General features: G+C 70.9%; 50 protein-coding genes and 1 tRNA gene (1 of these 51 cut by a window edge). 12 read left to right on the forward strand and 39 right to left on the reverse strand.

The genetic code is table 11. The annotated features are described in order from the left end of the window. Window positions 1-350 precede the first annotated feature (350 nt). Window positions 351-1634, reverse strand: a complete 1284-nt coding sequence (locus IE206_RS30050) for an adenylosuccinate synthase (protein ID WP_189967600.1) — start codon at window positions 1632-1634, stop codon at window positions 351-353. Between the two features lie 175 nt (window positions 1635-1809). On the opposite strand from IE206_RS30050, the gene IE206_RS30055 reads away from it, so the two are divergent. Continuing rightward, complete coding sequence (locus IE206_RS30055; protein ID WP_226598529.1) at window positions 1810-2616, forward strand: diacylglycerol kinase; 807 nt, start codon at window positions 1810-1812, stop codon at window positions 2614-2616. A gap of 99 nt (window positions 2617-2715) precedes the next feature. Here IE206_RS30055 and IE206_RS30060 read toward each other — a convergent pair whose 3' ends face one another. Continuing rightward, complete coding sequence (locus IE206_RS30060) at window positions 2716-3246, reverse strand: GbsR/MarR family transcriptional regulator (RefSeq protein ID WP_189967604.1); 531 nt, start codon at window positions 3244-3246, stop codon at window positions 2716-2718. Between the two features lie 101 nt (window positions 3247-3347). Here IE206_RS30060 and IE206_RS30065 point away from each other — a divergent pair, with 101 nt between their 5' ends. Together IE206_RS30065 and IE206_RS30070 are read left to right on the forward strand one after the other, a co-directional pair. After that, complete coding sequence (locus tag IE206_RS30065) at window positions 3348-4274, forward strand: ABC transporter ATP-binding protein (protein ID WP_189967606.1); 927 nt, start codon at window positions 3348-3350, stop codon at window positions 4272-4274. Beyond that, complete coding sequence (locus tag IE206_RS30070) at window positions 4271-5875, forward strand: ABC transporter permease (RefSeq protein WP_189967608.1); 1605 nt, start codon at window positions 4271-4273, stop codon at window positions 5873-5875. Before IE206_RS30065 ends, IE206_RS30070 begins: the two co-directional genes overlap by 4 nt. Window positions 5876-5886: 11 nt before the next feature. Here the strand turns inward: IE206_RS30070 and IE206_RS30075 are convergent, their stop codons facing one another. From IE206_RS30075 to IE206_RS30090, 4 genes are all read right to left on the reverse strand, one after another. Next, window positions 5887-7116 carry a cytochrome P450 gene (locus tag IE206_RS30075; protein WP_189967610.1) on the reverse strand — a complete coding sequence of 410 codons (1230 nt, stop codon included), beginning with the start codon at window positions 7114-7116 and terminating at the stop codon, window positions 5887-5889. Window positions 7117-7798: 682 nt separating this feature from the next. After that, window positions 7799-8467, reverse strand: a complete 669-nt coding sequence (locus IE206_RS30080; protein WP_189967612.1) for a response regulator — start codon at window positions 8465-8467, stop codon at window positions 7799-7801. Beyond that, window positions 8464-9789: a sensor histidine kinase gene (locus tag IE206_RS30085; protein WP_189967811.1), complete on the reverse strand. Its 1326-nt coding sequence runs from the start codon at window positions 9787-9789 to the stop codon at window positions 8464-8466. The genes IE206_RS30080 and IE206_RS30085 overlap by 4 nt, the downstream gene beginning before the upstream one ends. A 209-nt stretch (window positions 9790-9998) precedes the next feature. After that, a complete protein-coding gene (locus tag IE206_RS30090; protein ID WP_189967614.1) occupies window positions 9999-10493 on the reverse strand; it encodes an FBP domain-containing protein in 495 nt (164 codons plus the stop codon). Window positions 10494-10602: 109 nt separating this feature from the next. Between IE206_RS30090 and IE206_RS30095 the strand changes: the two genes are divergently transcribed. Together IE206_RS30095 and IE206_RS30100 are read left to right on the forward strand one after the other, a co-directional pair. After that, window positions 10603-11172: a TetR/AcrR family transcriptional regulator gene (locus IE206_RS30095; protein WP_189967615.1), complete on the forward strand. Its 570-nt coding sequence runs from the start codon at window positions 10603-10605 to the stop codon at window positions 11170-11172. Beyond that, on the forward strand, window positions 11169-12335 hold the full coding sequence (locus IE206_RS30100; RefSeq protein ID WP_189967617.1) for a GDSL-type esterase/lipase family protein: 1167 nt from the start codon (window positions 11169-11171) through the stop codon (window positions 12333-12335). Before IE206_RS30095 ends, IE206_RS30100 begins: the two co-directional genes overlap by 4 nt. A gap of 64 nt (window positions 12336-12399) precedes the next feature. On the opposite strand, the gene IE206_RS30105 is transcribed toward IE206_RS30100, so the two are convergent. From IE206_RS30105 to IE206_RS30165, 13 genes are all read right to left on the reverse strand, one after another. Next, window positions 12400-13272 (reverse strand): alpha/beta hydrolase family protein, encoded by an 873-nt coding sequence (locus tag IE206_RS30105; RefSeq protein ID WP_189967619.1) that lies wholly within the window; start codon window positions 13270-13272, stop codon window positions 12400-12402. 107 nt (window positions 13273-13379) lie between these two features. Further along, window positions 13380-14570: a kynureninase gene (kynU, locus tag IE206_RS30110; protein ID WP_189967621.1), complete on the reverse strand. Its 1191-nt coding sequence runs from the start codon at window positions 14568-14570 to the stop codon at window positions 13380-13382. Beyond that, entirely contained in the window at window positions 14563-15423 is an 861-nt protein-coding gene (locus IE206_RS30115; RefSeq protein WP_373301004.1) for a tryptophan 2,3-dioxygenase family protein, read from the reverse strand. Before IE206_RS30115 ends, kynU begins: the two co-directional genes overlap by 8 nt. Window positions 15424-15525: 102 nt before the next feature. Next, the gene (locus tag IE206_RS30120; protein ID WP_189967623.1) at window positions 15526-16293 is read right to left on the reverse strand and encodes a DUF3152 domain-containing protein; all 768 of its coding nucleotides are present in this window, start codon (window positions 16291-16293) and stop codon (window positions 15526-15528) included. A gap of 249 nt (window positions 16294-16542) precedes the next feature. Next, the gene (locus tag IE206_RS30125) at window positions 16543-16956 is read right to left on the reverse strand and encodes a DUF3151 domain-containing protein (protein WP_189967625.1); all 414 of its coding nucleotides are present in this window, start codon (window positions 16954-16956) and stop codon (window positions 16543-16545) included. Window positions 16957-17323: 367 nt separating this feature from the next. Continuing rightward, window positions 17324-18778 (reverse strand): MFS transporter, encoded by a 1455-nt coding sequence (locus IE206_RS30130; protein WP_189967815.1) that lies wholly within the window; start codon window positions 18776-18778, stop codon window positions 17324-17326. Between the two features lie 839 nt (window positions 18779-19617). After that, window positions 19618-20640, reverse strand: a complete 1023-nt coding sequence (gene fbaA / locus IE206_RS30135) for a class II fructose-bisphosphate aldolase (protein ID WP_189967627.1) — start codon at window positions 20638-20640, stop codon at window positions 19618-19620. A 245-nt stretch (window positions 20641-20885) separates the two neighbouring features. Next, on the reverse strand, window positions 20886-21434 hold the full coding sequence (pyrE, locus tag IE206_RS30140) for an orotate phosphoribosyltransferase (protein ID WP_053726438.1): 549 nt from the start codon (window positions 21432-21434) through the stop codon (window positions 20886-20888). Between the two features lie 24 nt (window positions 21435-21458). After that, window positions 21459-22247 (reverse strand): aldose epimerase family protein, encoded by a 789-nt coding sequence (locus IE206_RS30145; protein WP_189967629.1) that lies wholly within the window; start codon window positions 22245-22247, stop codon window positions 21459-21461. Window positions 22248-22337: 90 nt separating this feature from the next. Further along, a complete protein-coding gene (locus IE206_RS30150; protein ID WP_189967631.1) occupies window positions 22338-23273 on the reverse strand; it encodes an SRPBCC domain-containing protein in 936 nt (311 codons plus the stop codon). A 109-nt stretch (window positions 23274-23382) separates the two neighbouring features. Then, entirely contained in the window at window positions 23383-24960 is a 1578-nt protein-coding gene (locus IE206_RS30155; protein ID WP_189967633.1) for a polyamine aminopropyltransferase, read from the reverse strand. A gap of 84 nt (window positions 24961-25044) precedes the next feature. Continuing rightward, window positions 25045-25569: a DUF2617 family protein gene (locus IE206_RS30160; protein WP_189967636.1), complete on the reverse strand. Its 525-nt coding sequence runs from the start codon at window positions 25567-25569 to the stop codon at window positions 25045-25047. Window positions 25570-25959: 390 nt separating this feature from the next. Next, on the reverse strand, window positions 25960-26289 hold the full coding sequence (locus IE206_RS30165) for a hypothetical protein (RefSeq protein ID WP_189967638.1): 330 nt from the start codon (window positions 26287-26289) through the stop codon (window positions 25960-25962). Between the two features lie 112 nt (window positions 26290-26401). On the opposite strand from IE206_RS30165, the gene IE206_RS30170 reads away from it, so the two are divergent. Together IE206_RS30170 and IE206_RS30175 are read left to right on the forward strand one after the other, a co-directional pair. Next, complete coding sequence (locus IE206_RS30170) at window positions 26402-27601, forward strand: pyridoxal phosphate-dependent aminotransferase (RefSeq protein ID WP_189967640.1); 1200 nt, start codon at window positions 26402-26404, stop codon at window positions 27599-27601. 160 nt (window positions 27602-27761) lie between these two features. Then, window positions 27762-28892, forward strand: a complete 1131-nt coding sequence (locus IE206_RS30175; protein WP_189967817.1) for a putative hexosyltransferase — start codon at window positions 27762-27764, stop codon at window positions 28890-28892. A 13-nt stretch (window positions 28893-28905) separates the two neighbouring features. Here IE206_RS30175 and IE206_RS30180 read toward each other — a convergent pair whose 3' ends face one another. Next, window positions 28906-29448: a type III secretion system chaperone family protein gene (locus IE206_RS30180; protein ID WP_189967642.1), complete on the reverse strand. Its 543-nt coding sequence runs from the start codon at window positions 29446-29448 to the stop codon at window positions 28906-28908. A 122-nt stretch (window positions 29449-29570) separates the two neighbouring features. Further along, a complete protein-coding gene (gene clpB, locus IE206_RS30185; RefSeq protein ID WP_189967819.1) occupies window positions 29571-32162 on the reverse strand; it encodes an ATP-dependent chaperone ClpB in 2592 nt (863 codons plus the stop codon). Window positions 32163-32293: 131 nt separating this feature from the next. Here clpB and IE206_RS30190 point away from each other — a divergent pair, with 131 nt between their 5' ends. Next, window positions 32294-32707 (forward strand): pyridoxamine 5'-phosphate oxidase family protein, encoded by a 414-nt coding sequence (locus IE206_RS30190; RefSeq protein WP_189967644.1) that lies wholly within the window; start codon window positions 32294-32296, stop codon window positions 32705-32707. A gap of 112 nt (window positions 32708-32819) precedes the next feature. Here IE206_RS30190 and IE206_RS30195 read toward each other — a convergent pair whose 3' ends face one another. Beyond that, window positions 32820-33152 (reverse strand): Rieske (2Fe-2S) protein, encoded by a 333-nt coding sequence (locus IE206_RS30195; protein WP_053726447.1) that lies wholly within the window; start codon window positions 33150-33152, stop codon window positions 32820-32822. Window positions 33153-33492: 340 nt separating this feature from the next. Between IE206_RS30195 and IE206_RS30200 the strand changes: the two genes are divergently transcribed. After that, the gene (locus IE206_RS30200; RefSeq protein ID WP_226600132.1) at window positions 33493-34470 is read left to right on the forward strand and encodes a helix-turn-helix transcriptional regulator; all 978 of its coding nucleotides are present in this window, start codon (window positions 33493-33495) and stop codon (window positions 34468-34470) included. Between the two features lie 5 nt (window positions 34471-34475). On the opposite strand, the gene IE206_RS30205 is transcribed toward IE206_RS30200, so the two are convergent. The 9 genes from IE206_RS30205 to IE206_RS30245 all read right to left on the reverse strand — a co-directional run bounded on the left by IE206_RS30205 (window position 34476) and on the right by IE206_RS30245 (window position 44024). Next, on the reverse strand, window positions 34476-35324 hold the full coding sequence (locus IE206_RS30205) for a helix-turn-helix transcriptional regulator (RefSeq protein WP_189967646.1): 849 nt from the start codon (window positions 35322-35324) through the stop codon (window positions 34476-34478). 114 nt (window positions 35325-35438) lie between these two features. Continuing rightward, entirely contained in the window at window positions 35439-36413 is a 975-nt protein-coding gene (locus IE206_RS30210) for a helix-turn-helix transcriptional regulator (RefSeq protein ID WP_189967648.1), read from the reverse strand. A gap of 170 nt (window positions 36414-36583) precedes the next feature. Continuing rightward, window positions 36584-37033, reverse strand: coding sequence for a heat shock protein transcriptional repressor HspR (locus IE206_RS30215; protein WP_189967650.1), 450 nt, complete (start codon window positions 37031-37033; stop codon window positions 36584-36586). 1 nt (window position 37034) lies between these two features. Next, window positions 37035-38216 carry a molecular chaperone DnaJ gene (dnaJ, locus tag IE206_RS30220; RefSeq protein WP_189967652.1) on the reverse strand — a complete coding sequence of 394 codons (1182 nt, stop codon included), beginning with the start codon at window positions 38214-38216 and terminating at the stop codon, window positions 37035-37037. A gap of 45 nt (window positions 38217-38261) precedes the next feature. Then, window positions 38262-38900 (reverse strand): nucleotide exchange factor GrpE, encoded by a 639-nt coding sequence (grpE, locus tag IE206_RS30225; protein WP_189967654.1) that lies wholly within the window; start codon window positions 38898-38900, stop codon window positions 38262-38264. Further along, on the reverse strand, window positions 38900-40756 hold the full coding sequence (gene dnaK / locus IE206_RS30230; RefSeq protein WP_189967656.1) for a molecular chaperone DnaK: 1857 nt from the start codon (window positions 40754-40756) through the stop codon (window positions 38900-38902). The genes grpE and dnaK overlap by 1 nt, the downstream gene beginning before the upstream one ends. Before the next feature lie 583 nt (window positions 40757-41339). Further along, the gene (locus IE206_RS30235) at window positions 41340-42119 is read right to left on the reverse strand and encodes an FkbM family methyltransferase (RefSeq protein ID WP_189967658.1); all 780 of its coding nucleotides are present in this window, start codon (window positions 42117-42119) and stop codon (window positions 41340-41342) included. Next, complete coding sequence (locus IE206_RS30240; RefSeq protein WP_189967660.1) at window positions 42116-43156, reverse strand: MraY family glycosyltransferase; 1041 nt, start codon at window positions 43154-43156, stop codon at window positions 42116-42118. Before IE206_RS30240 ends, IE206_RS30235 begins: the two co-directional genes overlap by 4 nt. 13 nt (window positions 43157-43169) lie before the next feature. Beyond that, window positions 43170-44024 (reverse strand): NAD-dependent epimerase/dehydratase family protein, encoded by an 855-nt coding sequence (locus IE206_RS30245; protein WP_189967662.1) that lies wholly within the window; start codon window positions 44022-44024, stop codon window positions 43170-43172. A gap of 249 nt (window positions 44025-44273) precedes the next feature. Here IE206_RS30245 and IE206_RS30250 point away from each other — a divergent pair, with 249 nt between their 5' ends. Further along, on the forward strand, window positions 44274-46541 hold the full coding sequence (locus IE206_RS30250; RefSeq protein ID WP_189967664.1) for a (Fe-S)-binding protein: 2268 nt from the start codon (window positions 44274-44276) through the stop codon (window positions 46539-46541). 106 nt (window positions 46542-46647) lie between these two features. Here IE206_RS30250 and IE206_RS30255 read toward each other — a convergent pair whose 3' ends face one another. Together IE206_RS30255 and IE206_RS30260 are read right to left on the reverse strand one after the other, a co-directional pair. Next, window positions 46648-47745, reverse strand: a complete 1098-nt coding sequence (locus tag IE206_RS30255; RefSeq protein WP_189967667.1) for a hypothetical protein — start codon at window positions 47743-47745, stop codon at window positions 46648-46650. A gap of 250 nt (window positions 47746-47995) precedes the next feature. After that, window positions 47996-50275 carry a S9 family peptidase gene (locus tag IE206_RS30260; RefSeq protein WP_189967669.1) on the reverse strand — a complete coding sequence of 760 codons (2280 nt, stop codon included), beginning with the start codon at window positions 50273-50275 and terminating at the stop codon, window positions 47996-47998. Window positions 50276-50461: 186 nt separating this feature from the next. Between IE206_RS30260 and IE206_RS30265 the strand changes: the two genes are divergently transcribed. Continuing rightward, entirely contained in the window at window positions 50462-51418 is a 957-nt protein-coding gene (locus IE206_RS30265; RefSeq protein ID WP_189967671.1) for a Yip1 family protein, read from the forward strand. 71 nt (window positions 51419-51489) lie between these two features. Here the strand turns inward: IE206_RS30265 and IE206_RS30270 are convergent, their stop codons facing one another. The 3 genes from IE206_RS30270 to IE206_RS30280 all read right to left on the reverse strand — a co-directional run bounded on the left by IE206_RS30270 (window position 51490) and on the right by IE206_RS30280 (window position 52849). Then, window positions 51490-51996, reverse strand: coding sequence for a phosphoribosyltransferase (locus IE206_RS30270; RefSeq protein WP_114040692.1), 507 nt, complete (start codon window positions 51994-51996; stop codon window positions 51490-51492). Between the two features lie 2 nt (window positions 51997-51998). Beyond that, complete coding sequence (gene dcd / locus IE206_RS30275; RefSeq protein ID WP_189967674.1) at window positions 51999-52574, reverse strand: dCTP deaminase; 576 nt, start codon at window positions 52572-52574, stop codon at window positions 51999-52001. 89 nt (window positions 52575-52663) lie between these two features. Continuing rightward, window positions 52664-52849, reverse strand: coding sequence for a hypothetical protein (locus IE206_RS30280; RefSeq protein ID WP_189967835.1), 186 nt, complete (start codon window positions 52847-52849; stop codon window positions 52664-52666). A 229-nt stretch (window positions 52850-53078) separates the two neighbouring features. Between IE206_RS30280 and IE206_RS30285 the strand changes: the two genes are divergently transcribed. Then, window positions 53079-53152 (forward strand) — tRNA-Gly (locus IE206_RS30285). A gap of 255 nt (window positions 53153-53407) precedes the next feature. On the opposite strand, the gene IE206_RS30290 is transcribed toward IE206_RS30285, so the two are convergent. The 3 genes from IE206_RS30290 to IE206_RS30300 all read right to left on the reverse strand — a co-directional run. Further along, window positions 53408-54106 (reverse strand): YcnI family copper-binding membrane protein, encoded by a 699-nt coding sequence (locus IE206_RS30290; protein WP_189967676.1) that lies wholly within the window; start codon window positions 54104-54106, stop codon window positions 53408-53410. Window positions 54107-54639: 533 nt separating this feature from the next. Next, complete coding sequence (locus IE206_RS30295) at window positions 54640-55866, reverse strand: tyrosine-type recombinase/integrase (protein WP_189967678.1); 1227 nt, start codon at window positions 55864-55866, stop codon at window positions 54640-54642. After that, window positions 55866-56050, reverse strand: the 3' portion of a protein-coding gene (locus tag IE206_RS30300; protein ID WP_189967680.1) for a helix-turn-helix domain-containing protein. 28 nt of this gene lie beyond the right edge of the window; 185 of the gene's 213 nt are visible here — the last part of the coding sequence; the start codon falls outside the window, past its right edge — the gene reads right to left on this strand; its stop codon occupies window positions 55866-55868. The genes IE206_RS30295 and IE206_RS30300 overlap by 1 nt, the downstream gene beginning before the upstream one ends.

Raw genomic sequence — 56050 nt, forward strand, 5'->3', positions numbered from 1 at the left:
ACCTGCTGGCGGCTACGGAATCAAGCATTCCCCGACTCCGTAGCTCCCATTAGGCTGCAATGCCCGGCGCGGGCCGGCATCGACGCCGCCAGGGGCGCGGGGAACTGCGCGAGCAACCACCCCACAGCCCGCGGCCGAAGGGCAGGCGCATGCGCGCAGCGCATGGCATTGAGGGGCGCGGGAAACTGCGCGACCAGCCATGCACGACCCGTGGACAAAGAGCCCGCTCGCGCGCGCAGCGCATGGCATTCAGGGGCGCGGGGCTGTGACATTGTGCGGCTCCGCCGCGTGGGCGCAAACGGCTGAGCGGGGCCCCGGGTGTGCCGGAACCCCGCTCATGCCAAGGCCGCTTACAGGAAGGAGTTGATCTCGATCGTCTCGGTGCGGCCGGGGCCGACCCCGATCGCGGAGATCGGGGCACCCGACATCTCCTCCAGCGCCTTCACGTACGCCTGCGCGTTCTTCGGCAGGTCCGCGAAGGTCTTCGCCTTCGTGATGTCCTCGGACCACCCCGGCAGGGTCTCGTAGATCGGCTTCGCGTGGTGGAAGTCGGTCTGGGAGTACGGGAGTTCCTCGACGCGCTTGCCGTCGATCTCGTACGCCACGCAGACGGGGATCTGCTCCCAGCCCGTCAGGACGTCGAGCTTCGTCAGGAAGAAGTCGGTGAGGCCGTTCACGCGGGTCGCGTAGCGGGCGATCGGCGCGTCGAACCAGCCGCAGCGGCGGTCGCGGCCGGTGGTCACACCGCGCTCGCCACCGATGCGGCGCAGCGCCTCGCCGTCCTCGTCGAAGAGCTCCGTCGGGAACGGGCCCGCGCCGACGCGGGTCGTGTACGCCTTCAGGATGCCGATGACGCGGCTGATCTTCGTCGGGCCCACGCCCGCACCCGTGCAGGCGCCGCCCGCGGTCGGGTTCGAGGAGGTGACGAAGGGGTACGTGCCGTGGTCGACGTCGAGCAGGGTGCCCTGGCCGCCCTCGAAGAGCACGACCTTGTCGTCGTCGAGCGCCTTGTTCAGGACGAGCGTGGTGTCCGTGACGTACGGCCTGATCTGCTCCGCGTACTGGAGCATCTCCTCGACGATCTTGCCGGCCTCGATCGCGCGGCGGTTGTAGATCTTGGCGAGCAGCTGGTTCTTGCCCTCCAGAGCCGCCTCGACCTTCTGCTCCAGGATCGACTCGTCGTAGAGGTCCTGGACGCGGATGCCGACGCGGTTGATCTTGTCCGCGTAGGTCGGGCCGATGCCGCGACCGGTGGTGCCGATCTTCCGCTTGCCGAGGAAGCGCTCGGAGACCTTGTCGAGCGTCACGTTGTACGGCGTGATCAGGTGGGCGTTGCCGCTGATCAGGAGCTTCGACGTGTCCACGCCGCGCTCGTTCAGTCCGCTCAGCTCGGAGAGCAGGACCGCCGGGTCGACGACGACACCGTTACCGATCACCGGGGTGCACCCCGGCGAGAGGATCCCGGAAGGGAGAAGATGCAGCGCGTACTTCTGGTCGCCTACGACAACCGTGTGGCCGGCATTGTTGCCGCCCTGGTAACGCACCACATAGTCAACGGATCCACCGAGGAGGTCGGTGGCCTTTCCCTTGCCCTCGTCACCCCACTGAGCACCGAGCAGCACAAGTGCGGGCACAGGCGTACACCCCTTCCGGGCGGGGCATGTCCAAGGTCAGGGGCATACGCGTTCCACATGTGGATGCGTACACCATGGGCCTGAACCGTAGAAAGCTGCCCCGGAATAGACGAAGCCCCTGGCGCAATAGCGCAAGGGGCTCTTGCACAAAGATGCTACCCGAGGAAGGACCGAGGTGTCGGCTGCGCACCAGCTCGTCGTGCTCATCGACCCGGTCGCCCGCCGTATTGACGGCGAGTCCGTACGGATCGCGAAGGATGTGCTGTGTGCGGGAGCACAGGCGAAAATCTGCTGGCCACAGGGGCCGGAAGAGTTTGCGCGGGCGCTGGCCCGGCGGGGCGGCCGGCGCACCGTGGTGGTCGGTGACGACCAGGCGCTGCTACGCACCGTGACGCTGCTGCACCGCGAGCGTGAGCTCGACCGGGGCGCGCTCGCCCTGGTTCCGGTGGGCGCGGCCGACTCCTTGGGGCTGGCCCGCTCGCTCGGCGTGCCGATGGGCGCGGTGGCGGCCGCGCGGGCCGCCCTCGACGGCACCGGGCACCGGCTCGATCTGCTCGCCGACGACAGTGATCAGGTGGTGCTGGGGGCCCTGAGGATCCCTGCGGTCGGTCCGCCTCCCGCGCCGGCCGCCCCGCCTTCGGTGTGGGGTGCTGCCCGGTCCTTTGTACGCAGCCTGGTGCGGGCGCCCGCACCGGTCGCCGCGGCGGTCGCGCACCGGCTGCGCGTCGAGGCCGACGGGGTGCTCCTGAGCGACCTGGACCGGCCGGTGGCGGGGGTGTCGATCGCCTCCGCCGACGGGCTCGCGCAGGTCGTCGTGCACGGCCGGACCGGCGAGCGGGCCCGGGCAGCCGCGCGGGCCGTCACCATCTCGGGCCCGGTGGGCGGCTTCCGCTACCGCGCGGACCAGGTCGTCGCGGGCCCGGTCCGCACCCGTACGTGGACCGCGCTCGCGGGGGCGTGGGAGCTGGTCCTGCCGGCCTGAGGCGGCCCGGGCGTTCGGCGGGGCGGACCGGCACCGTGAACCCGGTGGCCGACGGGCTCAGCGCGGCGGGATCGGCACCGCACCCGGTGGCCGGCGTGTTCAGCGCGGCGGGATCGGCGGGAGGTCCAGGGTCGTGCGGTGCTCGCGCCAGCGGTCCATCAACTGGGACAGCTCGCCGTGCAGGAACGCGAAGAACGCCGCCGTCTCCGCCATCCGCGCCCCGGCCGCCGTGTCCGGGCCGCCCGCGCTCGCGACGCCGTCCTTCATGACCTGCTCCCAGCGGGTCAGAATCCGGTCCCGGTTGGTGAAGGTCTCGTACCAGAGCTCGTTGTGCAGGACGTACCGGTCGCGCCGGGAGCCGGGCTCGCGCTCACGGCCGACCATGTTGACCTGGGCGAGGTAGCGGACCGCGCCCGAGACCGCCGCTGGGCTGATCCGGAGCGCCGAGGCCAGTTCCGCCGAGGTCATCGAGCCGGTCTCGGAGACGAGCAACGCCGCGAAGACGCGGGCCGCCATCCGCTGCATGCCCGCCTCGGCGAGCTCGGAGGCGAACCGCTCGACGAACCGGCCCACCGCGTCCTCGTCCCGGCCGTCCGGCACCTCTTGCTCCCTGTCCACGCTGCTGCTCATGAGCTCATCGTCTCCCCTCGCCACCCCGCCCCGGTTCCGCCGCCGACTTTATACGCTTCCTTAACTTCACAACTTCGTGAAAGTACTGTACGTTCAAAATCATGACGAAGGCAATCACGGTCGCCGGACTGCACAAGTCGTTCGGGCGCACCCACGCGCTCGACGGCCTCGACCTCGCCGTCGAGGCCGGTGAGGTGCACGGCTTCCTCGGCCCCAACGGCGCCGGGAAGTCCACCACCATCCGGGTCCTGCTCGGCCTGCTGCGCGCCGACTCCGGCGCCGCCCAGCTGCTCGGCCGCGACCCATGGGCCAACGCCGTCGAACTCCACCGGCACGTGGCGTACGTGCCGGGCGACGTGACGCTGTGGCGCAACCTCTCGGGTGGTGAAGTCATCGACCTGTACGGCAGGTTGAGGGGCGGCCGCCTCGACCGGTCCCGGCGCCACGACCTCATCGAGCGGTTCGAACTCGACCCCACGAAGAAGGGCCGCACCTACTCCAAGGGCAACCGCCAGAAGGTCGCCCTGGTGGCCGCGTTCGCGTCCGACGTGGACGTGCTCATCCTCGACGAGCCGACCTCCGGGCTCGACCCGCTGATGGAAGAGGTCTTCCAGAGCTGCGTGGAGGAAGAGCGCGACCGGGGCCGCACCGTGCTGCTCTCCTCGCACATCCTCAGCGAGGTGGAGAGCCTCTGCGACCGGGTCAGCATCATCCGGCGCGGCCGGACGGTGGAGACGGGCTCGCTCGCCGAGCTGCGCCACCTCACCCGTACGTCGGTCACCGCCGAACTCGCGGGCCCGCCCAACGGGTTGGCACAACTGCCGGGCGTGTACGACGTGGCCCTTCACGAGATCGAAGGCAGTCAGGGCCACCGGGTAAAACTCCAGGTCGACACCGACAAGCTGGACGCGGTGCTGCGCTCGCTGACCGAGTCGGGCGTACGGTCCCTGATCTCCACCCCGCCCACACTGGAGGAGCTGTTCCTGCGCCACTACACGGGGGCCGAGGAAGAGGCGGTGACGCGATGACCACCATGGCGGTACGGGGGCACGGTTCGGGTCAACTGGCGGGCACCGCCGCCCTGTTGAGGCTCGCACTGCGCCGGGACCGGGTCATGATCCCGGTGTGGTCGGTCGCGCTCGGCGCTCTCGTCGCGAGCGGCGCGGGCACCCTGGAGAAGGTGTACCGGACCGCCGCCGAGCGCGCGGACGTGGCGCACTCGATGAACGGCAACGGCTCGCTGCGGGCGCTGTACGGTCCGGTCTTCGACGACTCGATCGGCGGGCTTGCCGCGTGGCGGTTCGGCGGGTTCGGATACGTACTCGCGGCGGTGATGAGCCTGCTGATCGTCGTACGCCACACGCGGGAGGAAGAGGAGACCGGCCGCCAGGAGCTGCTGTCCTCGGCGATGGTGGGGCGGCGGGCGCCGCTGACATCGGCGCTGTCGGCGGCCTTCGTGGCCAATGCGCTGGTCGCCCTGATCATCACGTCGGGGCTCGCCAAGTCGACGGGAGACACGGCGGGTTCGGCGGCCCTCGGCCTCACGACCGGGGCGGTCGGGATGCTGTTCGCCGGCATGGCGGCGATCACGGCGCAGCTGACGGAGAGCGCCCGGCTCGCGAAGGGCCTCACGGGGGCGGTCCTCGGCGCCGCGTTCCTGCTGAAGGCGGCGGGCGACACCGCGACGCGGGACGCCTCCTCGGTGCTCGACTGGCTCTCCCCGCTGGGCTGGGCCGAGAACGTGCGGCCGTACGCGGGCGAGCGGTGGTGGGCGCTGCTGCTGATCGTGGCGGCGGCGCTCGCGCAGGGCGCGGCGGCGTACGTCCTGGCCGGGCGGCGCGACATCGGGATGAGCTTCGTGCCGCCCCGGCCGGGTCCTGCCGAGGGGCGCATCTCGACGGCATACGGGCTTGCCCGGCGGTTGCAGCGCGGCGGCCTGATCGGCTGGACGCTCGGATTCGCCCTGGCCGGGCTGCTGTTCGGCGGGATGACGGACGGGGCGGCCGATCTGGTCGGCGACAACGCGCAGACGAAGGAGATCATCCAGCGGATGGGCGGCCAGTCGGGGATCACCGACGCGTTCCTGGCGACGATGGCCGGGATGCTGGGGATGCTCGCGGCGCTGTACGCCACGTCCTCAGTACTGCGGCTGCACAGCGAGGAAACGGGTGCGCGGGCCGAACCGGTCCTGGCGGCTTCGGTCAGCCGGGTGCGGTGGGCGGCCGGGCATCTGGTGATGGCGTTCGGCGGGGCCGCACTGATCATGGTGGTCGGCGGGCTCGGCCTGGCGGCCGGGTACGGCAGGGAGCCCGGCCCGATCCTGGGCGCGGCCCTGGTCCAGCTCCCCGCGATCTGGGCGCTGGCGGGCCTGGCGGTGCTGCTGTTCGGAGCGTTCCCGAAGCTGGCACAGGCGGCGCTCGGCGCGGTGGGCCTGTGCCTGGCCCTGGGCTGGATCGGCCCGGCGCTGAACCTGCCCCAGGCCGTCCTGGACGTCTCCCCCTTCGGCCACCTGCCGAAGCTGCCCGGCCCGGAGATGGCGTGGACGCCGGTGGTGCTGTTGACGGTGGTGGCGGCGGTGCTGGTGGGGGCGGGGCTTGGGGCGCTGCGCCGAAGGGACATCGCCGGCTGAGCAGCGGTCGTTCAGCACTCCACTTGGAGGCGTGTGAGCCCCCGGATGACGAAGCCGGGGCCCCACTCCGGTTCGGCGGCCAGCCGCAGCCGGGGCGCCTTCTTGAGCAACTGCCCGAAGGATGCCTGGAGTTCGAGGCGGGCGAGGGGTGCGCCGAGGCAGTAATGAATTCCGGCACCGAAGGAGATGTGGGGGTTGTCGGCGCGGGTCAGGTCGAGAGTGTCGGGATCGGCGAACCGGGCGGGGTCGCGGTTGGCGGACCCGAAGAGAAGGGCGACCTCGCTGCCGCGCGGGAGCGTCCGCCCGGCGAACTCGATGTCTTCGAGCACCCAGCGCTCGAAGAGCTGGAGCGGGGTGTCGTAGCGCATCAACTCCTCGATGGCAGTGTGGAGTTGCGTGTCGGGCGCGGCTCGGAGCCCGGCTAGCTGGGAGGGGTTGCGCAGCAGGGCCCACCACCCATTGGCGGTGGTGTTGACGGTGGCCTCGTGGCCGGCGTTGAGGAGGAGCACGCAGGTGGAGATCATCTCTTGCTCGGTCAGGCGGGCCGCATCGCCGCCGCTGTCGCCGTCGTAGGCCGCGATGAGCGCGGAGACCAGATCCTCGCCGGGGCTGTGGCGGCGTTCTGCGATCAGCTCCCTCAGATAGGCGCTGAATTCAAGCGATGCCCGTACGGCATGGGCGGCCGTCTCTTCACCCGGTTTGAGCTCATACATGCCGCAGATCGCGGCGGACCAGGGACGCAGGAGGGGCCGGTCCGCCTCGGGGATGCCGAGCATTTCGGCGATGACCGCGACGGGGAGGGGCTCGGCCACCTGGGCGAGCAGGTCGCCGCCGCCGGCCGCGCAGAAGTCGTCGACGAGGCGTTCCGCGAGGCGGTGCACGGTGGGGGCGAGCCGCTCGACGGTACGGGGGGTGAAGGCCTGCGAGACGAGCCGGCGGATGCGGGTGTGGTCCGGGGGTTCGAGGTCGAGCATGCCGTGGTCGTTGAGGGTGTGGAACGGTTCGTGCGCGGGAGGTGGGGGTGTGCGGCCGAACTCCTCGTGGGTGAACCGGTGTTGATAACTCCGCCCGAGCCGGCGGTCCCTCAGGAGGGTGGATACGTCCGCGTGGTGCGGGACGAGCCACTGGTTGGTGGGGGCGTAGTGGTGCACCCGCCCGGCGGCTCGTAGCTCCGCGTAGGCGGGGTAGGGGTTGGCGACGAAGTCGGCTGCGCCTGGGCGGAAGAGGGTGGTGGGGTCCATGGGCTCGACAATGGGGTGCGGGTGGGCGGTGTTCAAGGGGGCGGGGTTGAGGGGTGCCGGTGTGTCAAGTGCGGGCTGCCTGCGGCTGGCCTGGCGGAGTGCGGTACGGGCTCCCCTGGGCTGCGCCCCGGACCCCGTGTGGCCGTTACCTGCGGACCGTGGGTGGCTGGTCGCGCAGTTCCCCGCGCCCCTAGCAGGGTGGGTGCCGCACTCTCCTGGGCTGCGGCCCCGGACCCACGACAGCCGTCAGCCTGCGGACCGTGCGTGGCTGGTCACGCAGTTCCCCGCGCCCCTAGCAGGGTGGGTGCCGCACTCTCCTGGGCTGCGGCCCCGGACCCACGACAGCCGTCAGCCTGCGGACCGTGGGTGGTTGCTCGCGCAGTTCCCCGCGCCCCTAGCAGGGTGGGTGCCGCACTCTCCTGGGCTGCGCCCCGGACCCACGACAGCCGTCAGCCTGCGGACCGTGGGTGGTTGCTCGCGCAGTTCCCCGCGCCCCTAGCGGTGTCGATGCTGGACCGCACCGGGCATTTCAGCCTGTCCGGCGATTGAGGACGAGCGCCCTTAAGGCGCGAACGGGGTCTGGGGCGGAGCCCCAGGAGTCCAGCTCAGCCCATCCACACCCCCGGAGGCCACGCGGCGGAGCCGCAGAGTGTCACAGCGGGAAGGGGCGGGGTGGGGGGGGCTAACCCGGGGTCACCAGGCGGGTTTCGTACGCGTACACCGCCGCCTGGGTGCGGTCGCGAAGGCCCAGCTTCACCAGGACCCGGCTCACGTGGGTCTTGATCGTCGACTCCGCCACCACCAACCGGTCCGCGATCTCCTGGTTCGAGAGGCCCTGGGCGATCAGGACCAGGACCTCCGTCTCGCGGTCCGTCAGCTCCTCCACCTGCCCGGCCGGCGCGGCCGCCCCCGCCCGCTGCACCGGCACCACCCGCGCGAACTCGTTGATCAGCCGCCGGGTCACCGAGGGGGCGAGCAGCGCCTCCCCGGACGCCACCACCCGTACGCCCTCGGCGAGTTGACGGGCGGAGGCGTCCTTCAGGAGGAAGCCCGACGCCCCCGCCCGCAGCGCCTGGTACACGTACTCGTCGAGGTCGAACGTGGTCAGGACGAGCACCTTCGAGGAGTCGTCCGACGCCACGATCTCGCGCGTCGCCTCGATGCCGTTCATGCCGGGCATGCGGATGTCCATCAGGACCACATCGGGACGCAGCGCCCGCACCTGGGCGACCGCCTCTCGGCCGTCGACCGCCTCGCCGACGACTTCGATGTCCGGCTGCGCGCCGAGCAGTACGGAGAAGCCCTCGCGCACCATCATCTGGTCGTCGACGATCAAGACCTTGATCGTCATGCCTGCTTGTCCATTCTGATCGTCTTCGCGGCCCCCGGGCCGGCCCCGGACTCCGGCTCCGGTTCCGGCTCGGCCGGCTCCACCGGGATGAAGACGGTCACCTCGTACCCGCCCTCCCCCGTCCGCTCCGCGGTCATCACGCCGCCGAGCATCGCCACCCGCTCCGCCATGCCCGTGAGCCCGTGCCCGGAACCCTGCGAGGGGCCCGCCTCTGAGGTCGCGGGGCCGTTCACGACGCGCAGGCCGAGCCCGCCCAGAACGTACCCGATCTCCACCCGCGCCCCCGCGCCCGGCGCATGCCGCAGGGTGTTGCTGAGGGCCTCCTGGATGATCCGGTACGCCGAGAGTTCGACGCCCTGCGGGAGCTCCCGTACCGCACCGGTGATCACCTTCTCCACCGGGAGCCCGGCCTCGCGGACGTTCTCGAGCAGGCCCTCCAGGTCGGCGAGGGTGGGCTGGGGGGCGTCCGGCGCCTCGTAGTCCTCCGCGCGTACGACGCCGAGCACCCGGCGCAGTTCGGTGAGGGCCGCCACCGCGTTCTCGCGGATCGTCGCGAAGGCCTGTGCGAGCTCGGGGGGCGGGTTCTCGACCCGGTACGGCGCGGCCTCGGCCTGGATGGCGACCACCGACATGTGGTGGGCCACCACATCGTGGAGCTCGCGCGCGATGTTGGTGCGCTCCTCCAGGACCGTCCGTTTGTCGCGCTCGACCGCCGTGACCGACTTCTCCGCGCTGACCTGCCGCTCGGCGTCCTTGCGGATGTGCACGACGGAGATGACGAGCAGGACCACGCCGTAGAAGAAGCCCATCTGCACGCTGCCGAGCGAGTCGGTGCGGCCGCGGACGGTGCCCACCACCACGCCGAGGGCCACGGTCACCGCCCACATCCAGACCGCGACGCGGGGCCGGGTGCGCAGCGCCACCACGGCCAGGACGCTGAGGTGCATGAAGACGGTGCCGGGCGTCCACGGGGTCATGCTGCCGTGGTCGCCCATCAGGCCGATGAGGAGCGTGGCCCCGCAGGACAGCCAGAACGCGCCGACGGGGCGTACCAGCGTCATCACCACCGGCACCGCCACGATCAGCCCGCTCAGCATCCCGGCCAGGCCCCTGCCGAGTCCGTTCAGGCTGGGCGTGTAGCCGAACAGCAGGGAGATGAAGGCGAGGAAGCAGACCACGGCGTGCGGGGTCCAGGCCGCGGCCTCGCGCATGCGGCCCGGGAGCCGGCGCGTGATCACGCCGTCGGTCCTCATGCGCGGGAGCGGCCGGTAGGCGAACGCGTCGTGGAACAGGTCCCTGCGCAGCCCTCCGTACGCGTCCATCGCCAGCCGGAACTCCGGAGTGCGCTCGGCGCCACCACCCGCTGTACCGCCACCGGCCGCTGTACTGCCGCTCCCCTGTCGGAGCCTGGTCGTCTCGTTCACACCCACCAAGGTAGGCGGCGGGCCCCGCCGGGGCGTCCGGCCCGATGGGGATCCTGCGGGGTCCGCCTCAGGGACTACACGCCGCCACGAGCCCGGGGTGGTTCGGGTCAGGCGGCCGTCACTTTGGCGACGAAGGAGGCGATGTTCGCCACGGTCCGGCCGATCTTCTCCTCCACGGTCAGCGTCTCGTGCAGCCGCGCCCCGACGCCCGCGTCCTTCTTGCCGCGTACGTAGAGCGAGCAGTCGAGGTCGCCGCAGATGTACGCGCCGACCGAGTTCCCCTGCTTGCCGGGCTTGCCCGCCTTCGGCGCGACCATCAGCGAGACACCGCCGGAGTGGGTGGTCAGGCAGAGCGAGCACATGCTGCGGCGCTGCTGCCCGACGGCGGCGCTGGAGCAGCGCAGGGCGACGCCGTGGGGCCGGCCGTCCAGCTCGACGACGAGGTAGCCCCGGTCGGGCGCCTGCGGGTCGCGCCAGCCGAGGTAGTCCAGGTCGTCCCAGGGCCGGTCGGCCAGGTCGCGCGGCACGGCCAGGCGCTTGGCCTCGCCCTTGGTGCAGTTCACGAAGGCGGCACGGATCTCTTGCTCGGTCAGCGGCTTCATAAATACCACGGTAGATTGCCTAAAACTTTTAGGCAATCTGATATCTGCCTAAGGCAGGCTTCGGGCCGACAGAGCGATCGAGGCGAGACGGACGAGAGGGAGGAAGGGCATGGCACGGGTAGGACTGACCACCGAGCGCCTGGTCCTGGCGGGCGCGGAGCTGGCCGACGAGGTCGGCTTCGAGCAGGTGACCGTCTCGGCGCTGGCCAGACAGTTCGACGTCAAGGTCGCGAGCCTGTACTCGCACGTGAAGAACTCCCAGGACCTCAAGACCAGGATCGCCCTGCTCGGCCTTGCGGAACTCGCGGACCTGGTCGCCGACGCCGTGGCCGGCCGGTCCGGCAAGGACGCCCTGGCCGCGCTCGGCAACGCCTACCGCGACTACGCCCGCGAGCACCCCGGCCGCTATGCCGCGACCCAGCTGCGGCTCGACGCGGAGGCGGCGGCCGCGAGCGCGGGCCGCAGGCACTCGCAGATGACGCGGGCGATCCTGCGCGGCTACGACCTGCCGGAGCCGGACCAGACGCACGCCGTGCGGCTGCTCGGCAGCGTCTTCCACGGCTACATCAGCCTGGAGATGGGCGGCGGGTTCAGCCACAGCGCGCCCGACACCCAGGAGACCTGGGAGCGCACACTGGACGCCCTCGACGCCCTACTACGGAAGTGGCCGGCCTCATGACGCCTCTGAAGACGACCCCCATAACCGCTCAACTCCTGCGCGGCGCCATCGAGTTGGAGCACACCGAGCACGGCGTGCTGCCGCACAGGCTGCCCGCCCAGGCCCGCGCCCGGGGCGTCGACGCGCAGCTCGCCATGTCCGAGACCCAGCCCTCCGGCGTACGCCTCGCCTTCCGCACCCGGGCCACGACCGTCGAGCTGGACACGCTGCCGACCAAGCGCGTGTACGTGGGCGCCCCGCCTCGCCCGGACGGCGTGTACGACCTGCTGGTCGACGGCCGCCCGGCAGGTCAGGGCAGCGTGGCGGGCGGCAACACCGTGACCATCGACATGAGTACGGGCTCCGTCACGACCGAGCCCGGCAAGGTCGGCACCCTCCACTTCACCGACTTGCCCGACGTCACCAAAGATGTGGAGATCTGGCTACCGCACAACGAAACGACGGAGCTGATCGCCCTGCGCACCGACGCACCCGTCGAACCGGTGCCGGATTCGGGCCGCAAGGTGTGGCTGCACCACGGCAGTTCGATCAGCCACGGCTCGGACGCGGCGAGCCCGTCGACGACCTGGCCCGCACTGGCCGCCTCGATCGGCGGCGCAGAACTCATCAACCTGGGCTTCGGCGGCAACGCCCTGCTCGACCCGTTCACGGCCCGGACCATGCGGGACACGGCCGCGGATCTGATCAGCGTCAAGATCGGCATCAACCTGGTCAACCACGATGTGATGCGGCTGCGTGCGTTCGTCCCGGCGGTGCACGGCTTCCTGGACACGATCCGGGACGGCCACCCCACCACCCCGCTCCTGGTGATCTCCCCCATCCTGTGCCCCATCCACGAGACCACCCCGGGCCCGTGCACCACGGACCTCACGGAACTGGCCTCCGGCCGCCTGAGGTTCCGTGCAACGGGCGACGCGACGGACCCGACCCGCCTGACGCTGACCACCATCCGGGAGAAGCTGGCGGAGATAGTGGCGATCCGCGCGGCGGACGACCCCCACGTCCATTACCTGGACGGCCGTTCCTTGTACGGGGAGGAGGACACAGCGGAGCTGCCACTGCCGGATGCGCTGCATCCGGATGCGAAGACGCATCGCAGGATGGGGGAGCGGTTCGCCGAGCTCGCCTTTGGGGGCGGGGTGTTCGGCGGTACGGCTGCCTGAGCGCCGAAGCCAGGGGGTTCGGGGCGCGGCCCGGGAGCGCCTGCACCACATGCTGCGGACGCGCTCAGTACGCCAGCTGAGCAATCTCCTCCGCCACCACCGCACACGCGTCAGCCGCAGGGTCGATCAGCGGAAAGTGGCCCACACCCTCCAGCAGGGTGAGCCCCACCATCTCCCCCGCCCGGGCCGCCGCATCGACATACGCCTCCGCCACGGCCTGCGGCACGACGATGTCCTCCCGGCCCTGCACGACGGCCGTGGCGATCCCGGTGGGCAGCAGGGCGGCGGGGTCGGCGTGCGGGCCACGTGAGTCCAACTCCCCTTCCCCGCCGAGCAGCTGGAGGACAGCCCCTGAGCAGACCCCCAGCTCCACAGCCGTGGCGAAGTGGGCGATGGGGGCGAGCGCCACAACCCCGCGCAGCGCCGCGGGGCCGGGGGTGCGCCACGGGGAGCCGGCCGGCAGTACGTGCCGGGCCGCGGCCCACAGGGCGAGGTGGCCGCCGGCCGAGTGTCCGGCCAGTACGGTGCGGCCGGGGTCGGCCTGCGGGACGGCATCGCGTACGAGGGAGGGCAGCGCGTCCAGGGCCGCCGCCGCGTCGTCGAAGGTGTCGGGCCAGCGCCCGGCCACCGGACCGGCGCCACCCTGCTGCGGCAGCAGACTCCCCCGCCGGTACTCGACGTTGGCCACGGCGAATCCGCGCCGGGCCAGGAAGTCCGCGAACGGGGTGACGTGCATGCGGTCGTACGGGGCCCGCCAGGCGCCGCCGTGCAGCAGCACGACGAGGGGGGCGCCGGTGTGGCCGCCGCCCCGGGGGGCATAGAAGTCGATCACCTGGTCGGGGTGGGGGCCGTACGCGGCGGTGGTGTCGGGCGCGACGGGTGGATGGGAGAAGGCGGAGGCCTCTTCGGCCGCGTCGCGCTCTGCGGGATCCGTCATTCCCCAACCTTTCGCCAGGCCAAGCCGGTTGATCACCCGGGCGCCCCGGACGCTATCAGGGCGTCCGGGGCACCTACACGGGGGCGGTTGCGCGGGTGCGGCGGAGCTCAGCCCACCAGCGCCGCGAGTTCCGTCGCCGCCCGCTCCGCATCGGCGAAGCCCACGTACAGCGGTGTGAAGCCGAAGCGCAGGACGTCGGGCCGGCGGAAGTCGCCCACCACACCCCGCGCGGTGAGGGCACGCATCACCTCGCCCGCCTCCGCGCAGCTCAAGGACACCTGACTGCCCCGTTCCGCATGCGCGACCGGCGTCACCGACGACACCCGCCCCGCCGGAACGTACGCCTCGACGCATTCGAGGAAGAAGTCCGTCAGGGCCAGGGACTTCGCTCGCACCGCCTCGATCGCGACCCCGTCCCACACATCGAGCGCCGACTCCAGGGCCAGCATGGACAGGATGTCCGGCGTGCCGACCCGGCCCCGGACCGCGCCCTCGCCCGGCACGTACGCCGGCCGCATCCCGAAGGGGTCCTCGTGGGAGTTCCAGCCGGGCAGCGGGGTGTCGAAGCGGGGCTGGTGGTCGCCGCGTACGTACAGGTACGCCGGTGAACCCGGTCCGCCGTTCAGGTACTTGTAGGTGCAGCCCACCGCGAAGTCGACGCCGTGCGCACCGAGGCCGACCGGCAGCGCGCCCGCGCTGTGGCACAGGTCCCAGACGGCCAGGGCTCCGGCCGACCGGATCGCCGCCGTCATGCCGGGCAGGTCGTTGAGGCGCCCCGTGCGGTAGTCCACGTGGTTGACCAGGACCGCCGCCGTACGCGGGCCGAGCGCGGACACCATCTCGTCCGGCGCCAGGGCCCGGATCCGACGGCCCGTCATGCGGGCTGCCGACTCCGCCACGTACCCGTCCGTGGGGAACGTCGTGGCGTCGACCAGGATTTCGTCCCGGTCGTCACCGGCCAGCCGGACCGCGGCCACCAGCGCCTTGAAGACGTTCACGCTCGTCGAGTCGCCGACCACGACCGTGCCCGGCGCCGCGCCGACGAGCGGGGCGATCCGGTCGCCGATGCGTTCCGGCGCGGTCCACCAGCCGCTCTCCTCCCAGGACCGGATGCGCAGCTGCCCCCACTCGCGGGCGATGACGTCCTGCATACGGGCGGGAACGTGCCGGGGCAGCGCGCCCAGCGAGTTCCCGTCGAGGTAGACCACGCCGTCGTCGAGGGCGAACAGCTCGCGGTGCCGGGCAAGTTCGTCTGCGGCGTCCAGTGCCGCGGCCTTCTTGGCCAGTGCCTCAGACATGGCTGCGTGCCGTCCACAGCTCGGGGAACACGTTCTTGGTGGCCCGCTTCTCCAGCCAGGCCACCCCGGCCGAACCACCGGTGCCGGACTTGGCACCCATGGCCCGCCGGGTCGCCACGAGATGGTCGTTGCGCCATCGCCACACGAGCTCGCCGACATCGGTCAACGCCTCACCCAGGCGCACCAGTTCACCGTTCTGGTCGCCCGCGTACAGCTCGGCCCAGACCGCCTCGACCTCGGCGGACGGCTCGTACTTGCGGGTCAGGTCGCGTTGGAGGACCGAGTACGGAACGGCGTACCCGCGCCGCGCGAGCAGCGCGAGCACCTCGTCGTACAGGCTCGGCTCGCCGAGCGCCTTCTCCAGCTCGGCGTGCACGCGGGGCGCGCCCCGATGCGGCACCAGCATCGACGCCGACTTGTCGCCGAGCAGGAACTCCATCCGCCGGTACATCGCCGACTGGAATCCGGAGCCCTCGCCGAGCGCGGACCGGTAGGAGTTGAACTGCGCCGGGGTCAGCTGCGCCAGCGGCGTCCACGAGGCGTTGAGCGCCTCCAGCTCCCGTACCGAACGCTTCAGGGCGTCGATCGCGACCGGCACCCGGTCCGCGCGCAGCGCCCGCGAGGCGGTCTCCCACTCGTGCACGATGACCGTGAACCACAGCTCCATGACCTGGGTGGTGACCAGGAAGACCATCTCGCCGGGGTCGTCCGAGCGCAGGTGCTGGAGGTGGGTGAGCACGTCCGCCTGGACGTAGTCCTCGTACGGTGTCGTGCCCTCGAAGTCCAGATTCGGGGTCTCCGGCTCGTCGCCCTGTTCGGGCGGCGTGACCGGTTCGGACATCTGTGATGACATCGCTGTCTCCTCGATGTGTCCGGGTAGCGGTCCGCCCCTTCCTTGGTCGGCATCGGAGCCCCGGTCCCCACCGGCATCATAAGCACGCTTGTGCGCACTTCGTCAGGGCACCGAGGGCCCCGTGACGAACGTCCCGTCGGCGGTGTACGGCCAGGCGTTGGACTTGCATCCGTTCAGGCCCTTGATCTGCTGCATCATCACCGGGGCGAGCTTTCCGGGACCCGGGCAGGCCATGTGCTGGTGGTAGCCGATCATGTGGCCTATCTCGTGGTTGATGATCAGGTGCCGGTACTCGGCGGCGGGCCCGTCGTACTGCGGCGAACCGGTCACCCAGCGCTTGAGGTTGACGATGACACCACCGGTGACCTCGCAGTTCAGCTCGCCGCCTGTGTCACCGTTGGCAGCACACAGCTTGTCGGTGGTCTTGGGCGTGGCGATCTTTATGACGACGTCACCACCGCTGGACACCAGCTGGAAGCGGCCCTTGCCGTGGGCGGCCCAGCTGCGCGGATCGGCGAGGATCGTCTGGACGTCGAGGGCTGCCTGCTTGGCCGACACATCCACTCCGTCCTCGACCTGCACCTCGTAGCGGCGCAGCGGGCCACCGGTGCCGACGACCTTGCCGGAGGCCTGGGCGGTGGTGAAGGTGCCGGGCCCGGAGGCCGGTACGTCCACCTTGGTACTGCTGCTGCCCGACGGGGACGGCTTGGCGGGCGGCGCCTCGATGGGCAGCGGAGGCCGCTCGTCCATGGGGCTGGCCGAGACGTTGCCGGGCTCGACGACCGGCTTGTGCGCCCCGCCGGGCCACTGGGCGAGAGCGACCCCGCCGACGAGTGTGCCACCGAGCAGACACCCGGTGAGGAGCAGCATGCGGGAACGGAAACGCCGCCGTCCCCTGCGATCTGCGTGGTGCTGTGCGCTGTGGGCGCCGCGCTGGCCCAAGACGGAGTACTCCCCTGCTCCCGGCTGGGTTGGGGGGAGAGGAGTGGGGCCTCTGCGCCAGCCTGTCCATGCGGCCTGGCGCGCGTGCGATGGTGCCGTCCGCAGCGCCCGAACCGTCCGTGTCAGCCATACAGATGGCACGGACGGCCCGGGCGTTCCCGATCGGCCCGGAGTGGATCAGCCCAGGGTGTCGGCGGCGAGCGGCGAGGAGTCCCGCAGGAAGCCGGTGCAGCGCTCGTACTCGGCGTCCTCACCGATGGCCTGGGCGGCGCGGGCGAGGGCGTGCAGGGCCCGCAGGAACCCGCGGTTGGGCTCGTGCTCCCACGGCACCGGGCCGTGCCCCTTCCACCCGGCACGACGCAGCGAGTCCAGGCCGCGGTGGTATCCGGTACGGGCGTAGGCGTACGACTCCACGATGCGGCCACCGTCGAACGCGTCGTCGGCGAGCTGCGCCCAGGCGAGGGAGGAGGTGGGGTACTTGGCGGCGACGTCGGCGGGTGCGGTGCCGCCGGCGAGCAGCTCGCGGGGCTCCGGGTCGTCGGGGAGGTGCGTCGGGGCGGGGCCCCCGAGGAGGTTCTCGTGAATGGACATGCGGCCAGTTTCCCCCACCCCGCCCCTTCCCGAGACCCGCCGGGGGTAGGAGGTGTGCAGGCCGTCTCCCTGGGGCTCCGCCCCAGACCCTGTTCGCGCCTGAAGGGCGCTCGTCCTCAAACTCCCCCAAGGCCTCAAGGGCCAGGGAGGACCCCCATGACAGGCTGAAATGCCAGTACCGCATGCTGCCAGGGGCGCGGGGCTGTGACATGTGCGGCTCCGCCGCGTGGGCGCGACCGGGAGTGCCGGGTGCCCACCAGGGGCGCGGGGAACTGCGCGACCGGCCACCCACGGTCCGCAGCCGACCTCGGGGTTGGGGGCGGAGCCCCCAGAGGGGCCAGGGGGCCGGGGCGGAGCCCCAGGGGGTTCAAAGGGGCGACTCGCCCCGGTCGGGTTCGATGGCCGGGCCGGACACCCCGCACTGCATGCGGCATTCCGGCACGACCGCCGCCGCCGGCCGCCGTACGGTCAAGAAGGCAACCAGGGCGGCCAGCGCCAGCGCCCCCGCACACATCGGCATGGCCCGCCGGAACGTCGCCCCGAACTCCGCCGCCGAGCGGTACGCCTCCGGCCCCATCCCCGCGGCCAGCGGCAACGCCGCCACCGCGATCAGGCCCGCCGCCCGCGCGGCCGCGTTGTTGATGCCGCTGGCAAGCCCCGCCCGCCCCTCGTCGACCGACGCGAGCACCGTCGCGGTGAGCGGCGCCACCAGGGTGACCATGCCGAGGCCGAGCACGACAAGCGCGGGCAGGACGTCACGCACGTACGACGCGTGCTCACCCACCCGCAGCATCAGCAGCATCCCCGCCGCGCACAGCAGCGGCCCGACGGTCAGCGGGATGCGCGGCCCGATTCGCTGCCCCAGCTCGCCCGAACGCGCCGAGAGCAGCAGCATCAGCACCGTCGTCGGCAGCAGCGCGGCGCCCGCGCCGAGCGCCGAGTACCCCGCGACGACCTGGAGCTGGAGGGCAGCGAGGAAGAAGAATCCGCCGAAGGCGGCGTACACGCACACCGTCACCAGGTTCACGGCCGTAAAAACCCGCGAGCGGAAGATGTCCGGCGGCAGCATGGGGTCGGGCAGGTGCCGCTCACGCCGTACGAAGGCCGCCCCCAGGCCGAGCCCGGCCACCGCCGCCCCGACGACCAGCCGTGACGAACCCTGCCCGGGCGCCTCGATCAGCGCGTACGTCACGAGGGCGAGGGTCAGCGCGCCGAGCGCCGCGCCCATGACGTCGAAGCGGCCGGTGTGGGCGCGCAGGTCCCGCGATTCCGGCACGTGGCGCAGGGCGACGGGTACGCAGACTGCGGCCAGCGGCAGGTTGATGAGGAACACCCAGCGCCAGCCCGGGCCGTCCACCAGCCAGCCCCCGAGGAACGGGCCCACGGCCGCCCCGACCCCACCGAGCCCCGACCACACGCCGACCGCGCGGGCCCGGTCGTCCGGGTGGAAGCCCGCCTGGATGATCGCGAGGGAGCCCGGGGTGAGCAGGGCGCCGCCGATGCCCTGGAGGGCGCGGGCGGCGATGAGCACCCCGGCGTTCGGGGCGAGCCCGCACAGCAGCGATCCGGCGGCGAACCACACCACCCCGATCACGAACACCTTCCGCCGGCCGTATCGGTCGCCCAGGGCGCCGCCGAGCAGGATGAGTCCGGCCAGGGTGAGCATGTACGCGTTGACGGTCCACTGGAGCACGGCCATGTCGGTGTCGAGGTCGGTGCCGATGTGGGGCAGGGCGACGTTGACGACGGTCGAGTCCAGGAGGGCCATGCCCGAGCCCAGGACGGTGGTGAGCAGCACCCAGCGGCCGGGGCCGGTGCCCATGCGTACGTTGTCCGCCACAGCCGATCTGTCCCCCACCCCACCCCTCCCCGAAACCCGCCGGGGGTGGGTGGGGGCTCCTGCTCCGCCCGGGGGTGCGTGGGGGTTCGGCTCCCGCCGGAGGTGGGTGAGGCTTCGGCTCCCGCCGGGGGTGCGTGGGGGTTCGGCTCCCGCCGGGGGTGGGTGAGGCTTCGGCTCCCGCCGGGGGTGCGTGGGGGTTCGGCTCCGCCCGGGGATGAGTGGGGCTCCGGCTCCGCCCGGGGATGAGTGGGGCTCCGGCTCCCGCCGGAGGTACGTGGAGCTTCAGCTCCCGCCGGAGGTACGTGGAGCTTCAGCTCCCGCCGGAGATGCGTGGAGCTTCAGCTCCCGCCGGAGATGCGTGGAGCTTCAGCTCCCGCCGGAGATGCGTGGAGCTTCAGCTCCCGCCGGAGATGCGTGGAGCTTCAGCTCCCGCCGGAGGTGGGTGGTGGTTTGCCTGCGGGCCGTCGTGGCTGGCCGTGCCCCCAAGTTCTCGGCTTCGCTCGAACAGGGGGGACCCCCATCGCGGCGGAGCCGCACATGTCACAACCCGCGCCCCTAGCAGCGTCCATGCTGGCCCGCACCGAGCATTTCAGCCTGTCCGGCGCTTGAGGACGAGCGCCCTTAAGGCGCGAACGGGGTCTGGGGCGGAGCCCCAGGAAACCCAGCTTCACCCCTTTCACAACCCCCGGCGGGTCTAGGGAAGGGGCGGGGAGGGGCATCCCGGGGTCTGGGGCGGAGCCCCAGCGCACCCTGGTGGGGAAAGGCATCGGGCCCGGCCACCCCCGAAGGGGAAGCCGGGCCCGATGTTCAGCGGCGCTGAATTACTTCAGCTTCGTTCCGGTGGACCGGAGGTTCGCGCACGCCTCCGCGACCCGCTTGGCCATACCCGCCTCGGCCAGCTTGCCCCACGTACGCGGGTCGTACGTCGACTTCTTGCCGACCTCGCCGTCCACCTTCAGGACACCGTCGTAGTTGCGGAACATGTGGTCCGCGACCGGCCGGGTGAAGGCGTACTGCGTGTCGGTGTCGAGGTTCATCTTCACGACGCCGTTCTCCAGCGCGGTGGCGATCTCCTCGGCCGTGGAGCCCGAGCCGCCGTGGAAGACGAAGTCGAACGGCGAGGGCTTGCCGTACTTCTCGCCGACGCCCGCCTGGAGGTCCTTGAGCAGCTCGGGGCGGAGCACGACGTTGCCCGGCTTGTAGACGCCGTGGACGTTGCCGAAGGACGCGGCCAGCAGGTAGCGGCCCTTCTCGCCCAGGCCCAGGGCCTCGGCGGTGCGCAGCGCGTCGTCGACGGTCGTGTACAGCTCGTCGTTGATCTCGTGGCTGACGCCGTCCTCCTCGCCACCGGTCGGGGTGATCTCGACCTCAAGGATGATCTTCGCGGCGGCGGCCTTGGCGAGCAGCTCCTGGCCGATGGCCAGGTTGTCCGCGAGGGTCTCAGCGGAGCCGTCCCACATGTGCGACTGGAACAGCGGGTTCAGGCCCTTGGCGACGCGCTGGGCGGACACCTCGATCAGCGGGCGGACGTAGCCGTCCAGCTTGTCCTTGGGGCAGTGGTCGGTGTGCAGCGCGACCGTGATGTCGTACTTGGCGGCGACGACGTGCGCGAACTCGGCCAGGGCGACCGCGCCGGTGACCATGTCCTTGTTGTACTGGCCACCCAGGAACTCCGCACCACCGGTGGAGATCTGGATGATGCCGTCGCTCTCGGCCTCCGCGAAGCCGCGCAGCGCAGCGTGCAGGGTCTGGGTCGAGGTCACGTTGATGGCCGGGTAGGCGAACTTGCCTGCCTTCGCCCGGTCGAGCATCTCGTTGTAGACCTCGGGGGTTGCGATGGGCATCTGTCCGCTCCTTGTGATGTGCGGGTGTGCGATATGTGCTGGCCCTGACCTGGGGGCGACGTCATCGTCGCGGCCTATCTTTCCAGACTCTGACCGCGGCTCCACCCGGCGGACGCAGCAGGGGCGGGCCGTTTCACGTGAAACGGCCCGCCCCTTGAAAAACGCGCAGGTCAACGGGTCGGATGCCCGAGCCCCGGGACCTAGGTCACGACTTTCGCACCTCGGTTACGACGGTTATACGAGGTTTACGCGAGGCCCAGTTCCGTCGAGGAGAACGCGAAGACGTACGGCACGCCCGCGCCCTCGGTGATCTTCTCGGCGGCGCCGGTCGCCCGGTCCACGATCGTCGCGACGGCGACGACCTCGGCGCCGGCCGCGCGGACCGCCTCGACGGCGGTCAGCGGCGAGCCGCCGGTGGTGGAGGTGTCCTCGACGACCAGGACCCGGCGGCCCTTGATGTCCGGGCCCTCGACCTGGCGCTGCATACCGTGCGCCTTGGCGGCCTTGCGGACGACGAACGCGTCCAGGGTGCGGCCACGCGCGGCGGCCGCGTGCAGCATCGCGCCGGCCACGGGGTCGGCGCCCATGGTCAGTCCGCCGACCGCGTCGAAGTCGAACTCGGCCGTGACGTCGAGCATCACCTGGCCGACCAGCGGCGCGGCGACGCCGTCAAGGGTGACCCGGCGCAGGTCGACGTAGTAGTCGGCCTCGATCCCCGAGGAGAGGGTCACCTTGCCGTGCACCACGGCCTTGTCCTTGATCTGCTGGAGCAGGTCTGCGCGAACGTCAGTCATGCCAGCCAGCTTAAAGGCGGCCGGTCACAGCCGTCGCCAGGTCCACGTCGTCGCGAGCTCCAGCGGCTCGATCGGGGTGACCTGGCGGGGCAGGGTGTTGAGGCCGTTGGGCGGGCCCGACTGCGGCTCCACGCACACGGCCTCGTCCTGCTCGTCGTAGACGACGACCCACTCGGTGGGGCTGGTCACCTTCAGTTCGAGCCGCTCGGGCCAGGTCAGGGTGACGTCGACGCCGTCGGGCATCCCGAAGCAGTCGTCCCAGGGGCCCGGCAGCGGTGGGATGCGCCGCCCGGTGGGCAGATGGTCGTCGCCCCGCTCCTCCTGCCACTCCGCGTCGAAGGCGAGCTCGACCCGGCTGCCGTCGAGCTCCCGCACGAACCAGGGGTGCCAGCCGACCTGCGCCGGGAAGGAGTTGTCGTATGTCTCCACGCCCATCGTCACCGTCAGCGCGTCCGGGGTCAGCTCGAAGATCTGGGTGACCTTGCCGGTGAACGGCCAGGGCTCGGCCAGTTCGTAGGTGAACACGGCCTCGGTGCCGGAGACCCGCGCGGTCTTCCAGGCGTGGTCGCGGGCGGTGCCGTGGATGGCGTGCGGGGGCGAGTTGAGCGGCAGCTGGTACTTCACGCCGCCGTCGCGGAACTGGCCGTTCTCGACGCGGCCGCACCACGGCACCATCGGGAAGCAGCCGTACTTGTCGCCTTGGCGCAGCACCTCGGTGCCGTCGATCCGCAGGCTGCTGATCCGGCAGCCGTTGCCCGCGTCGACGGTCAGTTCCACGGCGCCGGCGCCCAATGTGATCTGGTCACTGCTCACGCCGTCGACCCTAGCCGGTGGTCCGCGGCTGTGGGGTCAGCGCCCGCACCCGAGATCCGGACAGCCTCGGGCAGGGGTTCAGCCACGAGCTCAGCGCCGGCGCCTCAGCGCGCGGCCGACCACGACCGCGGACGCCAGCGCGAGGGCGGCGGCCGGGGCGACCCAGCGCAGGGTGGCACCGGCGCTGCTGCCCGAGGGCGCGGGTACGGGGGCGTACCGGCCGCGCGGCGGTGCGTGGTCGACCTCCTCGGCGCTGCGGCCGATCATGGTGCGGCGGGCGTGCGCGGCCTCGGCGGGCATGGGCTCGCCGACCTCGATGGCGAACTCCTCGTCGGCGAGCGGGTCCAGGGACGGCGGCGGCACCTCGGCGTCGAAGACGGAGGCGAGATCCTCCGGGCCGAGGTCGGAGCCGACACCGGAGGAGTCCCTGTCGGAGGAGCCCGGGCCGGAAGAGTCCAGGTCGGTGTTGAGGTCCGTGTCGAGTTCGGGGTCGAGGCCGGGAGCACGGCCGGCCGGCCGCTCCCCCGGCCCGTCGGCCAGATCCGTGTTGAGGTCGGTGTCGGCGGCCTCCGGCCCGCCGGACCCGTCCGCGGAGCCCTCGCCCCGGGCCGGCCGGGCCAGCTCCGCCGCGAACCGGTCGAGCAGGCGCAGCGCCGAGGCCTGGGCCGCGTCGGACGGCACCTCGGTCGCCCGGCCCTCCGCGAGCGCCGTACCCGCGAAGGCGAGGGTGGTGCCGCCGGGGGCCGCTGCCAGCCGTACGGTCAGGGTGAGCTTGGCCGCGCCCGCGCCGCGGATCTCGACGCCCTCGCCCTCGATGGCGAACACGTCGTCGTCCTGCTCGGTGATGCGCAGCGCGCCGCGGTAGGTGATTGTGCTCCCGCCGAGGCGGACCTTCAGCCGCCCCGCGATGGGTGGCTCGCCCGCATCCTGCTGGAGCCCCGGCACGCAGCGCGCGACCCGGGCGGGATCGCGCAGCATCTGCCGGAGTGACTGGGCCTCAACCGGAACGAACACCTCATGCTCCATAGCCACCGAGCCTACTCAGCACCGGCCGCCACGTCTGCGCCAACGCGGCGCCGATGCCGGACCCGACCCGCTTACGGAGTGCGGCCGCCCACCCCGAACAGCTTCCCCCTCAGTCCGCATACCGCGGATGCACCAGCGTCGACGGCGGGAAGGCGGCCGCGTCCGAGGGCGGTGTCAGCGACTCCGTACCGGCGGGCAGCCGCAGGCCCGATGCCGCTCCCTGTGCCGAGAACGGATGCGGGGCGGGCCTCGCGGCCAGGACGAAGCCCCAGTCGTGCGGGGACTTCGCCGAGTCCAGAGCCCGGTCGGGGCCCGCGGTGAACCCGGCGCTGCGCCCCGTCGCCCGGTACGCGAACGTCGTCAGGCCCGCCGCGCGGACCGTCGAGGCGACCGTCCAGAACGTGCGCGGCCGGCCCTTCGCCGGCCCCGCGTGCACCACGAGCCGCCCGCCGGGGCTCAGCACGCGCGAGGCGAGCGCGTAGAACTCCTGCGAGTACAGCTTGGTGCTCGCGGTGATGCCGGGGTCGGGCAGATCGGTGATGACGACGTCGTACGTTCCCGAGCTGTAGCCGTCGCCGCGCAGCCACTGGAAGGGGTCGGCGATCACCGCGTGCAGCCGGGGGTCCTGGTAGGCGTGGGCGTTCAGGGCCGCCAACTCCTGATCTTCGCGGGCGAGTTGGGCCAGGCCCGGGTCGACTTCGACGACGGTCACCGAGCGCACGCCGGGGTGGCGCAGCACTTCGCGGGCGGCAAGCCCGTCGCCGCCGCCCAGGATCAGGACGCGGCCGTGCGGGCCGCCGTCGAGCGCGGGACCCACCAGGGCCGCGTGATAGCGGGACTCGTCGCGGCCGTTGACGCGAAGCCGCCCGTCGAGGAACAGGTCGAGGGGCGCCCCGGCCCTGCCGGTCAGGACGATCTCCTGCACGTGGGTCTGCACGGCGACCCGCACCTGGCCCCCGTACACGGCGCGGCGCGCGGCCTGTTCGAAGTCGTCGACCAGGGCGGTGGTCAGCGCGAGGGTGGCCAGGACGAGCGCGTTGGCGGCGAGCAGCACCCAGCGGGCGCGCGGGGTCAGGTCGCGGCCGAAGAGCAGCAGGACGAGCGCGCCGCCCGCGACCGCGTTGACCGCGCCGGTGAGCAACGCGCTGGTCAGCTGGCCGAGTTGGGGCAGGAGCAGGAACGGAAAGGCGAGGCCGCCCACGAGCGCGCCCACGTAGTCCGCGGCGAACAGGTCGGCCACCGTGCCGCTCGCGTCGCCCTCGGCGCGCCGCGAGACGCGCTGGATGAGCGTCATCAGGAGCGGGATCTCGGCGCCGATCAGCATGCCGATCGCGAGCGAGAAAGCGACCAGGGCGTACCGCGAGCCGCCGAACCAGGCGAACGTCGCGTACAGCGCCATCGCGGAGCAGCCGCCGACCAGGGCGAGCGCGGCCTCGATGAGGCCGAAGCCGACGGCGGCCCGGCAGCGCAGCCGCTTGGCGAGCAGCGAGCCGACGCCCATCGCGAAGACCATCACCGAGAGGACCACCGAGGCCTGGGTGACCGAGTCTCCGATCAAGTACGAGGCGAGGGCGACCAGTTCGAGCTCGTACACCAGGCCGCAGGCGGCGCAGATGAACACGACGGCCAGGACGAGGAACCGACCCGACCGCGGCCTCCTCACGGGAGCGGGGAGCGGTTCGATCATGATGCGAACGCTACGTCACACTCCGTTCGCATCCTGTCACCCACACGGGTTCAACTGGAGCCAACCGCCGGGGGATCGAGCGCCTCAGAGCCCGGCGGGTGCGGGCACCCTTACGCCGACCCGGGTCCGGGTCACCACCAACTGCCCTTCCTGCGGGTAGGCGTGCCAGGTGCGCCACCACACCTGGCCGTCGCCGCGCTGCGCGAGCATCGCCGTGAAGGCGTGCGGCGAGCCCGGAAACGTTCCCGCCAGTCCGTTGGGATGGTCGGCGACGAGCGCGAGGAGTTCCTGCGCGCGCCCCGCGAACGAGCCGTGCGAGAGCGTTTCGACCCGTGCGGCGAACTCGTAGTCCCACTCCCCGAGGCGTTTCGCCACACCGAGCGGCAGCGGCGTACTGCTGCCGGGCATGCAGGCAACGGTCTCCGAGCAGGTTCCGGCCGCCTCGTCGAGGAGCACCTGGTGCGAGGCGCCCAGAAGCCTCAACTGCAGCTTTGCACCGGTCAGTTCGAGGTCGAGTACGGCGAGGGCGGGCAGCGGCTCGCGGCCCAGCGCCCAGGCGAGGTCGGCGGCACGCGTGTCGGTGTAGGCGGTCTTGAGGGTCGTGAGCATGGGTGGGCTCCGCAAAACACACATGTGGCGGGTGGATGACCGAGGTCGCCTCGGGCCGCAACGAAGGACGGGGGACCACTTTCTGATCCCGGGGTCCGAGGGGCTGCGTCGTTTCTCATCTGCGAGGGAATCATGAAGTGCGCGGCGCTCACAGCTTTTTTACCCAACTTGATGGGGTTTCCATCCCCTCGGGGGCCACTCGGTTCAAACGTTCAACTACAGGCGTGAAAGAAGGCGCCCGGCCGGCCGGAACCGACCGGGCGCACAACGGGCACGACCGGCGGCGGAATCGGCTGCCCCGTGACAGCCGCGACCGCGTACGGGCCGGTCGTCCCGTCGGCCCTTGAGTCCGAACTCCGGCCATATGGAGCGGAGTTCCGGGGGCGGCGCTCAGCTGGAGCCGCAGCCTCCGCCGCCGCCGCAGGACGAGTGGCCGCCCCCGCACGAGGAGTGCCCACCGCCGCAGGAGTGGTGGCTGCCCCCGTGGTGGCCGCCGCCTCCGTGGTGGCCGTGGTGCCCGCTCCCGCCGGACGTGCCGCCGCCGTCCCCGCCCGCGGCCCACCAGCTGCCGGAGCTCCCGGAGCTGCCGGAGCTCCCGGAGGACGACCACCTCGACCGCTTGCGCGCCGCCATGGCCTTGCGCCGCCGTCGCGCCGCCGGAGTGCACGCGAAGATCAGCAGCACCAGAGCAAGGATCCCCATCTCGATCGCGATGTCCATTCCCCCACCGTCCTTTCGTGCCGCGGTCCCCCGTTGTCCCGCGTGGTGGGGGAATGCCCCCGGCCGCCGTCGGCCAAAGCACACTTGAGCAACTCCAGAGGTTGCCCGCAGGATGGCGGTCATGACCTCCAGCGCGCGCCCACTCCTCAACCGCCGCCTCGCCGAGTTCGGGACGACGATCTTCGCCGAGATGTCCGCCCTCGCCCAGCGGACCGGATCCATCAACCTCGGCCAGGGCTTCCCCGACACCGACGGCCCCGAGGCCGTGCGGGAGGCCGCGGTCCGCGCCCTGCGCGACGGCCGGGGCAACCAGTACCCGCCGGGCCCCGGCGTCCCCGAACTGCGCACCGCGATCGCCGAGCACCAGCAGCGTTTCTACGGTCTGGCCTTCGATCCCGATACGGAGGTCCTGGTCACCGCGGGCGCCACGGAGGCGATCGCCGCCTCCCTGCTCGCGCTGCTCGAACCGGGCGACGAGGTCATCGCCCTGGAGCCGTACTACGACTCGTACGCCGCGTGCATCGCGATGGCGGGCGCCACCCGCGTCCCGGTCACCCTGCGCCCCTCCGAAGGACCCCGCGGCGGATTCGTCCTGGACCTCGACGAGCTGCGCGCCGCCGTCACCCCGCGCACCCGGCTGATCCTCCTCAACACCCCGCACAACCCGACCGGCACGGTCCTGACCCGCGCCGAACTCGCCGCGGTGGCCGAGCTGGCCTGCGAGCGCGACCTCCTGGTGATCACCGACGAGGTGTACGAGCACCTCGTCTTCGACGGCGCCGAGCACATCCCGCTCGCCTCCTGCCCCGGCATGCGCGAGCGCACGGTCACCATCGGCTCGGCGGGCAAGACGTTCTCGTTCACGGGCTGGAAGGTCGGCTGGGTGACGGCGGCCCCCGAGCTGGTGGCCGCGGTCCGCTCGGCCAAGCAGTTCCTGACGTACGTGGCCTCGGGGCCCTTCCAGTACGCGGTGGCCGAGGCACTGCGGCTGCCGGACTCCCACTTCGACGGGTTCCGCGCGGAACACCAGGCCAAGCGGGACCTGCTGAGCGCGGGGCTCGCAGCGGCCGGGTTCGAGGTGTTCCGGCCGGCCGGGACGTACTTCGTGACCACCGACATCCGCCCCCTCGGCGAGAGCGACGGCTTCGCGTTCTGCCGCGCGCTGCCCGAACGCGCCGGCGTCGTGGCGATCCCCAACGCGGTCTTCTACGACCACCGCGAAGAGGGCGCCCCCTTCGTCCGGTTCGCCTTCTGCAAGCAGACGGCCGTCCTCGAAGAGGCGGTCACCCGGCTGAAGGCGCTCGCGGGCTAGGGGTGCCGCCGGGTGGGCGGAGTTCTCCCCGGTCGGGGGCGCACCGGTCGCGGGAAGCCGGATCCGCGCTGATGGTCGGTGTGAACGACCAACGCGCGACCGGAGGTGTCCCCTGTCCGCCGAGATCACCGTTCCTGCCCGCGGCCGCCGGGCAGGGAGCATCACGAGCGCCGCGCCCTGGACCGGCGCGCTGCGCCGGGCGGCCCCCGCGCTGGGTCTGTTCGCGGCCGCGCGGCTGACCGGGCTCCTGGTGGTCGCGGCGGCGGCCTGGCACCGGGGGGTCTCGCCCCGCGCACGGCTCGCGACCTCCTGGGACGCCGACTGGTACGCCCGGATCGCGGCCCACGGCTACGGCCGCACCCTGTCCTGGCCGGACGGCTCGGTCCAGAGCGACCTGGCGTTCTTCCCGCTCTACCCGGGCCTGATCCGCGCCGTGACCACCGTCCTTCCGGTCACCGGCGGCACCGCGGGCCTGATCGTCTCGTGGACGGCGGCGGCCGCCGCGGCCCCCGGGATCTATCTGATCGGCGAGCGCCTGTACGGCCGCCCGGTGGGCACCCTGCTCGTGCTGCTGTGGGGGCTGCTTCCGCACTCCGTCGTCCTGACGATGGCGTACACCGAGCCCGTCATGACGGCGCTCGCGGCCTGGTCGCTGTGGGCGGTCCTGGAGCGGCGCTGGCTGTGGGCGGGCTCGCTCGCGCTGCTCGCCGGGCTCTCCCGGCCGAACGCCGTCGCGGTGACCGCGGCGGTGATGGCGGCGGCGGGGTACGCGATCTGGCGCGGTGAGCGGCGTTCTTGGCGGCCCTGGGCGGGGGTGCTGCTCGCGCCGCTCGGCTGGTGCGGCTACGTGCTGTGGGTCGGGGTGCGCAAGGACGACGTGCTCGGCGGCTATTTCGAGGTGCAGGCCGGCTGGACGTCCCGGTTCGACTTCGGCGCGGGCACGCTGGAGTTCGTCAAGAGGCTCGCGACGGCCCCGTACGACCTGGGGTTCACGATGGCGGCGCTGCTGACCGCGGTGATGGTGGTGCTGTTCGTGCTGTTCGCCCTGGACCGGCCGCCCGTGCCCCTGCTGATCTACACGGCCATCCTGGTGCTGATCACGGTCGGCGGGGCGGGGTTCTTCGAGTCCAAGCCGCGCTTCCTGCTGCCCGCGTTCCCGCTGCTCGTCCCGCTCGCGCTCGCACTGACGAAAGCCCGGCCCCGGGCGGCGGTCGCGGTGACCGTCGCCCTGGCCGGGCTCTCGTTCAGCTACGGGGCCTATCTGCTGACGCAGGCCACCATGGCGCTGTGAATCACCCGAAGGGTCACTCGGAGTCGGACTCGCCCGCCTCGTCGCCCCCGCCGCCCTCGACGTCCTTCTCCAGGCCGAGCTGTTCAAGGAGCCACTTGTCGAACTCGATCGAGGCACGGACCCAGCTCACGGTGGACGACACGAAGTGCTCCAGGGCGACGCCGGTGCCGATCAGCATCTGCGCCTCGCCGATGAGGCGGACGGTGCCGTCGTCGTGGGTGTGCGTGTAGACCTTGGGCCACAGGGTGCGTCGGTTCCAGTCGTCGATCGACTCCAGGATCTGGACCTTGTCGTCGATGCTGTGCGGCCGGTCGTAGAACGTCCGCACCGAGAAGACCTGCTGGTCGTCCTCGCCGCGGAACATGAAGTACGTACGGAAATCCTCCCACGGCGCGGCGAGGTCGCCCTCGTCGTCCACGACGTACTTGAGCTCCATCTGGTCCAGGAGCTGCTTCACCAGGTCCTGGTCGGGAACGACGGGCCCGGTCGGCGCACCGCCGGACTGCGGGCCCTGCTGAGCCCCGAAATTCGGAATCGAGGACGGGTCGATGCTCATCGTGAATCTTCCTTCGTACGGTTCCGGTCATCCTCCCCCATGCCGGGGCAGGGGTGGCAACCCCCGCCCCCGGGTATCCGCTGCGGGCTGACCGAATCGGGACCGGGTGGCGGGATGCGGCCCTACTTCGCGGCCCCCACGATCAGCCCCTCCCCGAATCGGTCGACCCGAACCGTGTCTCCGTCGGTCACTTCGCCCGCCAGGATCTCCTTGGCGAGCCGGTCGCCGATGGCGGTCTGGATCAGGCGGCGCAGCGGGCGCGCTCCGTACGCCGGGTCGTTGCCCTCGTCGGCCAGCCACTCCAGGGCCTCGGGGGTGACGTCCAGGGTGAGCCGGCGGTCCGCCAGGCGCTTGGCCAGGCGGTCGATCTGGAGCCCGGCGATGTGGGACAGCTCGTCCTTGGTGAGCGCGGAGAAGACCACGATGTCGTCGAGCCGGTTGAGGAACTCCGGCTTGAAGGAGGCCCGCACCACTTCCAGAACCTGCTGCTTCTTGACGTCCGCGCTGGTCGCGGGCTCGACCAGGTACTGGCTGCCCAGGTTGGACGTCAGGATCAGGATGGTGTTGCGGAAGTCGACCGTGCGGCCCTGGCCGTCGGTGAGGCGGCCGTCGTCGAGGACCTGGAGCAGGATGTCGAAGACCTCGGGGTGCGCCTTCTCCACCTCGTCGAGGAGCACGACGGAGTACGGGCGGCGGCGGACGGCCTCGGTGAGCTGGCCGCCCTCCTCGTAGCCGACGTAGCCGGGAGGCGCGCCGACCAGGCGGGCCACGCTGTGCTTCTCGCTGTACTCCGACATGTCGATGCGGACCATGGCCCGCTCGTCGTCGAAGAGGAAGTCGGCGAGGGCCTTGGCGAGCTCGGTCTTGCCGACGCCCGTGGGGCCGAGGAAGAGGAACGATCCGGTCGGCCGGTCGGGGTCGGCGATTCCGGCCCGGGTGCGGCGTACCGCGTCCGAGACGGCCTGCACCGCTTCGGACTGGCCGATGAGGCGCTTGCCCAGCTCGCCCTCCATGCGGAGCAGCTTCTGCGTCTCGCCCTCCATCAGGCGCCCGGCGGGGATGCCGGTCCAGGCGCCGACCACGTCCGCGATGTCGTCCGGGCCGACCTCCTCCTTGACCATGGTGTCCTTGGACTTCTCCTGCTCGGCCTCGGCCTCGGCGGCCTCCTCCAACTCCCTTTCCAGGCTCGGGATCTCGCCGTACAGGAGCTTGGAGGCGGAGTCGAAGTCGCCGTCGCGCTGGGCGCGTTCGGCCTGGCCGCGCAGGTCGTCGAGCCGCTCCTTCAGCTCACCGACCCGGTTGAGGCCCTGCTTCTCCTTCTCCCAGCGTGCGGTGAGCCCGCGCAGCTCCTCCTCCTTGTCGGCGAGGTCCTTGCGGAGCTTGTCGAGGCGCTGGAGCGAGCCGGCGTCGGTCTCGTTCTTCAGCGCCAGCTCCTCCATGCGCAACCGGTCGACGGCGCGCTGGAGTTCGTCGATCTCGACGGGCGAGGAGTCGATCTCCATACGGAGCCGGGACGCCGCCTCGTCGACCAGGTCGATGGCCTTGTCGGGCAGGAAGCGCGAGGTGATGTACCGGTCGGAGAGGGTGGCGGCCGCGACCAGGGCGCCGTCCGCGATCTGCACCTTGTGGTGCGCCTCGTAGCGGCCCTTGAGCCCGCGCAGGATCGCGATGGTGTCCTCGACGCTCGGCTCGGCGACCAGGACCTGCTGGAAGCGTCGCTCCAGGGCCGGGTCCTTCTCGATGCGCTCGCGGTACTCGTCCAGGGTGGTCGCGCCGACCATGCGGAGCTCGCCGCGCGCCAGCATGGGCTTGAGCATGTTGCCCGCGTCCATCGCCGAGTCGCCGCCGGCGCCCGCGCCGACCACGGTGTGCAGCTCGTCGATGAACGTGATGATCTGGCCGTCGCTCTCCTTGATCTCGGAGAGGACGGTCTTGAGGCGTTCCTCGAACTCGCCCCGGTACTTCGCACCCGCGACCATCGCGCCGAGGTCCAGCGAGACCAGCCGCTTGTTCTTCAGCGACTCCGGCACGTCGCCCTTCGCGATGCGCTGGGCGAGGCCCTCGACGACGGCGGTCTTGCCGACGCCGGGCTCGCCGATGAGCACCGGGTTGTTCTTCGTACGCCGGGAAAGCACCTGGACGACCCGGCGGATCTCCTGGTCCCGGCCGATGACCGGGTCGAGCTTGCCCTCGCGGGCGGCCGCCGTGAAGTCCGTACCGAACTTCTCCAGTGCCTTGTACTGACCCTCCGGGTCGGGTGTGGTCACCCGGCGCCCTCCCCTGCTCGTCTCGAACGCGTCAAGGAGCTTCTTCGCGCTCGCCCCCTGCTGGGAGAGGATCTCACCGGCCTGCCCGCCCTTGGCCGCGAGGCCGATCAGCAGGTGCTCGGTGGACAGGTAGTCGTCGCCCAGCTCCTTGGCGCGCTGGGCCGCGTCCGCGATGACGGCCAGCAGTTCGCGGTTGGGCTGGGGCGGGGAGACGGTGGAGCCGGTCACGCTCGGGAGCGCGGCCAGGAGCCGCTCTGCGCCGGAGCGCACGGCGGCCTGGTCCGCCTCCACGGCGGCCAGCAGGTCGATGACGTTCTCGTTGTCCTGGCCCTCCAGGAGCGCGAGCAGGAGATGCGCGGGAGTCAGATCCGGGTGGCCCCCGGCGACGGCCCGGTTGCTCGCGGCGTTGATCGCGTCCCGGCTCTTGTTCGTCAGCTCGGCATCCACGTGCGTTCGCTCCTCCTCGTCGTACGCCTTGGCAATGGCTTCACCACCTATGACACTTCCAACGTACACAAAGTTGAGCCTATTCCGCTCAAGGTGTGGTGAAGGAAGGGCGAGGGCTAGGTTGCTTGGCCATGGCCATAGACGTACGCAAGCCCGACGACGCCTATCTCAGCTTCTGGCGCGAGCGCCACATCTGCACCTTGACGACGCAGCGGCCGGACGGCTCGCCGCACGTGGTGCCGGTGGGGGCGACGTACGACCCGGAGGCGGGGCTCGCACGGATCATCACCAACAAGGGGAGCCGGAAGGTCGCCAACGTCCTGGCGGCGCTCGCGCAGGACCCGGCGGGCGCCCGGGTCGCGCTCTGCCAGCTGGAGGGCAGGCGCTGGGCGACGCTGGAGGGCCGCGCGGTCGTGCGCACGGAACCCGGGCTGATCGCGGACGCGGTGGAGCGCTATGCCGTGCGCTACCAGCGGACCCCGGCCCCGAACCCGGACCGGGTGCTGATCGAGATCAGGCTGACCAGGGCGATGGGCAACACCTGAGCCGGTGGCCGTCCGTACCCGGACAGCACAGCGGCGCCACCGTGTTCAGGTCCACGATGGCGCCGCTGTGTGGGGGAAGCACCTGCGCGATGTACAACGACGGGGGATCGCGTCAGGCACTGCGGGGGGTGGCGGTGGATGAATCGGGTTGAGCCTCCGACTCGAAAAGCTGGTGGTCACGTTGGTCGAGATTCACGAAGACCATGCCGTACCGGACAACACAGCGAATGGGCTGCGGTGCCCCGCGCGGCCGGCGCAGGCACCGGTAGGCACGGACGTCCTCGTCGTCCTCACGGGCGATCAGGATCGGCTCACCGAGCAGGGTGACCATCAACGAATCGCCACGAAAAGGAACTGCTGTGGCGAGGTCGATGAAGTGCCACCCCGAGCGGTAGGCCGTGGCCATTTCGCGACGGAAGGTGCGGTCGTCGGGCGGGAAGCTCATGCGACAGCACCCTTAGGGGCGGACTCCCAGGTGACATCCGTACCTATCGCCGCGACCTTCGGTGCGATCTCCCAGGTGACGTCCATTGCGGTCGTGGCTGAGGACTTCGCGGGGTGGGTCTCCCAAGTGACGTCCCCAGGCGCCGAGAGAGCGCAGAGAGCAGCCGCCACAACGGCTGTCGTGCTTAGTGCTCGAACCATCCTGCTCATGGCCGATCTCCACCTCTTTTGATCATTACCTCCCCCCGCGGATACGACGATGGCCCACTCCGGCCACTTGCACCAGCGCAGCCAGGCATCATGTTCCTGTAATTCAAAAGGATGAGGGGGGTGCAACTAGGTTGAAACAAGGGCACATAGGACACGATCACGGCCCAGTTGATCTGTGCGAGACAGGAACGGCTCTGTACGCCCTTGCCCTGCGTACAGGCGGGATTACCCGCTCAGAGGCCGACTCCGCCCCGTGTCTGGTCGACCTCACCCTGCTGCGCCCCGACCCCGACGACGCCCAGCTGCTGCGTCCGGTTCCGCCCACGGTGGTGCTCAACCTGCTGACCCAGCCGCTGGAACGCGAGATCCAGGAGCGCAGAAAGCAGTCGGTCGCCCTTGCCCACACCTTCGAGCCGTTCATGTCGATCGCGACGCCCGCGACCACCGGCACGCACGCGATCACGGTCCTCGAAGGCCTGGAACTCATCAACGCGACCCTCGACCGCGTGATCGACGAGTGCACCGAGGAACTGCTCGTCATCCAGCCCGGCAGCGGCCGCAGGCCCGAGAGCTTCGAGGCGGGGCTGCGCCGCATAGAGCCGCTGCTCGCCCGCGGCGTCGAGATGCGCACCCTCTACCAGCACACCGCCCGCCACCACTCCGCCACCATCGGCTACGTGGAACGGATCGCACCGTACGGACTGGAGGTGCGCACCCTGGAGGAGATCATCGACCGGCTCATCATCATGGACCGCAAGGTCGCCTTCATCCCCGCGCGCAGCGACCGCCAAGTCGCCCTGGAACTGCGGCACGAGGGGCTCGTGCAGTACCTGGTGGGCGTCTTCGACCAGTTCTGGCAGTACGCCACCCCCTGGGACGACGAGGTGCCCTACCACCTGGAGACGGCCGGCATCACCGGCGTCCAGCGCTCCATCGCCAAGCTCCTGGTGGAGGGCCACGTGGACGAGGCGATCGCCCGCCGCCTCGGCATGAACGTACGCACCTGCCGCGCGCACATCGCCAAGCTGGCGGCCGCGCTCGGCAGCGGGAGCCGGGCCCAACTCGGCTTCCTCATCGCACAGTCCGGCATCCTGGACCAGGACGCCTGAAGCCGTCACCGCGGGGCGACCGGGTGCGCGGGGCCACCGAGGCCGGCCCGGGCGATGCGGACGCCGAGCTGGGCGCGGCTGGAGGAGCCGAGCGCCTCGGCGAGGCGGCCGATGTGGTGGCGGCAGGTGCGCACACTGATGCCGAGCCGCTGCGCCACGACCGCATCCTGGTGGCCCTCGGCGAGCAGCGCCGCGATGACCCGCTCCCGGTGTGTGATGCCGGTGATACCGGTCGCGGCCGGTACGGGTTCGGCGAGCGGCACGGCCCGGTTCCACAGGCACTCGAAGACCGTCACCAGGTGGGCGACGAGGGCGGGCTGGCGCAGCTCCAGGGCGCTGGTGCGCTCGGGGTTGGCGGGCAGGAACGCCACCGTGCGGTCGAAGACCATCATCCGGTCGGTGACCTCGTCCAGGGTGCGCACCTCGGCGCCGTCGCCGAGCCGCTCCAAGTAGGCGGTCAGGGCGTGCCCGTAGCGGGCGACGTGCGTGTACAGGGTGCGCATCCGCGCGCCGCGGTCCACCAGGGCCGGGTCCCGCGTCGAGGCGTGCGCCAGGATGCTCGGCGAGCGGATCCCGTCGGGCTGCACGGTCAGCATCTCGGTGGTGCAGGCGGCCGAGGCCGCGGCGATGGCCGCGTCGATCTCGTCGAACCCGTCGAGCACCCGGACCGCCGCGCAGGGTTCCGGGGCGCGCGGGCCGATCGACGCGTACCGCTCGAAGGCCTCGGCGATCCGGCCCGCGCGGTGCCGCGTGTCGGCCAGGCCGTCGTGGATGCCACGCACCAGCAGAGCCACGGCAGCGGCGTCCACCTCGCCGCCCCCCGGCCCTGCGTCCCCGTGAGTTGAGCTGTTCATACTGGACACCACGATGCATCCGGAGCCGCCGGGCCACCACCATCATGTTGCTGCACTGCATCAACTGGAGGTGGAATAAAGCTCGACATGTCCGCATGTTGCGTACGCCCTGGATTACCGAGGGTGCGCATCCAGACCCAACTGGGCGATGCGGACCCCGAGTTGGGTACGGCTGCTGCTGCCGAGCACATCGGCGAGGCGGCCGATGTGGTGGCGGCAGGTGCGCACGCTGATGCCGAGCCGCTGCGCGATCACCGCGTCCTGGTGGCCCTCAGCGAGCAGCGCCGCGATGACCCGCTCCCGGTGCGTGACGCCCTCGATGTCGGTGGCCGCGGGCACGGCCTCGGTCAGCGGCACCGCGAGCCGCCACAGCCGCTCGAAGACGGTCGCGAGGTACTCGACGAGCGCCGGATGGCGCAGCTCCAGGGCGCTGCTGTCGTCCGCGGCGGCCGGGATGATCGCCACCGTACGGTCGAACAGGAGGAGCCGGTCGGTGACTTCGTCGAGGGTGCGCACCTCGACCGCGCGGCCCTCCAGCTGGTGCAGGTAGTCGGCGAGACCGGTGCCGTAGCGGGCCACGTGGGTGTACAGGGTGCGCATCCGCACCCCGCGCCCCACCATGTCCAGAGCCCTCGGCAGCGCCTGCGACAGGACGTGCTCGGGGCGGATGCCGCGGGGCTGGATGGTGAGCGCCTCGGTGGCGCAGCCGGCGATCGCGTCGTCGATGGCCGCGTTGATGCGGGGGATGCCGTCCAGGACGCGGATGGCCTCGGTGCCGGCCGGCGCGGGCGCGTCCAGGGCGGCGAAGCGCTCGAATGCCGCCGCCACCACGCCCGTTCGGGCCTGGCTCGCCGCGATGTCCTCGTGGATGCCGCGCAGCAGCCGCGCCATCACGGCCTGCGGGGAGGTCGGCAGGAGCCATTCGAGGGCGCCCGGGTCGGGGTGCAGGAGCCCGAGGTCGATCAGGCAGGTGGCGTCGCCCGCGGCCTCGCGCGAGAGGCGTCCGGCGCGCAGCGCGTCCGCGTACGCCCGTTCCCCGGCCGCGCACAGCCGGTCCGCGCCATGCGGATGCGCCACCTGCTCAGACATGCTCTCCCCCGCCTCCCTGCCACCGAGCCCGATGACCTTATCCCCATCGGGCCCCGCGTTCACGGTGATCGCCGAGTGATCGGGGGGTGATCGCCGAGCGCGGAAAGGCCCGCCGCCCCCGGAGGGGACAGCGGGCCTTGTCGCACGCGTACGGAAGCCGGAGCCGCGAGCTACTGCGACGACCTCTTCGGGCGCCAGACGACCAGCGCGCTGGCCTGCTGGACGTCCTGGTACGGGACCAGGTCCCGCCGGTAGGAGGCGTGCACCTGGGCCTCGCGCTGCTGCATGGCGACGGCCGCGCCCTCGACCGCCGAGGACAGCTCGGCGACCCGGGCCTGGAGGGCTGCGACCTGGTGCTCCAGCTCGATGATGCGCTTGATGCCCGCCAGGTTGATGCCCTCGTCCTGCGACAACTGCTGCACCGTACGCAGCAGTTCGATGTCGCGGGCCGAGTAGCGCCGGCCGCGCCCGGCCGTGCGGTCGGGCGAGACCAGGCCGAGGCGGTCGTACTGCCGCAGGGTCTGCGGGTGGAGGCCGGAGAGCTGGGCCGCCACCGAGATGACGTACACCGGCGTCTCTTCGTTCAACTCGTACGGGTTTCGACGCTGGCGGGGGTCCATCTCATGCTCCCTTCGCGGCCTGGAACAGTTCTGCCCGCGGGTCCTGGCCCGCAGTCGCCTCGCGGTAGGTTTCCAAGGCCTCGCGGGCCTTGTCGTCCAATTCCTTCGGCACGGTCACCTCGACCGTGACCAGGAGGTCGCCCCGGGTGCCGTCCTTGCGGACCGCGCCCTTGCCGCGGGCCCGCATCGTACGGCCGTTGGGGGTGCCCGCGGGCAGTTTCAGGGTGACCGGCGGGCCACTGAGGGTGGGCACCTTGACCTCGGCGCCGAGGGCGGCCTCCGTGAAGGTGACCGGCACGGTGACGGTGAGGTTGTCGTCCTTGCGGCCGAACACCGGGTGCGCGTCCACGTGGACGACGACGTACAGGTCGCCCGCCGGACCGCCCCGTTCGCCCGGCGCACCCTTGCCGCGCAGCCGGATGCGCTGGTTGTTGCTGACCCCGGCCGGGATGCGGACCTGCATGGTGCGCGAGGAACGCGCCCGGCCGCTGCCCTTGCAGACGTCGCACGGGTTCTCCGCGATCAGGCCGCGGCCCTTGCAGTCCACGCACGGGTCGGTCAGCGAGAAGCCGCCGCCCGAGCCGCGCGAGACCTGGCCGGTGCCGACACAGGTCGGGCACACGCGGGGCGTGCCGTTCTTGTCGCCGGTGCCCGAGCAGGCCTTGCAGGGGGACTGGCTGGACAGCCGGATCGGGACGGTGGCCCCGTCGACCGCCTCGGTGAAGCTGAGCGTCACCTCGGACTCCAGGTCCTGCCCGCGGCGCGGCTGGCTGCGCGTTCCCGCACCCGCGCCGCCCCGGTTGAACAGGCCGCCGAACACGTCGCCGAGCCCGCCGCCGAAGCCGCCGGCCCCTGCGCCGCCCGGCTGCTGCCCGCCGAACAGGTCGCCCAGGTCGAAGTTGAAGCTGCCGCCGCCCGCGCCCGGACCGGCCCGGAATCCTCCGTTGCCGAACAGGGCGCGCGCCTCGTCGTACTCCTTGCGCTTCTTGGGGTCGCCGAGGATGTCGTTGGCCTCGGAGATCTCCTTGAAGCGCTCCTCTGCCTTGGCGTCGCCCTTGTTGGCGTCGGGGTGGTTCTCGCGGGCGAGCTTGCGGTAGGCCTTCTTGATCTCTGCGTCGGTGGCGTCCTTGGGGACGCCGAGAACCTTGTAGTAGTCCTTCTCGACGAAGTCCTTCGTGTTCATCGACGTCCCTCCTCCCGGACGATCACTTCTTCAATGACCGTTGCGTCAGCCCTTGTCGGGGCCACCGCTCTCCTCGTCGCTCGACTTTTCTTCCTTGGCTGCCGCGCCCGGCTGGGGCTCGGCCACCGCGACCCGCGCGGGGCGGATCGTACGCTCGCCGATCCGGTAGCCCGGCTGCAGGATCGCCACGCAGGTCGTCTCCGTGACGTCCGGCGCGTAGCTGTGCATCAGGGCCTCGTGGACCGTCGGGTCGAAGGGCTCGCCCTCCTTGCCGAACTGCTGCAGGCCCATCTTCGCGGCGACCGTCTCCAGGGACTCGGCCACCGACTTGAAGCCGCCCTGCAGCTCGCCGTGTTCACGGGCCCGGCCGATGTCGTCGAGCACGGGCAGCAGCTCGGTCAGGAGGCCGGCAACGGCGATCTCCTTGACCGTGACGCGGTCCCGTTCCACGCGACGGCGGTAGTTCTGGTACTCGGCCTGCAGGCGCTGGAGGTCCGTGGTGCGCTCGGTGAGCGCCGTCTGGGCCTGGTCCAGCTGAGCCTGCAGAGCGATCTCCTTGGCCGCGTCCCCGGCCGGGGCCGCCTTCCCCTCCTTGGAGGAGTCGGCGGCCTTCGGCTCGGCGTCTTCCTGAGCGCCGGAGGGGACGTCGGGCTTCTCCTCGAAGCCCGGGGTCTCCTCAGACATCAGGCGGCGCCGCCCTTCGCGTCGTGCGGCTTCTCGTCGTCGACGATCTCGGCGTCGACCACGTCGTCCTCGGGCTTGGCCTGCTGGGCGCCCTCGGCACCCGGGGCCGCACCCTGCGCGGCCTGGGCGTCGGCGTACATGGCCTGGCCCAGCTTCTGCGAGACGGCGGCGACCTTCTCCGTGGCGGTGCGGATCTCCGCCGAGTCCTCGCCCTTGAGCTTCTCCTTCAGCTCGGCGACGGCGGCCTCGACCTCGGTCTTGACCTCGCCCGGGACCTTGTCCTCGTTGTCCTTGAGGAACTTCTCGGTCTGGTAGACGAGCTGCTCGCCCTGGTTGCGGCTCTCGGCGGCCTCGCGGCGGCGGTGGTCCTCCTCCGCGTACTGCTCGGCCTCCTCGCGCATGCGGTTGACCTCGTCCTTCGGCAGCGAGGAGCCGCCGGTGACGGTCATCTTCTGCTCCTTGCCCGTGCCGAGGTCCTTCGCGGTCACGTGCATGATGCCGTTGGCGTCGATGTCGAAGGCGACCTCGATCTGCGGGACACCGCGCGGGGCCGGCGGCAGACCGGTCAGCTCGAACATCCCGAGCTTCTTGTTGTACGCCGCGATCTCGCGCTCGCCCTGGTAGACCTGGATCTGCACGGACGGCTGGTTGTCCTCGGCCGTCGTGAAGATCTCGGACCGCTTGGTCGGGATCGTGGTGTTGCGCTCGATGAGCTTGGTCATGATCCCTCCCTTGGTCTCGATGCCGAGGGACAGCGGGGTGACGTCGAGGAGCAGGACGTCCTTGACCTCGCCCTTGAGGACACCGGCCTGGAGGGCGGCGCCGATGGCGACGACCTCGTCCGGGTTGACGCCCTTGTTGGCCTCGTTGCCGCCGGTCAGCTCCTTGACGAGCTCGGCGACGGCCGGCATGCGGGTGGAACCGCCGACGAGGACGACGTGGTCGATCTCGGACAGGTTGATGCCCGCGTCCTTGATGACGTTGTGGAACGGCGTCTTGCAACGCTCCAGGAGGTCGCTGGTCAGCTGCTGGAACTGGGCGCGCGTGAGCTTCTCGTCCAGGTGCAGCGGGCCCTCGGCGGACGCTGTGATGTAGGGCAGGTTGATCGAGGTCTCGGTGGACGACGACAGCTCGATCTTGGCCTTCTCGGCGGCCTCGCGGAGGCGCTGGAGGGCCATCTTGTCCTTGGACAGGTCCACGCCGTGACCGGACTGGAACTGCTTCACCAGGTAGTCGACGACGCGCTGGTCCCAGTCGTCACCACCGAGGTGGTTGTCACCGTTGGTGGCCTTCACCTCGACGACGCCGTCGCCGATCTCCAGGAGGGACACGTCGAAGGTGCCGCCACCGAGGTCGAAGACGAGGATCGTCTGGTCGTCCTTGTCGAGGCCGTAGGCGAGCGCCGCGGCCGTCGGCTCGTTGACGATGCGCAGGACGTTGAGGCCCGCGATCTCGCCGGCCTCCTTGGTCGCCTGGCGCTCGGAGTCGTTGAAGTACGCCGGCACGGTGATGACCGCGTCGGTGACCTTCTCGCCGAGGTAGGCCTCCGCGTCGCGCTTCAGCTTCTGCAGGATGAAGGCGCTCATCTGCTGCGGGTTGAAGCTCTTGCCGTCGAGCTCGATCTTCCAGTCGGTGCCCATGTGGCGCTTGACCGACCGGATGGTCCTGTCGACGTTGGTGACCGCCTGGCGCTTGGCGACCTCGCCGACCAGCACCTCGCCGTTCTTCGCGAAGGCGACGACGGACGGCGTGGTCCTGGCGCCCTCTGCGTTGGTGATGACGGTGGGCTCGCCGCCTTCAAGAACGCTGACGACGGAGTTAGTCGTGCCCAGGTCGATGCCGACCGCACGTGCCATTTCGATTCCTCCTGCTGACTACTTGAGTGGAACTGACTCAAGGATGCATCATCCGCCCCGGCCGGTCAACAGAGCTGAGTCGAGGGGGCTCAACTTTTATGTGCGACTTATGCGCGTGCGGCCTCGGCGGTGAGCGGATTTGCGCAGTTCCCCGCGGCCCTTGAGGGGCCGGTGTCGCGTCCCGGCGGCCGCCGGTGGCTGATCGCGCAGTTCCCCGCGGCCCCAACCCGCCTTCGGCCTCGGCCTGCACGCGGTTGCTCGCGCAGTTCCCCGCGCCCCTAAAAACCACCGTTCGACCGCGGACCGTGCTGCGTTGCTCGCGCCGTTCCCCGCGCCCCCAAACCCCGTCACCCGCGGGCCGTGCGTGCTTCTCGCGCAGTTCCCCGCGCCCCTTCGAGGAGCCCCTGCGGGGCGATCGCCACCGCGCGCCCGATCGCCCCGCAGGGACGTTTAGGGGCGCGGGGCTGTGACATCTGCGGCTCCGCCGCGTGGGCGCGAGCAACCACGCACAGGCCAGGGCCGAAGACGGGCTAGGGGCGCGGGGAACTGCGCGAGCACCCCCACCGGCCCGCGGGGGAACCCCCTACTCCGCCCGCGCCGCAGGCACCGGCACCGGCACCGATACCCCTCCCGGCCGGTCGAGGGCGGCCTCCCTCAGCAGGACCAAGTCGCACCGCAGCATCCGGCCGTCGTTCGGGTCGGTGAGGCCCGGTGCGAGGGACATCAGGGTCAGGCCCAGCTGATCCCGGGCCAGCGCGAGCAGTTCGTCGAAGAGCCGGCCTCCCGCGAAGAGCGGCACCAGCGGCGCCCCCATCCGCACCCCGCAGATCTCGTCCGCGAACCGGCCGACGCCGCCCAGGACTTGAGCCTCGTACCCCTGCACGTCCAGATGGAGGAAGACCCGCTCGCCGGGGGCGATGAGCTGCTCCCAGAGATCGTCCAGGCGCCGGGTCTCCACGACGGCCTTGCCCGTGTGCACGGTGCGGGGGTGGCGGGGCAGCATCGGGAGCAGGGAGCTGGCGGGGCCGAAGTCGCCGCAGACGTTCAGGATGGCTTCGCCGGTGCGGTCGCCGAGCGCGTACGGCAGCACGCTCCAGGTGTCGTCGGAGGCGGCGCGGTGGCGCAGTCCGGCGCGGGGTTCGCGCAGCGGCTCGAAGGAGACGATGCGGCCGCGGTAGCCGGCCTCGCGCAGCATCACGCCGAAGTCGCCGCGGTGCGCGCCGACATCGAGGACCACGTCGATCTCGTACCGGGCGAGCAGGCGGACCAGCTCGCGGTCGCCGGGGTGATGGCGGCCCACGTCGATGCCGAACCAGCGCATCGCGGCGTGCGCCGCGCGCCGGAGTGTCCGGAACGGGTTCATCCCAGGCCCCCCGCGAGGTCGACGGGAGCGCCGGCGCTCTCGTTGGGGGTGCGGGCGTGCGGGGCACGGCGGCGCAAGGCGGGCCCGTTCACCGGCACGCGCAGGAGCAGCACGACCGCGACGGGCACGACGAGACCGAGCGGCAGCGCCGCGACCGGGTCGATGCGTCCGTCGTGGATCTGGAGGCCGACGAGCGTGGCGGCCAGCGCCGCGGCGCCGAGTACGACGGCCGAGCCCTGCGTGGTGAGCCCCAGCTTCCGCAGCCGGTGGGCGATGTGGTCGCCGCCGCCGCGCAGTATCGGGCGGCCCGCGCGGCGCCGCGAGACAAGGACGAGCAGGGTGTCGGTGAGGACGACGAGGGTCAGCGCGAAGAGTTCGGCACAGGTCTGCGCGCCGGGCTCCCGGGTGTGCACGGCGACCGCCGAGGAGGCGAGCAGGAACCCGGTGAACAGGGAGCCGCAGTCGCCGAGATGGATACGGGCCGGGTACCAGTTGTGCAGCAGGAACCCGGTCAGCGCGGCGGCGAGCACGCTCAGGAGCAGCCCGTGCCCGGGGTGCCCCTCGGCGATCGCGCACACCGCGAGGCCGAGCGCGGTCACCGCGGCGACCGCGCCCATCGCGCCGTCGGAGCTGTCCAGGAGCTGGAAGGCGTGGGTGACGAAGACGATCCACAGCACCGCGAGCGCCCCCGCGCCCGGCGAGAGCCCGGCCAGCGTGACGACGGTGGTCGCCGCGGCCGCCTCCACCACGAGCCGGACCCGCACGCCGAGCGGACGCAGGTCGCCGACCAGCCCGATCAGCGCGACCGCGCCGGACGCGGCGAGCAGCGGCGCGACCCCCTCGCCGAGTTCGGCGACGTCGAGCACCGGCCCCGCGCAGGCCACCCCGACGGTGGTGAGGGAGACGGCGATGCCGCCCAGGTGCGGGGTGACATCGCCGCCCCTGCGGCCGAACTTCAGCATCAGGGCCCGGATCAGGGCGGCGAGCAGAGCGGTCACCACGACGGCCGACGTCGCGGCCGCGAGCCCGTGCAGCATGTCGGCCGCCCCCTCAGCCGAGGTGCTGCCCGGCCGGCGACGCGGCGGGCTCTCGGAGGCCGGGCAGGACGACGGGGGCTTCGGCTCGGGCCCGGGCGATCGCCGCGTCCAGGATGTCGTCGAGGGAGCGGGCCGGCCGCCACCCGGTCAGCTCGCGCAGCGGCGCCGTGTCGAAGGGCCGGACGGCCTTGGCGTACGCCTCGTGCGGGACGCGGTCGACGACGTACGGGTAGTGGCGGACGGCAGAGGTGCCGCCACTGCGGGCCAGGGTGCGTTCGGCCAGGGCCATCACGGTGATCTCCTCGCTGCCTGCGATGTCGAAGTCCGCGCCCGCCGCGCCGGGACGGTCGAGCAGGGCGAGCAGCGCGTCGACGGCGTCGGCGACGTCGAGGAAGCGGCACACACGGGTGCCGTCGCCGTGCACCACCAGGGGATCGCCCGCGACCGCCCGGCGCACGAGCCGGGTCAGCAGGGTCGCGTGGCCGGGCGACTGCCGCGGCCCGACGGTGTCGCCGTGGCGTACGACGGTGGCTCCGGAGGCCGCCTCGCCGCGGCCGTCCGCCGCCGCGATCAGGAGCCGTCTGCCGTGCCTCAGGGCGGCCGCGCCGATGGCGCCGGTCACGGGCGCGAGGTGGACCACGGTGTCGCAGCAGGCGGTGAGTTCGTCGGCCAGGCGCGCGTCCAGGACCGAGCCGCGCACGAAGCGCAGCCGGGGGTCGGACCAGGCGGCGGCGAGGTTGGCGCGGGCGCCGGTGGACAGGTCGTCGAGCACGAGCACGGTGTGGCCCTGGCCGAGCAGCGCATCGGCTAGGTGCGAGCCGATGAATCCGGCACCACCGGTGACGAGGTACGTGGCGGGAGCTGGCATGGGGACACCCATTCGGTTCGACCGACGTTGCGGACAACAAGTTAGTTTGTTATGTCCGCATATGTGGTGAATAACACGATGGATATCCGGCACCGACCAAGGGCACGCTGAGCGACACAGATCACCGCTTGCGCGGCTACAGTGCGGCGGTAGAAGTGGGTACGCTCAGGTGGACTGGATAAGTTACTGCTTAGTAATGCGTCCGGGCCCGTCCCCGTAACCCACCTCGCAGGCCCGAGGAGCCCCCTCATGCAACTCGCCGCGATCATCGTGTCGCTGGTCCTAATCGCGGTCGGCGTAGCGCTGTTCGGCCGTGCCCTCGTGCAGATCTACCGCTTCGTGCGGCTCGGCCAGAACGTGCCGGCCGGCACCCGCACGGCCGATCCCTACCGGCGTGCGGTCACCGTGGTGAAGGAGTTCCTCGGCCACACCCGCATGAACAAGTGGGGGATCGTCGGCGTCGCGCACTGGTTCGTGGCGGTGGGCTTCTTCTCGCTGCTCCTGACGATCGTGAACGCCATCGGCCAGCTCTTCAAGGCCGACTGGATCCTGCCGGTCATCGGCGACTGGGCGCCGTACAACGTGTTCGTCGAGTTCCTCGGGACGATGACGACGATCGGCATCCTCACCCTGATCGTCATCCGGCAGCTGAACCGGCCGGGACGGCCGGGCCGCAAGTCCCGGTTCGCGGGCTCCAACACGGGCCAGGCGTACTTCGTCGAAGCCGTCATCCTCATCGTCGGCATCTGCATCTTCACGCTGCACGCCCTTGAGGGCGCCCAGCACCACGTCGACGGCTACGAGGCCTCGTTCTTCGTCTCGTACCCGGTGGTCGCCTGGTTCCGCGGCATGGACCTGTCCACGCTGCAGAACCTCACGTACTTCTTCGCGGGCCTGAAGATCGCGACGTCGTTCATCTGGATGATCACGGTCGCGCTCAAGACCGACATGGGCGTCGCCTGGCACCGCTTCCTGGCCTTCCCCAACATCTTCTTCAAGCGCGAGTCGGACGGCGGCGTCGCGCTCGGCGCGCTCCAGCCGATGGCCTCGAACGGGCAGCTCGTCGACTTCGAGGACCCGGGCGAGGACGACGTCTACGGCGTCTCGCAGATCGAGCACTTCTCCTGGAAGGGCATCCTCGACTTCTCCACCTGCACCGAGTGCGGCCGCTGCCAGTCGCAGTGCCCCGCCTGGAACACGGGCAAGCCGCTCTCCCCCAAGCTCCTGATCATGTCCCTGCGCGACCACGCGCACGCCAAGGCCCCGTACCTGCTCGCGGGCGGCGGCAAGGACATGGAGGGGAATGAAAAGGCCACGGAGGAGCAGCTCAAGGACGTTCCCGCGGCCGCCCTGGCGGAGGCCGAGCGCCCGCTGATCGGCACCGTCGAGGAGAACGGCGTCATCGACCCCGACGTCCTGTGGTCCTGCACCACCTGCGGCGCCTGCGTCGAGCAGTGCCCGGTCGACATCGAGCACATCGACCACATCGTCGACATGCGCCGCTACCAGGTGATGATCGAGTCCGCGTTCCCGTCCGAGGCGGGCACGATGCTCAAGAACCTGGAGAAGAAGGGCAACCCCTGGGGGCTCGCCAAGAAGCAGCGCGTCGAGTGGACCAAGGAGGTCGACTTCGAGGTCCCGATCGTCGGCAAGGACATCGAGGACCTCACCGAGGTCGACTACCTGTACTGGGTCGGCTGCGCGGGCGCCCTCGAAGACCGGGCGAAGAAGACCACCAAGGCCTTCGCGGAGCTCCTGCACATGGCGGGCGTCAAGTTCGCGATCATGGGCGGCGACGAGAAGTGCACCGGTGACTCGGCCCGCCGCCTCGGCAACGAGCCGCTGTTCCAGCAGCTCGGCCAGGAAAACGTCGCGATGCTGAACATGGCGTACGGCGAGGACGATGAAGACGAGTCGACCAAGAAGCCGAAGTCCGCGAAGAAGATCGTCGCGACCTGCCCGCACTGCTTCAACACGATCGCGAACGAGTACCCGCAGCTGGGCGGCGAGTTCGAGGTCATCCACCACACGCAGCTGCTCCAGCACCTCATCGACGAGGGCAAGCTGGTCCCGGTCACCCCGGTCGACGGTCTGATCACCTACCACGACCCCTGCTACCTGGGCCGTCACAACAAGGTCTACACGCCCCCGCGCGAGATCATGTCGGCCGTCCCGGGCCTGCGTCAGCAGGAGATGCACCGCCACAAGGAGCGCGGCTTCTGCTGCGGCGCCGGTGGTGCGCGCATGTGGATGGAGGAGCGGATCGGCAAGCGCATCAACAACGAGCGCGTGGACGAGGCCCTGTCCCTCAACCCGGACATCGTCTCGACGGCCTGCCCGTTCTGCCTCGTCATGCTGACGGACTCCGTCAACGGCAAGAAGAACGACGGGAAGGCCAAGGAGAACCTCCAGGTCGTGGACGTGGCGCAGCTGCTCCTCGACTCGGTGAAGACCCCGGTCGACCCGGCCGGCACCGCCGAGGCGGAGAACGCGCCGGAGCCCGAGCCGGTGAAGTAACACCGGTTCACGGACGTACCGAAGCGGCCGGTTCTGCCCTGGGGCGGAACCGGCCGCTTTTCCGTTGTACGCAACCCGCCTACGGGCTGCCCGGCACCCGGCGTCGTCAGCGCTGGTCGCCGCGGCGGCGCAGCATCGCGAAGCCGAGGCCCGCGGCACCCGCGGCAGCTATACCGCCACCGGCGGCGATCATCGGGGTCCGGTCGGAGGAGGCGCCGGAGACACCCTCGGCACCGGCCTTGACGCCGCCCTTGGGCACGACGCCGGCGGCGGTCTTCACCGGCTGCTGCTGCTTCTTGCCGTCCTTCTGGACGGTGTACTTCTCGATCAGCTTGCCGTTGAAGTCGAAGACCCAGCTGTTGCCACCGTTCTTGCCGTCGATGACGACGAACTTGTAGACACCCTTGCCGACATTGACGATCTTGTAGGTCCAGCCGTCGTTGAGGGCCGACGGGTCCTTGAGGTCGATGGCTCCGAGGAAGTTCCCGTTCGGCATGGAGATCTCGACGCGCGGGCCGTCGGTGGTCTTGATGAGCTTGGCCATGCGGCCGTCGGGCATCGTGATCTTCACGGAGGAGATCACGTCGGACTTCCTGTCGCCCTTCTTCCGCTCGTGCTTGTGCTCGTCCTTGCGCTCGTCCTTCTTGGACTGGTCCTTCTTCTTGGACTCGTCCTTCTTGCCGCCCTCGACCCACGAGGTGACGGTGCCGTCCGGGTTCAGCACGACGTACAGGCCGTTGTTCCGGCCGGTGGCGGAGGCGCCCTTGGCGACGAGGGTGTCGAGCTTGCTGCCGTTCGCCCAGATCTCGGCCTCGTAGTGGTTCTGGCCGAGCTTGTAGACCTTGGCGACCGAACCGTCCGCGAGCTTGACGGACTTCACGAATGAGCGAACGTCCTTCTTGGAGTCATCCTTCTTGGACTCGTCCTTCTTCTCGCCCTTGTCAGACTCGTCCTTCTTGGACTCGTCCTTCTTGGTGTCGTCCTTCTTCTCGTCGTCCTTCTTCGACTCGTCCTTGCCGGGCAGGACCTGGTCCTTCGGGTCCTGCTTCGGGTCCTCGGCGCCGGGCAGCACCTGCTGCCGGCCCTGCTGGTCGGACGGCGCGGTGGGCGAGTCGGCGAAGGCGGCACCGGCCGGGAGGGCGAGAGCGGCGATGGCTCCGGTGGCGATGGCGGCGGTGCGGATGGTACGGCGGGTGGCGCGCATGGGTGCTCTTCCTCGTAACGTAGAAGCGTGAAGCTTGTGTGTTATGTCGTGTCTGTGGCCCTTTGCGGCGGCGACATCAACAAAGCTACGAGTGCGATGTTTGGGTAATACGTAAGCAATGTAACGGCTGCCTCCTGCTTCGCCCGCGGCCGTGTAAATCGCTCGGAATTCAACCAAAACGGGCACGCATTCCCACCCTCCGCATGCGCCCGCTCACCCGGCGCCGATCATTGCGCCCGCCGGACCGGCCTCACTGGCCGAAGAGCCCGCCGAGCAGCGCCACGTCGAAGGGGGCCGGGGTCAGCCGGTACTCCGGCGGCTCGATGCCCCTCAGGTGCCGGACCAGGAAGTCCCAGCGGCGCCGGGTCACGTAGTGCTCGTAGCCCATGAAGATGTGCTCGGCACCCGGCACGATCAGCAGGTCGAAGTCCTTGTCGGCGGCGACGAGCCGGTCCACGAGCCGCATGGTGAGCTGCGGGTGGACGTTGTCGTCGAGGCCGCCGTGCACCAGGAGCAGCTTGCCTTGGAGCCGGTCGGCGAGCTCGACGTTGGAGGCGCGGGCGTACGCCCCGGGGTCCGGCCCGTCGTAGGTCTCGGCCCACCACAGGTGGTAGAGCCGGTTGTCGTGGTTGCCGGCCTCGGCGACGCCCACCTTGTAGACCTCCGGGTACGCGCACAGGGCCCGCACGGTCGCGTAGCCGCCGCCCGACAGGCCGAAGGCGCCGACCCGGTCGAGGTCGAGCCAGGGCCGCTCGGCGCCGAGCCGGCGCAGCGCGGCGACGTGGTCGTCGAGCCCGCCGGCCGCGTCCAGGTGACCGAAGGAGGCGTCGTGGAAGGCCTTGTCGCGGCCGGGCGTGCCGCGGCCGTCGAGGGCCACCACGGCGAACCCGAGCGCGGCGAGCGCCTCGGCGTCGTACCCGTACGCGCCGGCGTCGAAGGAGGGCAGGACGCGGCGGACGTGCGGGCCGGGGTAGGGGTGGTCGACAACCGGGTAGCGCCGGGCCGGGTCGAAGCCGTGCGGCCGGTGGAGCACGCCGTAGAGGTCGGTCGTGCCGTCGGCGGCCTTGACGCGGAACCGCTCGGGCGGCGTCCAGCCCGTCGCGGTGAGCCCCGTGATGTCGGCGTCCTCCAGGGCGACCAGGACCCGCCCGTCCCAGTCCCGTACGACGATGGAGGGCGGGAGCGAGGTGGTGGAGGCGGAGTCGATGAAGTGATCGTCCGCGGCCTGCACGACATGGTCCAGGTCGTCCTCGGTCAGCCGCCGGAAGCCGGACCCGTCGAGCCCGACCCGGCAGACCGTGCGCCGGTAGGGATCGGCGGCGATCAGCCCGGCGGCAACGAAGTAGACGACCCTCTGTCCCTCGTCGACGCGCAGGATCTCCTGTACCGACCACTCGCCGGACGTCACCTGCGTACGCACCTCGCCGCTGTGCGCGTCGTACAGATAAAGATGGCCGTGGCCATCGCGCTGGGAGTACCAGAGCACCTCGGCGCCGCCCGCGAGCACCTCGACCATCGGCGGCTCGCTCGCGAACTGGTTGGGCTCGACGCGGGTGTCGCCGGTCTCGGTGACAAGGGTGGTGACCTCGCCGCTCGCGGGGTCGAGCCGTCGCAGCCGCAGGGTGCGCAGATCCCGCGAGCGGTCGAGGTAGTGGACGGCCGCGCCGTCCTCCCCCCACCAGGCCCACTTCGAGGTGACCGGCGAGATCAGCGGCATCAGGATCGGCTCGGTCCGCGCGGCCACCGCCTCACCGCTCGCCACGTCGAGTACGAGGAGTTCGCCGAGCGGCACCCGCTCGTCGCCGGGGAACGCGTACCGCTGGGTCAGCAGGCGGGGGGCGCCGCCGTCGGCCGGCACGGCGTCGACGAGGTGCGTCTCGCGGACGCCTCGCAGATCGGTTCGGTGGGTGAGCACCCGCATGGAGTCCGGCGACCAGGCCACGGCGGGCGGCAGCCGGTCGATCCCGACCTTGCGCAGGAGCACGTCGGCGCTGAACGGGCTTGTACCGTAAGTGAGTTGAGCCTGCCCGTCACGGGTGAGGGCCCACTCGCGGCCATCGCTCCGCGCCCATAAATCGTGCCCGCGCGCGAACACCTCCCGCTTTCCGTCGGGCGAGCGGACCGCGAGGACGTCCTGGCCGGCCGGAGCGTCGTCCCGCTCGCAGCGGTACGTATCCGTACGACAGCGCCACGAGGAGCCGAACGCCGCGAACGCGATGAAGGCGCTCTCGTACTCGATCGAGGCGAACGGCAGCGCGTCCGGATCGACCGGCCGCCCGCACGCGGCGGCGAGGGCGGCCGCGAGCCGCGGATGATCGAAGGCATCCGCACGGGTCCCGGCAGCCGGATCGACAAGAACGAACCGCGCCCCCTCATCCCGCTCCACCCGATACCAGAACCGCCCCCCGCCCCCGATCCAGTGCGGCGTGACACTGCCACCCCGCACGAGCCGGGGCCGGTTGTGCCGCAGCAGCTGCTCGGCGGCCCGATAGGCGGCAACGTCCAGCCGTTCACCAGCACCTGATCCCATGTGCCCCTCCGAATACGCAGTGCGCACGGTGTGCGCGCCCATGCGAACACCGTACCCACAACGGAACGACGTACGCAGAACGGGCGAGGCGAAAAGCCCCCTAGGGGATGTCACAGCTCAGCAGCAAAGGCGCCCGGTTCCGGCGGCCCCCGGTTGGCGTACCGGCGGAACAGGTACGTTCGATTCGTGGCTGGATTCAGGATCGGACGCGGCGGCCGGGACAACAACCGCCCCCCGCGGCAACCGCAACAGCAAGGGCAGCAGCAGGCACCGGCACCGCAGTGGCCGGGCGACCGGCAGCAGCCGCAGTACGGGCATGGGCAGGGGCACGCACAGCAGCGACCGCAGAGTTACGGGCAGGGACAGCCGCCGCAGTACGGGGGCGGGCAGCCGCAGTACCGGCAGCCCTACCCGCAGCAGGACGAGCCGGAGTACTTCGGCGACCCGTACTACCAGGACCAGGGCCAGCCGCAGGGCTACGCCCCCGCCCAGGACCCGTACGCGAACAACCCGGGCCACACCCAGGCGTTCAGCATCGGCGAGGACCCGTACGGCGACGGCGCGACCTACCGGGCGGGCGGGGTCACGGCCCCGCCGAGCGGCCCCCGCCTGCACTGGAAGGAGCTCGTGTCCGGCATCGTGATGCGGCCGGGCCCGACGTTCTGGCAGATGCGGGACTACCCCGTGTGGGGCCCGGCGCTGATCATCACGTTCCTCTACGGAATGCTGGCGATCTTCGGCTTCGACAAGGCCCGCGAGGACGTCATCAGCACCACGCTGTCCAAGGCGGTGCCGGTGGTCCTCACCACCGGCGTCGTGTTCGTGGTCGGCGGCCTGATCCTCGGCGCGGTCACCCACACCCTGGCCCGCCAGCTCGGCGGCGACGGCGCGTGGCAGCCGACGGTGGGCCTCTCCATGCTGATCATGTCCCTGACGGACGCCCCGCGCCTGCTGCTCGCCCTGTTCCTGGGCGGCGACAACAGCGTGGTCCAGATCCTGGGCTGGGCGACCTGGCTGGCGGCGGGCGCGCTGTTCACCTCGATGGTGAGCAAGTCCCACGACCTGCCGTGGCCGAAGGCGCTGGGCGCATCCGCGATCCAGTTGATCGCGCTGCTTTCACTGATCAAGCTGGGCACGATCTAGCCGTACGTATGCGGAAGGGCCCCGCCGGGTTGTACGACCCGGCGGGGCCCTTCTCAGTTCCTGGGGCCGGGCTAGGCGTCCAGCACCTGCCCCTCACGCCGGACAACGGGCGGCTCGACGGACCAGGGGAAGTTGATCCACTCGTCAGTACGCTTCCAGACGTACTCGCACTTCACCAGCGAGTGGGACTTCTCGTAGATGACGGCGCTGCGGACCTCGGCGACGTGGTCGAGGCAGAAGTCGTGCACCAGCTTGAGCGTCTTGCCGGTGTCGGCGACGTCGTCCGTGATCAGGACCTTCTTGCCGGAGAAGTCGATGGCGTTGGGCACGGGGGCCAGCATGACCGGCATTTCGAGCGTGGTGCCCACACCGGTGTAGAACTCGACGTTCACCAGGTGGATGTTCTTGCAGTCGAGGGCGTAGGCGAGCCCGCCGGCGACGAAGACGCCGCCGCGCGCGATGGAGACGACGATGTCGGGCTCGTAGCCGTCGTCGGCGATGGTCTGCGCGAGCTCGCGGATCGCGCCGCCGAACTTCTCGTAGGTGAGGTTCTCGCGCACGTCGTTCTGGTCGTTCATGCTCACACCTGGGTCCGATGGAAATTGAGGAAGGACCGCGAGGCGGTGGGCCCACGCTGGCCTTGGTAACGAGAGCCGTACCGCTGGGACCCGTAGGGCTCCTCGGCGGACGAGCTGAGCCGGAACAGACACAGCTGCCCGATCTTCATCCCGGGCCACAGTTTTATCGGAAGCGTGGCGACGTTGGAGAGCTCAAGGGTTACGTGACCGGAGAACCCGGGGTCGATGAACCCGGCGGTGGAGTGGGTGACGAGCCCGAGCCGGCCGAGCGAGCTCTTGCCTTCGAGCCGACTGGCAAGATCATCAGGAAGCGTGATGACCTCGTACGTCGAGGCGAGCACGAACTCCCCGGGGTGCAGGATGAACGCCTCGTCCCCCTCCGGCTCGACGAGCCGGGTGAGGTCGGCCTGCTCGACGGCGGGGTCGATGTGCGGGTAGCGGTGGTTCTCGAACACCCGGAAGAAGCGGTCGAGGCGCACGTCGATGCTGGACGGCTGCACCATGGATTCGTCGTAGGGATCGATCCGTACCCGCCCGGCGTCGATCTCGGCCCGGATGTCCTTGTCTGAGAGAAGCACTCCCCGAGGATACGCAAGGCGCGCGGCCCCGCCCCAATCGGACGGCCCCGCGCGCCTGTGGGCCCCGGTATTCCAGTGTGGAGAGGGCGCTACCGCTGCTCGGGCAGTACGGGCACGGCATGACGCAGCCGCGCGCACCGCGGACAGCGGATCAGCCGGCCGGGCCCGATCCGGCCGGCGCCGAGCTGCTGCATCGGAAACGAATCCGTGGTGAAGACATGCCCTCCGGCGCAGCGGACGACGGTGCGCTCCAACGAGTCCATCAAGTCGCTCAAGTCCCTTCCCCAACAAGCATGGACGGAGAAACCACCACATTAGGGGATGAACAGGACGCCGCTCCACGCGGCACTCCGCCCACGCACACGCCCTTCACCGTACGCCCCAACTCCCCCCGCCCGCACGGCGATCCCGCCCCACGACAACACGACGGCCCCCGGTGAATCCACCGGGGGCCGAGCATGGGGTAGAGTGAGCGACGACCGCTTCCCCATGGGGAACGATCACGCGAGTGTAGTTTAATGGTAGAACATAAGCTTCCCAAGCTTAGAGCGCGGGTTCGATTCCCGTCACTCGCTCCATAACGAAGGCCCTGGTCAGCAACCAGGGCCTTGTTTGTTGTCTAGACCATTTTGGGCCCGCGTGCCATTCGCGTGCCATAACGCGCCGATTACCGCACCGAATTAGGGTGCGCAAGCCTCGATTCGGGAGCTCGAAGGCCGAGCATCTCGAACCCTGAGACGCATTTTCTGTGACCTGCACCACTCGACGCTCAGGCGGATGCACATCTGCAGGCGCAAACCACCGAGGTGTGGCCTGCCCCGCTACGCCAGCAGTCAGCTGCGGTTCGTGCGACGCAGGCGGATGACCGCGTAGGCCGCTGCGGCGAGGCTGAGAGCGCCTACCCCCAGGCCAGCGATGCCGAAAGCGCGGGCAGTGGAGTCGTTCGTGCTGCGGACGGTTGCCGCAGCGGTCTTGGGCGCGGCGGCAGGGGCGACAAGGCTCAGGACCGGCGCCGGGTGCTGGGGTTCGGGCTGGCCGGGGTTGCTGGCGTCGATCCAGCGGACGACGTCGCCGTTGGAGTAGGTCTGCAGCGCCTTGAACGTCAGCCGGTCGGTGTCGCTGGGCAGCTGTCCGAAGTCGAGGGTGAAGTCCTGGTAGTGGCCGGGCGCGATGGTGCCCCCGCTCCAGGTGACCTGGGTGACCGCCTCGGTGATGTCGCCGTCGTCGGTGTGGATCGGCTTGGCGAGCTTGGTGGTCTGGGCCTGCTCGGTCCAGCCGGGGATCGGGGCGATCAACGTCGAGGCGATGGGGTGGTCGGTCGGCAGGAAGACCTCGACCTTGGTGGTGCCGGCCTGGTCCTCCTCATTGGGTACGCGGAATGAGACAGCTTGGTCGGTCGCCCCCGGGGCGGCCGTGCCGGGCTGGACGGTGACGTGCGCCCAGGCGCCACCCGCTGTCAGAAGCACGCCTGCCGTAGACAGAATGCCGAGGGTGGCGGTGCGGCGTATCCAGGTTCGTGTGCGGTGCGGCATGGCGAACTCCTGAGGGCTGAAGCGGCGTTGTCCGCCGGAGCGCTCTCAGAGTGACACCACCGCATACGGACCGGAGGGTGAACGCCGGAGGTTCCACAACCCGCCCCTCAACGCACAGCGCGGCCCCGCTGTTCGGGCGGAGCCGCGCATCGTCGGGTCCGGTGGGTCAGGTCAGCAGGGGCAAACGCCCGCGCACTGGCAGGGGCCGCCGCTCTGGCAGCCGCATTGGCAACCCGCACCACAGCCGCAACTCGCCAGACGAACGGGCTGTGCTGTCGCGGGGCGGGATGTCGTGGGCGAGGTCGGAGGACGGCTTGGCTGAGTCGTCCCAGGAACTGGCTTCTCGGGGATCATGCTCCAACTCCCTTCCCAGGGTGCCGTATCCGGCTCCGAGTCAACGCCTGCTCTGCCCTCGCGTCAACGCATCGGTCGGGGTATCGCCAGAGCCTGCCATCGGGCCGGACGCACGCCCTCCCACTGGCATCCTCCGAAGCACCGGACCGGAGGACAGCCGGTCCGGCACTTCGGCGAGGTCACGCCTCCTGGGTGACGGGGTCGCCAGTGGCATCACGTACACGGGGGACGAAGGGATGGATAATCGCTCCTCCGCTCCCTGCGTGCTCCGCCGCCTCGGCCTCCGCTTCGGCCCACTGGCGGCGCACATCGGCGTCGATGTCCCCGGCCAACTTGCGCTGGTGCTTGCGTGTGGAGTGCTGGTAGATCAGCTGGGCCCGCTCGGAGGAGTGGCCGGCGCGGACCATGAGGTCCTTCATCTTCGCGCCGGTGTCGGCGGCGATGGTGTTGCCGGTGTGCCGCAGGTCGTAGAAGCGGAAGCCCTCCGGCAGGCCGACCTGGTCGCGGGCCTTCCGCCACTTGCGGCCGAACGTCGTCCCGCGCAGCTTGGCTCCGCGCTCACCGACGAACACCAATCCCTCGGCCCCGGCCTCGGCGAACCAATCGAGATGGCGGAGAAGGTCTCGGCGCATGAACTCCGGGATGGCGATCTCTCTTTTACCCGCACGGGACTTGGGGTCGCCGATCACCCGGCGTCCGACGTTCAGTTCGGGTGCGGCACGGCGGATCCGGATGGCGCTGCCGTCCGAGGCGATGTCCTTGCGGCGCAGCTCGGCCAGCTCCTCAGGCCGCATCGAGGCGAACGCCCCGAGCAGCACCATCAGACGCCAGCGGATGCCGATCGCCTCGGCGACCGCGAAAACCTGCTCGACGGAGGCGACGGGACGCTCGTCAGCCTCCTCCTTGCCGGCGCCACGGATCCGGCACGGGTTACGGCGGATCAGGTCGTCGTCGACCGCCGTCCCCATAATCGCCTTCAACAGCCGGTACGCCTTGGCAACCTGGGTCTTGCCTGTGGCCTCCAGCCGCTCTGCCCGCCAAGTACGCACCTTGGCAGGGCTGATGACGTTCACATACTGGTGCCCGAAGGTGGGGCCGAGATGCAGGCGTAGGAGACGGCGGTACAACTCCTCCGTCGTCGGCGCGATGCCCCGCTCGTCGATCCAGCGCTTGGCGTACTCGGAGAACAGCACCTCGCCTGCGGTCGGGTCGAGCCAGTCGCCGCGCGACTGGTCAGCCTGCATCTGCGCGAGGAAGACCCCAGCGTCCTTCTTCGTCTCGTACGTCTCCGGCGCGGGGCGCAGGATGCCGTCCGTTCCCGGGTAGCGGGCCTGGTACCGCCCGGAGGGAAGCTTGCGGATCGCGCCGAAGCTGCGGCGGGGCGCCTTCTGGCGCGGGCGCCCCACTAGGCCGCCTTCCCATAGCGCGAGCGCCGGGTACGGACCGGTTCGACCGTCCGCTCCTCTATGTACGTGTCCAGGACACTGGCGGCGATGCGGACGTGCTTGCCGACCTTGACGTACCGGATGCGGCGCTCGGATACGAGGCGGCGGATGAAGCGCTCGCCGACACCGAGGCGGTCGGCCGCTT

Source organism: Streptomyces violascens (assembly GCF_014649955.1).
Lineage (GTDB): Bacteria > Actinomycetota > Actinomycetes > Streptomycetales > Streptomycetaceae > Streptomyces > Streptomyces violascens.

Excerpts from the sequence above, each read along its gene's own strand:
- IE206_RS30060 (WP_189967604.1), bottom strand. The coding sequence starts at position 3,246 with ATGAGCAGCAGCGTGGACAGGGAGCAAGAGGTGCCGGACGGCCGGGAC.
- IE206_RS30065 (WP_189967606.1), top strand. The coding sequence starts at position 3,348 with ATGACGAAGGCAATCACGGTCGCCGGACTGCACAAGTCGTTCGGGCGC.
- IE206_RS30070 (WP_189967608.1), top strand. The coding sequence starts at position 4,271 with ATGACCACCATGGCGGTACGGGGGCACGGTTCGGGTCAACTGGCGGGC.
- IE206_RS30075 (WP_189967610.1), bottom strand. The coding sequence starts at position 7,116 with ATGGACCCCACCACCCTCTTCCGCCCAGGCGCAGCCGACTTCGTCGCC.
- IE206_RS30080 (WP_189967612.1), bottom strand. The coding sequence starts at position 8,467 with ATGACGATCAAGGTCTTGATCGTCGACGACCAGATGATGGTGCGCGAG.
- IE206_RS30085 (WP_189967811.1), bottom strand. The coding sequence starts at position 9,789 with ATGGACGCGTACGGAGGGCTGCGCAGGGACCTGTTCCACGACGCGTTC.
- IE206_RS30090 (WP_189967614.1), bottom strand. The coding sequence starts at position 10,493 with ATGAAGCCGCTGACCGAGCAAGAGATCCGTGCCGCCTTCGTGAACTGC.
- IE206_RS30095 (WP_189967615.1), top strand. The coding sequence starts at position 10,603 with ATGGCACGGGTAGGACTGACCACCGAGCGCCTGGTCCTGGCGGGCGCG.
- IE206_RS30100 (WP_189967617.1), top strand. The coding sequence starts at position 11,169 with ATGACGCCTCTGAAGACGACCCCCATAACCGCTCAACTCCTGCGCGGC.
- IE206_RS30105 (WP_189967619.1), bottom strand. The coding sequence starts at position 13,272 with ATGACGGATCCCGCAGAGCGCGACGCGGCCGAAGAGGCCTCCGCCTTC.
- kynU (WP_189967621.1), bottom strand. The coding sequence starts at position 14,570 with ATGTCTGAGGCACTGGCCAAGAAGGCCGCGGCACTGGACGCCGCAGAC.
- IE206_RS30115 (WP_373301004.1), bottom strand. The coding sequence starts at position 15,423 with ATGTCATCACAGATGTCCGAACCGGTCACGCCGCCCGAACAGGGCGAC.
- IE206_RS30120 (WP_189967623.1), bottom strand. The coding sequence starts at position 16,293 with ATGCTGCTCCTCACCGGGTGTCTGCTCGGTGGCACACTCGTCGGCGGG.
- IE206_RS30125 (WP_189967625.1), bottom strand. The coding sequence starts at position 16,956 with ATGTCCATTCACGAGAACCTCCTCGGGGGCCCCGCCCCGACGCACCTC.
- IE206_RS30130 (WP_189967815.1), bottom strand. The coding sequence starts at position 18,778 with ATGGGCACCGGCCCCGGCCGCTGGGTGCTGCTCACCACCGTCCTGGGC.
- fbaA (WP_189967627.1), bottom strand. The coding sequence starts at position 20,640 with ATGCCCATCGCAACCCCCGAGGTCTACAACGAGATGCTCGACCGGGCG.
- pyrE (WP_053726438.1), bottom strand. The coding sequence starts at position 21,434 with ATGACTGACGTTCGCGCAGACCTGCTCCAGCAGATCAAGGACAAGGCC.
- IE206_RS30150 (WP_189967631.1), bottom strand. The coding sequence starts at position 23,273 with ATGGAGCATGAGGTGTTCGTTCCGGTTGAGGCCCAGTCACTCCGGCAG.
- IE206_RS30155 (WP_189967633.1), bottom strand. The coding sequence starts at position 24,960 with ATGATCGAACCGCTCCCCGCTCCCGTGAGGAGGCCGCGGTCGGGTCGG.
- IE206_RS30160 (WP_189967636.1), bottom strand. The coding sequence starts at position 25,569 with ATGCTCACGACCCTCAAGACCGCCTACACCGACACGCGTGCCGCCGAC.
- IE206_RS30165 (WP_189967638.1), bottom strand. The coding sequence starts at position 26,289 with ATGGACATCGCGATCGAGATGGGGATCCTTGCTCTGGTGCTGCTGATC.
- IE206_RS30170 (WP_189967640.1), top strand. The coding sequence starts at position 26,402 with ATGGCGGTCATGACCTCCAGCGCGCGCCCACTCCTCAACCGCCGCCTC.
- IE206_RS30180 (WP_189967642.1), bottom strand. The coding sequence starts at position 29,448 with ATGAGCATCGACCCGTCCTCGATTCCGAATTTCGGGGCTCAGCAGGGC.
- IE206_RS30190 (WP_189967644.1), top strand. The coding sequence starts at position 32,294 with ATGGCCATAGACGTACGCAAGCCCGACGACGCCTATCTCAGCTTCTGG.
- IE206_RS30195 (WP_053726447.1), bottom strand. The coding sequence starts at position 33,152 with ATGAGCTTCCCGCCCGACGACCGCACCTTCCGTCGCGAAATGGCCACG.
- IE206_RS30205 (WP_189967646.1), bottom strand. The coding sequence starts at position 35,324 with ATGAACAGCTCAACTCACGGGGACGCAGGGCCGGGGGGCGGCGAGGTG.
- IE206_RS30210 (WP_189967648.1), bottom strand. The coding sequence starts at position 36,413 with ATGTCTGAGCAGGTGGCGCATCCGCATGGCGCGGACCGGCTGTGCGCG.
- IE206_RS30215 (WP_189967650.1), bottom strand. The coding sequence starts at position 37,033 with ATGGACCCCCGCCAGCGTCGAAACCCGTACGAGTTGAACGAAGAGACG.
- dnaJ (WP_189967652.1), bottom strand. The coding sequence starts at position 38,216 with ATGAACACGAAGGACTTCGTCGAGAAGGACTACTACAAGGTTCTCGGC.
- grpE (WP_189967654.1), bottom strand. The coding sequence starts at position 38,900 with ATGTCTGAGGAGACCCCGGGCTTCGAGGAGAAGCCCGACGTCCCCTCC.
- dnaK (WP_189967656.1), bottom strand. The coding sequence starts at position 40,756 with ATGGCACGTGCGGTCGGCATCGACCTGGGCACGACTAACTCCGTCGTC.
- IE206_RS30235 (WP_189967658.1), bottom strand. The coding sequence starts at position 42,119 with ATGAACCCGTTCCGGACACTCCGGCGCGCGGCGCACGCCGCGATGCGC.
- IE206_RS30240 (WP_189967660.1), bottom strand. The coding sequence starts at position 43,156 with ATGCTGCACGGGCTCGCGGCCGCGACGTCGGCCGTCGTGGTGACCGCT.
- IE206_RS30245 (WP_189967662.1), bottom strand. The coding sequence starts at position 44,024 with ATGCCAGCTCCCGCCACGTACCTCGTCACCGGTGGTGCCGGATTCATC.
- IE206_RS30250 (WP_189967664.1), top strand. The coding sequence starts at position 44,274 with ATGCAACTCGCCGCGATCATCGTGTCGCTGGTCCTAATCGCGGTCGGC.
- IE206_RS30255 (WP_189967667.1), bottom strand. The coding sequence starts at position 47,745 with ATGCGCGCCACCCGCCGTACCATCCGCACCGCCGCCATCGCCACCGGA.
- IE206_RS30260 (WP_189967669.1), bottom strand. The coding sequence starts at position 50,275 with ATGGGATCAGGTGCTGGTGAACGGCTGGACGTTGCCGCCTATCGGGCC.
- IE206_RS30270 (WP_114040692.1), bottom strand. The coding sequence starts at position 51,996 with ATGAACGACCAGAACGACGTGCGCGAGAACCTCACCTACGAGAAGTTC.
- IE206_RS30290 (WP_189967676.1), bottom strand. The coding sequence starts at position 54,106 with ATGCCGCACCGCACACGAACCTGGATACGCCGCACCGCCACCCTCGGC.